This window comes from Pseudomonas sp. Choline-02u-1 (assembly GCF_002836515.1).
Classification (GTDB): domain Bacteria; phylum Pseudomonadota; class Gammaproteobacteria; order Pseudomonadales; family Pseudomonadaceae; genus Aquipseudomonas.
On the sequence record NZ_PJBC01000011.1, the window covers coordinates 1 to 57,671 of the forward strand.

General features: G+C 59.5%; 42 protein-coding genes and 3 tRNA genes (1 of these 45 running past the window's edge). 18 read left to right on the plus strand and 27 right to left on the minus strand.

Annotated features, from left to right (window positions below; translation table 11 throughout):
• Positions 1 to 351 precede the first annotated feature (351 nt).
• From CXF97_RS08815 to CXF97_RS08850, 8 genes are all read left to right on the plus strand, one after another.
• The gene (locus CXF97_RS08815) at positions 352 to 1,977 is read left to right on the plus strand and encodes an ABC transporter substrate-binding protein (RefSeq protein ID WP_101157994.1); all 1,626 of its coding nucleotides are present in this window, start codon (positions 352 to 354) and stop codon (positions 1,975 to 1,977) included.
• A 299-nt stretch (positions 1,978 to 2,276) separates the two neighbouring features.
• The gene (locus tag CXF97_RS08820; protein ID WP_101157996.1) at positions 2,277 to 3,875 is read left to right on the plus strand and encodes an ABC transporter substrate-binding protein; all 1,599 of its coding nucleotides are present in this window, start codon (positions 2,277 to 2,279) and stop codon (positions 3,873 to 3,875) included.
• A 176-nt stretch (positions 3,876 to 4,051) separates the two neighbouring features.
• Entirely contained in the window at positions 4,052 to 5,473 is a 1,422-nt protein-coding gene (locus CXF97_RS08825) for an OprD family porin (protein WP_101157998.1), read from the plus strand.
• 77 nt (positions 5,474 to 5,550) lie between these two features.
• Positions 5,551 to 7,146 carry an ABC transporter substrate-binding protein gene (locus CXF97_RS08830; RefSeq protein WP_101158000.1) on the plus strand — a complete coding sequence of 532 codons (1,596 nt, stop codon included), beginning with the start codon at positions 5,551 to 5,553 and terminating at the stop codon, positions 7,144 to 7,146.
• A gap of 73 nt (positions 7,147 to 7,219) precedes the next feature.
• Positions 7,220 to 8,230: an ABC transporter permease subunit gene (locus CXF97_RS08835; protein ID WP_016771720.1), complete on the plus strand. Its 1,011-nt coding sequence runs from the start codon at positions 7,220 to 7,222 to the stop codon at positions 8,228 to 8,230.
• Between the two features lie 11 nt (positions 8,231 to 8,241).
• A complete protein-coding gene (locus tag CXF97_RS08840) occupies positions 8,242 to 9,168 on the plus strand; it encodes an ABC transporter permease subunit (protein WP_101158002.1) in 927 nt (308 codons plus the stop codon).
• Positions 9,169 to 9,178: 10 nt separating this feature from the next.
• Positions 9,179 to 10,147, plus strand: a complete 969-nt coding sequence (locus CXF97_RS08845; protein WP_101158004.1) for an ABC transporter ATP-binding protein — start codon at positions 9,179 to 9,181, stop codon at positions 10,145 to 10,147.
• Positions 10,147 to 11,127, plus strand: coding sequence for a peptide ABC transporter ATP-binding protein (locus CXF97_RS08850; RefSeq protein WP_101158006.1), 981 nt, complete (start codon positions 10,147 to 10,149; stop codon positions 11,125 to 11,127). Before CXF97_RS08845 ends, CXF97_RS08850 begins: the two co-directional genes overlap by 1 nt.
• Positions 11,128 to 11,331: 204 nt before the next feature.
• On the opposite strand, the gene CXF97_RS08855 is transcribed toward CXF97_RS08850, so the two are convergent.
• From CXF97_RS08855 to CXF97_RS08865, 3 genes are all read right to left on the minus strand, one after another.
• A complete protein-coding gene (locus tag CXF97_RS08855; RefSeq protein WP_101158008.1) occupies positions 11,332 to 11,595 on the minus strand; it encodes a hypothetical protein in 264 nt (87 codons plus the stop codon).
• Positions 11,596 to 11,754: 159 nt separating this feature from the next.
• The gene (locus CXF97_RS08860; RefSeq protein WP_101158010.1) at positions 11,755 to 12,936 is read right to left on the minus strand and encodes an MFS transporter; all 1,182 of its coding nucleotides are present in this window, start codon (positions 12,934 to 12,936) and stop codon (positions 11,755 to 11,757) included.
• Positions 12,937 to 13,543: 607 nt separating this feature from the next.
• Entirely contained in the window at positions 13,544 to 15,127 is a 1,584-nt protein-coding gene (locus tag CXF97_RS08865; RefSeq protein WP_101158012.1) for a peptide chain release factor 3, read from the minus strand.
• Between the two features lie 449 nt (positions 15,128 to 15,576).
• Here CXF97_RS08865 and CXF97_RS08870 point away from each other — a divergent pair, with 449 nt between their 5' ends.
• The 5 genes from CXF97_RS08870 to CXF97_RS08895 all read left to right on the plus strand — a co-directional run bounded on the left by CXF97_RS08870 (position 15,577) and on the right by CXF97_RS08895 (position 20,805).
• Positions 15,577 to 16,266, plus strand: a complete 690-nt coding sequence (locus tag CXF97_RS08870; RefSeq protein WP_172833351.1) for an ABC transporter permease — start codon at positions 15,577 to 15,579, stop codon at positions 16,264 to 16,266.
• A 19-nt stretch (positions 16,267 to 16,285) separates the two neighbouring features.
• Positions 16,286 to 17,179, plus strand: a complete 894-nt coding sequence (locus CXF97_RS08875; protein WP_101158015.1) for a glycine betaine ABC transporter substrate-binding protein — start codon at positions 16,286 to 16,288, stop codon at positions 17,177 to 17,179.
• 13 nt (positions 17,180 to 17,192) lie between these two features.
• Entirely contained in the window at positions 17,193 to 17,846 is a 654-nt protein-coding gene (locus CXF97_RS08880; RefSeq protein ID WP_090281735.1) for an ABC transporter permease, read from the plus strand.
• Complete coding sequence (locus CXF97_RS08885; protein ID WP_039759487.1) at positions 17,843 to 19,000, plus strand: betaine/proline/choline family ABC transporter ATP-binding protein; 1,158 nt, start codon at positions 17,843 to 17,845, stop codon at positions 18,998 to 19,000. Before CXF97_RS08880 ends, CXF97_RS08885 begins: the two co-directional genes overlap by 4 nt.
• Positions 19,001 to 19,641: 641 nt before the next feature.
• Positions 19,642 to 20,805 carry a type III PLP-dependent enzyme gene (locus tag CXF97_RS08895; protein WP_101158017.1) on the plus strand — a complete coding sequence of 388 codons (1,164 nt, stop codon included), beginning with the start codon at positions 19,642 to 19,644 and terminating at the stop codon, positions 20,803 to 20,805.
• 38 nt (positions 20,806 to 20,843) lie between these two features.
• On the opposite strand, the gene CXF97_RS08900 is transcribed toward CXF97_RS08895, so the two are convergent.
• From CXF97_RS08900 to CXF97_RS08915, 4 genes are all read right to left on the minus strand, one after another.
• On the minus strand, positions 20,844 to 21,722 hold the full coding sequence (locus CXF97_RS08900) for a hypothetical protein (RefSeq protein ID WP_101158197.1): 879 nt from the start codon (positions 21,720 to 21,722) through the stop codon (positions 20,844 to 20,846).
• A 47-nt stretch (positions 21,723 to 21,769) separates the two neighbouring features.
• A complete protein-coding gene (locus CXF97_RS08905; protein WP_101158019.1) occupies positions 21,770 to 23,983 on the minus strand; it encodes an alpha-xenorhabdolysin family binary toxin subunit A in 2,214 nt (737 codons plus the stop codon).
• A gap of 224 nt (positions 23,984 to 24,207) precedes the next feature.
• Positions 24,208 to 24,963, minus strand: a complete 756-nt coding sequence (locus CXF97_RS08910; protein WP_101158021.1) for a tetratricopeptide repeat protein — start codon at positions 24,961 to 24,963, stop codon at positions 24,208 to 24,210.
• On the minus strand, positions 24,960 to 25,640 hold the full coding sequence (locus CXF97_RS08915) for a Fe2+-dependent dioxygenase (protein ID WP_101158023.1): 681 nt from the start codon (positions 25,638 to 25,640) through the stop codon (positions 24,960 to 24,962). The genes CXF97_RS08910 and CXF97_RS08915 overlap by 4 nt, the downstream gene beginning before the upstream one ends.
• Positions 25,641 to 25,847: 207 nt before the next feature.
• Here CXF97_RS08915 and CXF97_RS08920 point away from each other — a divergent pair, with 207 nt between their 5' ends.
• Together CXF97_RS08920 and CXF97_RS08930 are read left to right on the plus strand one after the other, a co-directional pair.
• Complete coding sequence (locus tag CXF97_RS08920; RefSeq protein ID WP_101158025.1) at positions 25,848 to 28,157, plus strand: TonB-dependent siderophore receptor; 2,310 nt, start codon at positions 25,848 to 25,850, stop codon at positions 28,155 to 28,157.
• Between the two features lie 215 nt (positions 28,158 to 28,372).
• On the plus strand, positions 28,373 to 30,901 hold the full coding sequence (locus CXF97_RS08930; RefSeq protein WP_101158029.1) for a sulfite reductase flavoprotein subunit alpha: 2,529 nt from the start codon (positions 28,373 to 28,375) through the stop codon (positions 30,899 to 30,901).
• Positions 30,902 to 31,028: 127 nt separating this feature from the next.
• Here the strand turns inward: CXF97_RS08930 and CXF97_RS08935 are convergent, their stop codons facing one another.
• From CXF97_RS08935 to ptsP, 4 genes are all read right to left on the minus strand, one after another.
• On the minus strand, positions 31,029 to 32,570 hold the full coding sequence (locus CXF97_RS08935; RefSeq protein WP_101158031.1) for an alkaline phosphatase: 1,542 nt from the start codon (positions 32,568 to 32,570) through the stop codon (positions 31,029 to 31,031).
• Between the two features lie 249 nt (positions 32,571 to 32,819).
• Positions 32,820 to 34,553: a PTS fructose-like transporter subunit IIB gene (locus tag CXF97_RS08940; RefSeq protein ID WP_101158033.1), complete on the minus strand. Its 1,734-nt coding sequence runs from the start codon at positions 34,551 to 34,553 to the stop codon at positions 32,820 to 32,822.
• Positions 34,554 to 34,564: 11 nt separating this feature from the next.
• Entirely contained in the window at positions 34,565 to 35,506 is a 942-nt protein-coding gene (gene pfkB, locus CXF97_RS08945) for a 1-phosphofructokinase (protein ID WP_101158035.1), read from the minus strand.
• On the minus strand, positions 35,506 to 38,367 hold the full coding sequence (gene ptsP, locus CXF97_RS08950) for a phosphoenolpyruvate--protein phosphotransferase (protein ID WP_101158037.1): 2,862 nt from the start codon (positions 38,365 to 38,367) through the stop codon (positions 35,506 to 35,508). The genes pfkB and ptsP overlap by 1 nt, the downstream gene beginning before the upstream one ends.
• 304 nt (positions 38,368 to 38,671) lie before the next feature.
• On the opposite strand from ptsP, the gene cra reads away from it, so the two are divergent.
• Together cra and CXF97_RS08960 are read left to right on the plus strand one after the other, a co-directional pair.
• On the plus strand, positions 38,672 to 39,667 hold the full coding sequence (cra, locus tag CXF97_RS08955) for a catabolite repressor/activator (protein ID WP_101158039.1): 996 nt from the start codon (positions 38,672 to 38,674) through the stop codon (positions 39,665 to 39,667).
• A gap of 3 nt (positions 39,668 to 39,670) precedes the next feature.
• Positions 39,671 to 40,447: a TatD family hydrolase gene (locus CXF97_RS08960; RefSeq protein ID WP_101158041.1), complete on the plus strand. Its 777-nt coding sequence runs from the start codon at positions 39,671 to 39,673 to the stop codon at positions 40,445 to 40,447.
• Between the two features lie 108 nt (positions 40,448 to 40,555).
• Here CXF97_RS08960 and CXF97_RS08965 read toward each other — a convergent pair whose 3' ends face one another.
• From CXF97_RS08965 to CXF97_RS08980, 4 genes are all read right to left on the minus strand, one after another.
• Positions 40,556 to 42,586 carry a methyl-accepting chemotaxis protein gene (locus CXF97_RS08965; protein WP_101158052.1) on the minus strand — a complete coding sequence of 677 codons (2,031 nt, stop codon included), beginning with the start codon at positions 42,584 to 42,586 and terminating at the stop codon, positions 40,556 to 40,558.
• A 185-nt stretch (positions 42,587 to 42,771) separates the two neighbouring features.
• A complete protein-coding gene (ampE, locus tag CXF97_RS08970) occupies positions 42,772 to 43,611 on the minus strand; it encodes a regulatory signaling modulator protein AmpE (RefSeq protein ID WP_101158054.1) in 840 nt (279 codons plus the stop codon).
• The gene (gene ampD / locus CXF97_RS08975) at positions 43,608 to 44,168 is read right to left on the minus strand and encodes a 1,6-anhydro-N-acetylmuramyl-L-alanine amidase AmpD (protein WP_101158056.1); all 561 of its coding nucleotides are present in this window, start codon (positions 44,166 to 44,168) and stop codon (positions 43,608 to 43,610) included. The genes ampE and ampD overlap by 4 nt, the downstream gene beginning before the upstream one ends.
• 64 nt (positions 44,169 to 44,232) lie before the next feature.
• The gene (locus CXF97_RS08980; protein ID WP_101158058.1) at positions 44,233 to 46,413 is read right to left on the minus strand and encodes a DUF1631 domain-containing protein; all 2,181 of its coding nucleotides are present in this window, start codon (positions 46,411 to 46,413) and stop codon (positions 44,233 to 44,235) included.
• A 265-nt stretch (positions 46,414 to 46,678) separates the two neighbouring features.
• Here CXF97_RS08980 and nadC point away from each other — a divergent pair, with 265 nt between their 5' ends.
• Positions 46,679 to 47,527 (plus strand): carboxylating nicotinate-nucleotide diphosphorylase, encoded by an 849-nt coding sequence (gene nadC / locus CXF97_RS08985; protein ID WP_101158060.1) that lies wholly within the window; start codon positions 46,679 to 46,681, stop codon positions 47,525 to 47,527.
• 48 nt (positions 47,528 to 47,575) lie between these two features.
• Here nadC and CXF97_RS08990 read toward each other — a convergent pair whose 3' ends face one another.
• The 12 genes from CXF97_RS08990 to secG all read right to left on the minus strand — a co-directional run.
• A complete protein-coding gene (locus tag CXF97_RS08990) occupies positions 47,576 to 47,875 on the minus strand; it encodes a DUF6388 family protein (RefSeq protein WP_042608866.1) in 300 nt (99 codons plus the stop codon).
• A gap of 229 nt (positions 47,876 to 48,104) precedes the next feature.
• A tRNA-Thr gene (locus CXF97_RS08995) sits at positions 48,105 to 48,180 on the minus strand.
• A gap of 195 nt (positions 48,181 to 48,375) precedes the next feature.
• On the minus strand, positions 48,376 to 50,481 hold the full coding sequence (pnp, locus tag CXF97_RS09000; protein WP_101158062.1) for a polyribonucleotide nucleotidyltransferase: 2,106 nt from the start codon (positions 50,479 to 50,481) through the stop codon (positions 48,376 to 48,378).
• A gap of 204 nt (positions 50,482 to 50,685) precedes the next feature.
• Positions 50,686 to 50,955, minus strand: a complete 270-nt coding sequence (gene rpsO, locus CXF97_RS09010; RefSeq protein ID WP_016771751.1) for a 30S ribosomal protein S15 — start codon at positions 50,953 to 50,955, stop codon at positions 50,686 to 50,688.
• A gap of 143 nt (positions 50,956 to 51,098) precedes the next feature.
• Positions 51,099 to 52,016, minus strand: a complete 918-nt coding sequence (truB, locus tag CXF97_RS09015; RefSeq protein ID WP_101158066.1) for a tRNA pseudouridine(55) synthase TruB — start codon at positions 52,014 to 52,016, stop codon at positions 51,099 to 51,101.
• A 4-nt stretch (positions 52,017 to 52,020) separates the two neighbouring features.
• Complete coding sequence (gene rbfA, locus CXF97_RS09020) at positions 52,021 to 52,422, minus strand: 30S ribosome-binding factor RbfA (RefSeq protein WP_101158068.1); 402 nt, start codon at positions 52,420 to 52,422, stop codon at positions 52,021 to 52,023.
• A gap of 159 nt (positions 52,423 to 52,581) precedes the next feature.
• The gene (gene infB / locus CXF97_RS09025; protein WP_101158070.1) at positions 52,582 to 55,107 is read right to left on the minus strand and encodes a translation initiation factor IF-2; all 2,526 of its coding nucleotides are present in this window, start codon (positions 55,105 to 55,107) and stop codon (positions 52,582 to 52,584) included.
• Positions 55,108 to 55,134: 27 nt separating this feature from the next.
• The gene (nusA, locus tag CXF97_RS09030) at positions 55,135 to 56,616 is read right to left on the minus strand and encodes a transcription termination factor NusA (RefSeq protein WP_101158072.1); all 1,482 of its coding nucleotides are present in this window, start codon (positions 56,614 to 56,616) and stop codon (positions 55,135 to 55,137) included.
• A 47-nt stretch (positions 56,617 to 56,663) separates the two neighbouring features.
• On the minus strand, positions 56,664 to 57,122 hold the full coding sequence (rimP, locus tag CXF97_RS09035) for a ribosome maturation factor RimP (protein WP_007973115.1): 459 nt from the start codon (positions 57,120 to 57,122) through the stop codon (positions 56,664 to 56,666).
• A gap of 139 nt (positions 57,123 to 57,261) precedes the next feature.
• Positions 57,262 to 57,338 (minus strand) — tRNA-Met (locus tag CXF97_RS09040).
• Positions 57,339 to 57,435: 97 nt separating this feature from the next.
• Positions 57,436 to 57,521: transfer RNA gene (locus CXF97_RS09045), tRNA-Leu, on the minus strand.
• A gap of 22 nt (positions 57,522 to 57,543) precedes the next feature.
• On the minus strand, positions 57,544 to 57,671 hold the final stretch of the coding sequence (gene secG, locus CXF97_RS09050) for a preprotein translocase subunit SecG (protein WP_016771756.1). 256 nt of this gene lie beyond the right edge of the window; the window shows 128 of its 384 coding nt (coding positions 257-384); its start codon lies beyond the right edge, outside the window — the gene reads right to left on this strand; it ends in the stop codon at positions 57,544 to 57,546.

A 57,671-nucleotide genomic window follows, 5' to 3' on the forward strand; every position in this document is an offset into this window, starting at 1 on the left:
ATGCACCGCGACCCCCTGACTCTACCCCTTCCCTATCGTCGGCAACCTCAAGATGGTATAAGGGACAGTCCCCAAGGGTATAAATAAGTAACACCAAGCCCCACCCAAGCGCACCCGACACCTCCAGCGCACCATTTCAGTGCCGCGAATGCACCGCAAAAACCACGCGCAAACGGTCAAATGCGTCAAAAGTTATACGGATGCGACATTAAGGTACGTTCGTGCCACGGTTTAACGCCGCCGACCGCTCTGGATCTTGCATTGGGTATGGCCCCTGCATAAGTATCCGCAGGCACGACTCACGAGGTCGTACCTCACTACTAAAAAATGACAACAAATCATGAGGCCAACATGCTTAAACACGCGGTCATTCCGTTTTTAGTCGGCGCAGGCTTGTTAGCCTCCGCACCGTTCGCATCCGCTGCGACTAACCTGGTGTTCTGCTCCGAAGGGAGCCCGGCCGGTTTCGACCCAGGCCAGTACACCACCGGAACCGACTTCGACGCCTCAGCCGAAACCATGTTCAATCGCCTGACCCAGTTCGAGCGCGGCGGCACCGCCGTGATTCCTGGCCTGGCGACCAAGTGGGACATTTCCGACGATGGCCTGACTTACACCTTCCACCTGCGCGAAGGCGTCAAGTTCCACACCACCCCTTATTTCAAGCCGACTCGTGAATTCAACGCCGACGACGTGCTGTTTACGTTCAACCGCATGATCAACAAGGACGACCCGTTCCGTAAGGCGTACCCGACCGAATTCCCGTACTTCACCGACATGGGGATGGACACCAACATCACCAAGATCGATAAAGTCGACGACCACACCGTCAAGTTCACCCTGAAAGAAGTCGACGCCGCGTTCATCCAGAACATGGCGATGAGCTTCGCCTCCGTGCAGTCCGCCGAGTACGCGGCCCAACTGCTCAAGGATGGCAAAGCCGCCGATATCAACCAGAAGCCGATCGGCACTGGCCCGTTCGTGTTCAAGAGCTACCAGAAAGACTCGAACATCCGTTACACCGGCAACAAGGATTACTGGAAGCCTGAAGATGTGAAGATCGACAACCTGATCTTTGCCATCACCACTGACCCGTCGGTGCGTATCCAGAAACTGAAAAAGAACGAGTGCCAGGTCACCCTGTTCCCGCGTCCGGCGGATCTGAAAGCGCTCAAAGAAGACAAGTCGCTGAAGATGCCGGATCAGGCCGGCTTCAACCTTGGCTACATCGCCTACAACGTGATGGACAAGGTCAAGGGCAGCAACGAGGCCAACCCGCTGGCTGACCTGCGTGTGCGTCAGGCGCTGGACATGGCCGTGAACAAGCCGCAGATCATCGATTCGGTTTACCAGGGCGCGGGCCAGCTGGCCGTCAACGCCATGCCGCCGACCCAGTGGTCTTACGACACCACGATCAAAGACGCCAAGTACGATCCTGAGAAAGCCAAACAGCTGCTCAAGGAAGCCGGCGTCAAGGAAGGTACCGAGATCGTCCTGTGGGCGATGCCTGTACAGCGTCCATACAACCCGAACGCCAAACTGATGGCTGAAATGCTCCAGTCCGACTGGGCCAAGATCGGCTTGAAAGTGAAGATCACCAGCTACGAGTGGGGCGAGTACATCAAGCGTTCCAAAGGTGGCGAGAACCAGGCCATGATCATTGGCTGGAGCGGTGACAATGGTGATCCGGACAACTGGCTCAACGTGTTGTTCGGCTGCGACTCCCTCAGCGGCAACAACTTCTCCAAGTGGTGCGACAAGAAGTTCGACGGTCTGGTGAAAGAAGCCAAACGCACGACCGATCAGGGCAAGCGCACCGAACTGTACAAACAGGCGCAACACGTCCTCAAAGATGCAGTCCCGATGACACCTATCGCTCACTCGACGGTGTACCAACCCATGCGCGCCAACGTGCAGGATTTCAAGATCAGCCCATTCGGCTTGAATTCTTTCTACGGCGTCAGCGTCAGCAAGTAAGGCATTGCAACGGCGGCGTTTCTGACGTCGCCGTTGTTTTATCTACCGGGTAAACAGGAAAAGGCCTACACCAAAATCCGTAGTAGATGATTGCTTCGGTATTGGCGCGTCGACTTTTCCTACGAGCATTAAGGCATTTACGTATTTACTGCCAGAAGCACGGTGCCTACCGTCGCGTACTGACCAGTTTCCGCGTGGGCCACCGGTTTGCCGTACGTCATGGTTTGAGCTCAATGTTGCCTGAACGTCTGTGGATGAGACGACGGCGCATTGCACAACACTAAAAAAGAGGGAGCGTCATGCGCCATACCTTGAAGTTTTCCGCATTGCTGGGGGCCGGCCTGTTGGCCGCGTCGTCCGCCAGTTTCGCCGCACCGAAAAGCCTGGTGTTCTGCTCGGAAGGCAGCCCGGCGGGTTTCGATACCGCGCAATACACGACGGCCACCGATAACGACGCCGCCGAACCGCTGTACAACCGACTGGTCGAGTTCGAAAAAGGCGCGACCAATGTCGTACCTGGCCTGGCAACCACATGGGATATTTCCGAGGATGGTCTGAAATACACCTTTCACCTGCGTGAAGGTGTGAAATTTCATACGACTCCTTATTTCAAGCCAACCCGCGACTTCAACGCCGACGACGTGCTGTTCACGTTCAATCGCATGCTTGATGCGCAACAGCCGTTTCGTAAGGCTTACCCGACCGAATTCCCGTATTTCAACGGGATGAGCCTGAACAAGAACATCGCCAAGGTCGAGAAGACCGGGCCGCTGACCGTGGAGTTCACGCTCAACAGCGTCGACGCCGCGTTCATTCAGAACATCGCCATGAGCTTCGCCGCGATCCTGTCTGCCGAGTACGCCGACAAGCTGTTGGCCGAAGGCAAGCCGAGCGATATCAACCAGAAACCGATCGGCACCGGGCCGTTCGTGTTCAAGAGTTATCAGAAAGATTCGAACATCCGTTACACGGCTAATAAACAGTATTGGGACCCGAGCCGGGTCAAGCTCGACAATCTGATATTCGCTATCAACACCGATGCCTCGGTACGCGTGCAGAAGCTCAAGGCCAACGAGTGCCAGATCACCCTGCACCCACGCCCTGCCGACGTTGAAGCGTTGAAAACCGATCCGAAGCTGCAACTGATTTCCAAGCCGGGCTTCAACCTCGGCTACATCGCCTACAACGTCCGCCACAAGCCTTTCGACCAGCTCGAAGTGCGCCAGGCGCTGGACATGGCGGTGAATAAACAGGGAATTCTCAACGCTGTTTATCAGGGCGCCGGCCAACTGGCCGTCAACGCCATGCCACCGACCCAGTGGTCCTACGATGACACCATCAAAGACGCCGCCTACAACCCGGAAAAAGCCAAAGAGCTGCTCAAGGCTGCCGGTGTGAAAGAAGGCACCGAGATCACCCTGTGGGCGATGCCGGTGCAGCGTCCGTACAACCCGAACGCCAAACTGATGGCCGAAATGCTCCAGTCCGACTGGGCCAAGATCGGTCTGAAAGTGAAGATCGTCAGCTACGAATGGGGCGAGTACATCAAGCGCACCAAGAACGGCGAGCATGATGTCAGCCTGATCGGTTGGACCGGTGACAATGGGGATCCGGACAACTGGCTGGGTACGCTGTACAGCTGCGACGCCATCGGCGGCAACAACTACTCCATGTGGTGCGACCCGGCGTACGACAAGCTGATCAAGCAGGCCAAGGTCGTTACCGACCGCGAACAGCGCACCGTGCTTTATAAACAGGCCCAGCAATTGCTTAAACAGCAAGTGCCGATCACGCCAGTCGCCCACTCGACGGTCAACCAACCGTTAAGCACCCGGGTCGAAGGGTTCAAAGTCAGCCCGTTCGGCCGCAACGTATTTTCGGGCGTCAGTATCGATTAAACCCACCGATTAGCCGCAATGCTGAGGGGAGCCGTCTACTCCCCTCACGCAAGCGCTTTGCCGAAATTCGCCAATCCGGCTTTTTGCAAACGTTTGCGATGTGTGAACGAGTTCTAAACCAATAACCGGACTACCAAAAAAAGCCGGGATAAAAAGAAAGTAAAGGAGCTTCACCCATGAAACTGAGCAGCACCGCGATACTGGCCCTGGCCATCAGCAGCATCACCGCGACGGCGTATGCCGAACCTGCAAGTCAGGAATTCGTCCCTACCACACTGGCCGGCAGCAGCGCCCAAAGCGAGGCCAAAGGCTTTATCGATGGACAAAGCCTGGGCGGCACAACCCGCAACTGGTATGCCAACGAACTGAAGCGTCGTGATGACCGTTTCAGCTACGTGAAAAACAGCGACAAGAACACGTCGCCATTGGTCAAGACGCCGACTGCGCGTCGCATCAACTGGGTACAGGGCACCATCGTCAACTACACCTCGGGCTTCACCCAAGGCACCGTTGGCGTGAGCACCGAAGTCGCCGCTTACAACGCCATTGTGCTTGACGGTGACCGCAAGAACATCGCCGGCGGCTCCAACCGTACTCTGGCCGATTCCGACGGCGACGCCGTTGACCAGTGGAGCAAACTGGGCCTGGCCAACGTCAAGTTCCGCGTGTCCAACACCACCCTGACTGCCGGCCGCCAGAACTTCAGCACGCCGATCGTGGATGTCATCGGCAACCGTCCGCTGCCTTCGAGCTTTGAAGGTATCAGCCTGCACAGCGAGGAATTCAACAACCTGTCGTTCGACCTGGGCGGGTTTGACCGCGTCTCGCCGCGTACTGAGCAGAGCCTGTCGAAATTCCGCACCGAATATTCGCAAACGGGCGTGGAGACCGACAAGGTCTACACCGCAGGCGTGAACTACCAGCCGCTGAAGAGCCTGAAAACCAGCCTCTATGTCGCCAATGTCGAAGATTTCTGGAACCAGTACTACTTCGGCGGCACCCACGAACTGGGTGACAGCCAGGTGCTGAGCCTGACCACCGGTCTGAACTACTACAAGACCGTCGATGAAGGCAAAAAACTGATGGGCAACATCGACAACGATACCTACTCGCTGTCGCTGGGTCTGACTCACCAGGCTCACAGCCTGACGTTCTCGTACCAGGAAGTTAACGGTAACGAGTACTTCGACTACCTGCACGAAACCAACGGCATCTACCTGGCCAACTCCCTGCTGTCGGACTTCAACGGCCCGAACGAGAAGTCCTTCCAGATTGCCTACGGCATCAACATGGCCGAGTACGGTGTACCTGGCCTGAAGTTCAACATCTACCAGGCACGGGGCTGGGGCATCGACGGTACTCACTACCGTGGCACCGCCTACACCGACCCGGGCGCCAAGCGCGGCGACCTGAGCCTGATGGATGGCGAGTCCCACTACGAATACGGTGTCGGGGCTTCCTACGCTGTGCAAAGTGGCCCGCTCAAAGCCACTGCAATTCGCGCGACGTACACCACTCACCGCGCCAGCGAGCATCAGGCTGACGGCAACATCAACGAGTTCCGTCTCGTGACCACCATCCCGTTCAACATTCTGTAAAAACGCCAACCGACGGCTGACTCATGATGAGTCGGCCGTTCGGTTTTCTGTCTTCAACCGATTGCAGAGGGTTATCGATGAAAATGCTTCCCCTACGTGCGGCCATGGCGGCTGCGTTGCTGAGCGTTGCCATTGGCGCCTCGGCCAAACCCTTGGTGGTCTGCACCGAAGCCAGCCCGGAAGGCTTCGATATGGTCCAGTACACAACTGCAGTCACGGCGGATGCTGTGGCCGAAACCATCTTCAACCGCCTGGTGGACTTCAAGCCGGGCACCACGGAAATCGTTCCGGCCCTGGCGGACACCTGGGACATCAGCGAAGACGGACTGACGTACACGTTCCACCTGCGCCAAGGCGTCAAGTTTCACACCACCGAATATTTCAAGCCGACTCGCGACATGAACGCCGACGACGTGGTCTGGAGCTTCCAGCGCCAGCTGGACCCGAACCACCCGTGGCACAAATTGTCGAGCGTGGGCTTCCCGTACTTCGAAAGCATGGGCTTCAAGGAACTGCTCAAAAGCGTCGAAAAAGTTGACGAGCACACGGTCAGGTTCACTCTGACCCGCCGCGAAGCGCCGTTCCTGGCCGACGTTGCGATGCCGTTCACCGCCGTCTACTCCGCCGAGTACGCCGATCAATTGCTCAAGACCAACAAGGCCGGCGACCTCAACAACAAGCCGATCGGCACCGGCCCGTTCGTTTTCCAGCGTTACGCCAAGGACGCGCAGGTGCGATTCAAGGCCAACCCGGATTATTTCCGTGGCAAGCCACCGGCCGATGCGCTGATCCTGGCCATTGCCACCGACAACAATGTGCGCCTGCAGAAGCTCAAAGCCAACGAGTGCCAGATCGCCTTGTATCCGAAGCCCGACGACATTCCGAGCATCAAGAAAGACAGCAACCTGAAAGTCGACGAGCTGGACGCGATGACCGTTTCGTACATCGCCATGAACACCCAGCACAAATACATGAGCGACGTGCGTGTGCGTAAAGCTATCGATATCGCTTTCGACAAGGAAGCCTATGTCAACGCGCTGTTCGGCAAAGGCAACGCGTCGGTAGCGGTCAACCCATACCCGCCGACTCTGCTCGGCTACAACCACGACCTGAAAAACCCGCCACGCGACCTGGACAAGGCGCGCGCCCTGCTCAAGGAAGCCGGGGTTCCGGAAGGCACTACCTTCACCCTGTTCACCCGCAACGGCGGCGGCCCGACCAACCCCAACCCGATGCTCGGCGCGCAAATGATGCAGGCTGACCTGGCGAAAGTCGGGATCAAGATCGACATCCGCGTGATGGAATGGGGCGAAATGCTCAAGCGCGCCAAGGCCGGCGAGCACGACATGGTCTCGGCCGGATGGGCGGGCGACAACGGCGACCCGGATAACTTCCTGACGCCTATGCTCAGTTGCGAGGCCGCCAGGAACGGCGAAAACTACGCACGCTGGTGCAACGAGAAATTCCAGGCGCTGCTGGATGAAGCGCGGGCTAAAGTAGATCCGGCCGAACGCGCCGCGCTCTACGAACAGGCACAAGTGCTGTTTAATCAGGACCAGCCATGGATCAGCATGGCCCATACTCGGATGTTCACTGCAATGCGCAAAAATGTAGAGGGCTACCACATCAGCCCTCTCACCACCAATAACTTCGCCACCACCCAGGTGAAGTAGATAAGAAACGCCCGGCAGACCTGACCCCAGGCTCGCCGGGCACGCCTAACCGGCTGATGAGGTACCACACAAGATGTTTAGTTTTATTGCCCGCCGACTGGGGTTGTTGATCCCCACGTTTTTCGGCATCACCTTGCTGACTTTCGCGTTGATTCGCATGATTCCGGGCGACCCCGTGGAAGTGATGATGGGCGAACGTCGGGTCGACCCCGAAATGCACGCTCAGGCAATGGAACGCCTGGGGCTGAACAAGCCGCTGTATGCCCAGTATCTGGACTACATCGGCAAACTGGCCCAGGGCGATCTCGGTGAGTCGTTGCGTACCCGTGAAAGTGTGTGGACCGAGTTCACCTCTCTTTTCCCGGCGACCCTGGAACTGTCCATGGCCGCCCTGCTGTTCGCCGGCATTCTCGGCCTGCTGGCCGGGGTAATCGCGGCGCTCAAGCGAGGATCGCTGTTCGACCACGGGGTGATGGGCATCTCCCTCGCGGGCTATTCGATGCCGATCTTCTGGTGGGGCCTGATCCTGATCATGTTCTTCTCGGTGAGCCTGGGGTGGACCCCGGTCTCCGGGCGCATCGACCTGCTGTATGACATCGAGCCGAAAACCGGCTTCATGCTGATCGACACGCTGCTGGCCGATGACGTCGGCGCGTTCTTCGATGCGCTGCATCACTTGATCCTGCCGGCCATCGTGCTCGGCACCATTCCGCTGGCGGTGATCGCGCGGATGACCCGTTCGTCGATGCTCGAAGTGCTGCGTGAAGACTACATCCGCACCGCCAAGGCCAAAGGCCTGTCGCCGTCGCGCGTGGTATTCGTCCACGGTCTGCGCAACGCGCTGATTCCGGTACTGACCGTGGTCGGTCTGCAGGTCGGCACACTGCTGGCCGGTGCAGTCCTGACCGAAACCATCTTCTCCTGGCCCGGCATCGGCAAATGGCTGATCGAAGCCATCGGCGCCCGGGACTATCCGGTGGTGCAAAACGGCATCCTGTTAATCGCCTGCCTGGTGATTCTGGTCAACTTCGTGGTGGACATCCTCTACGGCTTTGCCAACCCACGCATCCGTCATCAGCGCTGAGGTCAATACCCATGAGCACTCCAACATCCTCAGTAGCCACCGCCACGTCCGCCGTGGATCAAAGCCTGCTGTACCCGTCGCCGTACAAAGAATTCTGGCAAGCGTTCTCCAAGAACAAGGGCGCCGTTGCCGGCCTGCTGTTCATGCTGCTGATCATCTTCTGCGCGATCTTCGCGCCGTGGGTGGCGCCGCATAACCCGAGCGAGCAATACCGTGACTTCCTGCTGACGCCACCGGCGTGGCTCGAAGGCGGGCAGCTGCAGTTTCTGCTCGGCACCGATGAACTCGGTCGTGACCTGCTCTCGCGTCTGATCCAGGGCTCGCGCCTGTCGCTGTTGATCGGCTTGTCGTCGGTGGTGATGTCGTTGATTCCGGGGATCCTGCTGGGTCTTTTCGCCGGTTTCTTCCCGAAGATGATCGGCCCGACCATCATGCGTCTGATGGACATCATGCTGGCCCTGCCATCGCTGTTGCTGGCCGTGGCGATCGTCGCCATCCTCGGCCCTGGCCTGATCAACACCGTGATCGCGATTGCCGTGGTTTCGCTGCCGTCCTACGTGCGTCTGACCCGTGCCGCCGTGATGGGCGAACTGAACCGCGACTACGTCACCGCCGCGCGCCTGGCCGGTGCCGGTCTGCCGCGTCTGATGTTCATCACCGTGTTGCCCAACTGCATGGCGCCGCTGATCGTGCAGGCGACCCTGAGCTTCTCGTCGGCGATCCTCGATGCTGCGGCACTGGGCTTCCTCGGCCTCGGCGTGCAACCACCAACCCCTGAGTGGGGCACCATGCTGGCCTCGGCCCGCGACTACATCGAACGCGCCTGGTGGGTAGTCAGCTTGCCTGGTTTGACCATTTTGCTCAGCGTGCTGGCAATCAACTTGATGGGCGACGGCCTGCGCGATGCGCTGGACCCGAAACTCAAGAACGCCGCCTGAGGAGATTCCCATGTCACTGCTAGAAATCAAGAATCTCAACGTCCGCTTCGGCGACAAGAACGCCACGCCGGTGGTCGACGGCCTCGATCTGAAAGTCGACAAAGGCGAAGTACTGGCCATCGTGGGCGAGTCGGGCTCGGGTAAATCCGTGACCATGATGGCGCTGATGGGCCTGATCGAACATCCCGGCATCGTCACCGCTGACTCGCTCAGCTTCGACGGCAAGGACATGCTCAAGCTGAGCAACCGTCAGCGTCGGCAGATCGTCGGCAAAGACCTGTCGATGGTGTTCCAGGATCCGATGACCGCGCTGAACCCGAGCTACACCGTCGGTTTCCAGATCGAAGAAGTGCTGCGCCTGCACCTGAAAATGTCCGGCAAGCAAGCGCGCAAGCGTGCCATCGAACTGCTGGAAAAAGTCGAGATCCCGGGCGCCGCCAGCCGCATGGACGCCTACCCGCATCAACTGTCTGGCGGTATGAGCCAGCGTGTCGCGATCGCCATGGCGATTGCCGGCGAGCCGAAACTGCTGATCGCTGACGAACCGACCACGGCCCTCGACGTGACGATTCAGGCGCAGATCATGGATCTGCTGCTGGCGTTGCAGAAAGAACAGAACATGGGCCTGGTGCTGATCACTCACGATCTCGCGGTCGTGGCGGAAACCGCTCAGCGCGTCTGCGTGATGTATGCAGGCCAGGCCGTGGAAGTCGGCCAGGTGCCGCAACTGTTCGACATCCCCGCACACCCGTACAGCGAAGCGCTGCTCAAGGCGATTCCCGAGCACAGCCTCGGCGCCTCACGCCTGTCGACCCTGCCGGGCATCGTTCCGGGTCGTTACGACCGTCCGCAGGGTTGCCTGCTGTCGCCGCGCTGCCCGTACGTGCAGGACAACTGCCGCGCGCAGCGTCCGGGCCTTGACCCGAAAAGCCACAGCCTCGCCCGCTGCTTCTACCCGCTGAACCAGGAGGTGGCGTAATGGCCGTCGTACTTACCGCCCGCGACCTGACCCGTCACTACGAAGTCTCCCGTGGCCTGTTCAAGGGCCACGCCACCGTGCGCGCGCTCAACGGCGTGTCGTTCGAACTGCAAGCCGGCAAGACCCTCGCCGTAGTGGGTGAGTCGGGCTGCGGCAAATCCACCCTCGCCCGCGCCCTGACACTGATTGAAGAACCGTCTTCGGGTTCGCTGCAGATCGCCGGCCAGGAGGTCGCCGGCGCTGACAAGGCCGAGCGCAAGCAACTGCGCAAAGACGTGCAGATGGTCTTTCAGAGCCCGTACGCATCGTTGAACCCACGGCAGAAAATCGGTGATCAACTGGCCGAGCCGCTGCTGATCAACACCAAGCTGTCGGCCAGCGAACGTCGCGAGAAAGTCCAGGCGATGATGAAGCAGGTCGGCTTGCGGCCCGAGCACTACCAGCGCTATCCGCACATGTTCTCCGGCGGTCAGCGCCAGCGAATCGCGCTGGCCCGGGCGATGATGCTGCAACCGAAAGTGCTGGTGGCGGATGAACCGACCTCGGCGCTGGACGTGTCGATTCAGGCCCAGGTGCTCAACCTGTTCATGGACCTGCAGCAGGAGTTCAACACCGCGTACGTGTTCATCTCGCACAACCTCGCGGTGGTGCAGCACGTGGCCGATGACGTGATGGTGATGTATCTCGGCCGCCCGGTGGAACTGGGCCCGAAAAACGACATCTACGAACGTCCGCTGCACCCTTACACCCAGGCGCTGCTGTCGGCGACCCCGACCATTCACCCGGACCCGAACAAGCCGAAAATCAAGATCGTCGGCGAACTGCCCAACCCGCTGAACCCGCCTTCAGGCTGCGCCTTCCACAAGCGCTGCCCGTACGCGACCGAACGTTGCAGCACGGAAGAGCCGCTGCTGCGTGAGCTGGATAACCGGCAGGTGGCTTGCCACTACGCCGAGCAGTTTCTCGACGGCGCGGCATAAGGCCAATGCTGAGACCTGCATAAAACCTGTAGGAGCTGACGAGTGCAACGAGGCTGCGATCTTTTGATTTTCAGAAGCAAGATCAAAAGATCGCAGCGTTCCGCAGCTCCTACAGGGGATTTGCGGTGAATCAGAGTTAACCAAACCCCTTCCACCTCGATTGCGCATCAGTCGAGGCAGAAGGGGTTTTCTTTGCCCGGTAATTTACGTCTGGCTATCGCCTTCGTCATCCGGGTCATCGGTATCCGGCTCGTCAGTGGTCGTATCGTCATCATCGGCGCTGCCACCCTGATTCATATCCCCCGGCTCCGACTCGGACTTGGCGAGCATCAGCCCGCTATGCCCGACCTGGCCGTTGAACGCCTGAGATTCGTGATCCTCGCACTCGGCCCACGCCGTTGCGGTACCGAGGGATAGCATCACCATCACTTTCAACAACATCAGAATCCGTAACAATCTGCTTTTCATGGCCGACTCCATCCTGTTGCGCTAAGACATGCTTGCCGGACTGGCTCCGAGTGAAATCTAGTTGCGATCGGCCCGGCTCACCAGTTAGGACGCGGCCATGCAGGCATAAATGCCATCGACGGCCAGATTGCTTTCGAATAACTGCCATAACTGAAACAGCTAAGCGGCGCGCGTCGCCTGCCACGTCAGCGGGATGGAGATCAGCACCAGCAGCGCACTCATCAGCCAGACGCTGTGCCCGCCAAACTCGCCATAAAGCTGACCGCTGAGCACCGGCGACAACAACGCGCTGACGCTCCAGCTCATGAAGAACAGCCCGAAGTACTGACCGCTTTTGCCACTCTGGGCAAACTGCATCGCCAGTACATTGAGCGGCGGCATGAACAACGCTTCGCCCAGCGTCCAGATAACCGTCGACAAACACACAAAAGCCAACCCGGACCCGAACGGCAACATGCCCAGCCCACAGGCCAACAGCACGCTGCCGACGAGCATTTGCCAGCGCGAGCCCCAACGCTCGACCGAATGCGACAGCGGAATCTGCAACGCGATCACCAACAGCGCATTGAGCCCGAACTGCCAACCGATCGCTTCGGTGCTCAGGTGGTAGTGATCGCGCAGATAATTGCCCAGCGTGCTGTAAACGGTGTCGAACGCAATACCGAGCGCGGCCGTCGCTGCCAATAGCCAGAGGAACGGCTTGTCGCGATACGGCGAGCCGGCAGTGGCATCCAGCGCCAGCTCCTGCTGCAGAATCGGCCGCCGCCACGTTGTTCGTACAAACCACAGCAACGCCAGCATCGTCATCGCCGCACTGGCAAAAAACACCCAACGAAAATCCGCCTGCGCCAACACCCCACCGGCCACCCCGGCGGCGGCCATGCCCAGATTGCGCGCGACCCGACTTAAGGCCTGCGCCCGCGAGCGCTGCGCAACTTCGCAGTACTCCATGATCAGCCGCTGATGCAACGTCCGAATCGCCCCGTCGATGACACCGCTGAGCAACAGCAAACCGGCGAGCCACGGCACCTGGGTCACGAGTCCCAACAGCACCAGCACCCACACCGAAACGAAAAACAGCGCCGCCGTCAGCCGCGCCGTGCGCACGTGATCACTGAGCCAGCCACCCAGCATCGAACCGACCAGCAACCCCGCGCCATAAGCCGAGAGCAGCCAGCCGACGGTTTCAATCGCCAGGCCCAATTCCTGACGCAGGTACAACGCCATGAACAACTTGACCATGGCGCTGAGGCGATTGATGAACAAAAGCGCGGCGAGGACCCAGGCCATGGGGGTGAAATAGCCGTTGGGGCGCAGGAGATGATTCAGTCGACTTGTCACTCCATTGGTCTCTTCGAACGACTGGCAGGAATGAAACACTAACGGCCGCACGGCGGTTTTCGCACCGCAAGACACTCAAACCACGAAAAAAGGATTCGCCCTACAAACCACTGTAGGAGATGCCGCAGGCTGAGAACTATTGACCTTACTTTTCAGGATCGCAGTCTTCTACAACCGAATTGGATTGAGTGCATCAAACAGAAAATCGTCGGCCCGCAGATCGCCTTCGCGAGCAAGCTCGCTCCACAGAGCAGCAAAAGCAAAAGATCGCAGCCTTCGGCAGCTCCTACACACGATGAGCGTTAGCTCGAGTGCTCTTGACCTTGCCTAACCAGCGACATCGGAAGGCTGAGTGGAGGGATCGATCCGGGCGTGGGAGGCCGAACGCAGGAGCAAAGCCTTTTGGTTCCTTTTTGCTGGGCCGGCACTCCGGCGTTTGAAAAAGGAACTCGCCGTAAGGGCGAAACCGCCAGCCGCAACACCCCAAAAAACGGATATGCCCCCAAAACAACCAGAGCATGGTCGGCCCAAAGGCCGCCAATACCAAGGCAAAAAAAAAGCCCCCAAGGCCTACACCTCAGGGGCTTTCAGAAAAACAAATCAAACCTTAATGGTGCTCCCGCGTCGCGCGGAATTTCACATCCGGCCAGCGCTCTTCCATCAACGCCAGATTCACCCGCGTAGGCGCCAGATAGGTCAAATGCCCACCGCCATCGAGCGCCAGGTTCTCCACCGCCTTGTTGGAAAACTCCTCAAGCTTCTTCTTGTCGTCGCACTCGATCCAGCGCGCCGAGTACACAGTGATGGGCTCATACGAGCACTCAACTTTGTATTCTTCTTTCAACCGGCTCGCGACCACATCGAACTGCAGCACACCGACGGCGCCAAGAATGATGTCGTTGCTGCGTTCCGGGAAGAACACCTGCGTCGCGCCCTCTTCCGCCAACTGCTGCAAGCCCTGACGCAGTTGCTTGGATTTCAGCGGATCACGCAGACGCACGCGACGGAACAGTTCCGGGGCAAAGTGCGGGATACCGGTGAAACCCAGCACTTCGCCTTCGCTGAAGGTGTCGCCGATCTGGATCGTGCCGTGGTTGTGCAGGCCGATGATGTCGCCGGCGTAGGCCTCTTCCAGCTGTTCACGCTCTGAGGAGAAGAACGTCAGGGCGTCGCCGATGCGCACGTCCTTGCCGGTGCGTACGTGGCGCATCTTCATGCCTTTCTCGTACTTGCCGGAGCAGATACGCATGAAGGCAATGCGGTCACGGTGTTTCGGGTCCATGTTTGCCTGGATCTTGAAGATGAAGCCCGAGAACTTCTCTTCGACCGGCTCGACAGTACGCTCGTTGGCGACACGGGCCAGCGGACGCGGCGCCCAGTCAACGACAGCATCAAGCACATGGTCGACACCGAAGTTGCCCAGCGCGGTACCGAAGAACACCGGGGTCAGTTGACCGTCGAGGAATTCCTGCTGGTTGAATTCGTGGCAGGCGCCCTGCACCAGTTCCAGTTGTTCGATGAAGCGCTCGTACTCGTCGCCCAAATGTTCGCGGGCTTCGTCGGAGTCGAGTTTCTGGATGATCTTGGTTTCGGTGCGTTCGTGACCGTGGCCCGGGGTGTAAACGATGATGTAGTCATCGGCCAGGTGGTACACGCCCTTGAAGTCGCGGTAGCAACCGATCGGCCAGGTGATCGGCGCCGCCTTGATTTTCAGAACGGCTTCGATCTCGTCGAGCAGTTCGATCGGGTCGCGGATGTCGCGGTCGAGTTTGTTGATGAAGCTGACGATCGGCGTGTCACGCAGTCGGCAAACGTCCATCAGCGCGATGGTACGCGGCTCGACACCTTTACCGCCGTCGAGGACCATCAAGGCCGAGTCCACCGCAGTCAGGGTGCGATAGGTATCTTCGGAGAAGTCTTCGTGGCCCGGGGTGTCGAGCAGGTTGATCATGTGTTCGCGATAGGGGAACTGCATGACCGACGTGGTAATGGAAATACCCCGCTGCTTCTCCATCTCCATCCAGTCGGATGTGGCATGGCGATCGGATTTACGGGATTTCACCGTACCGGCCACCGCAATCGCCTTGCCCATCAACAGGAGCTTTTCGGTGATCGTGGTTTTACCGGCATCGGGGTGGGAAATAATGGCGAAAGTGCGGCGTTTCGCGACTTCGGCGGCCTGTTGGGTCATGGGAAATCGCCTGGCGGTGATTCAAAAAAGGGCGGCGAGTATAGCTTAAAAAGTGATCGCCGAACCACCGTCCCTCGGCCGCGCAAAACCCCGCCGGAGCTACCGAAGGCTGCGATCTTTTGACCTGTTTTTTAGAAGCCAGATCAAAAGATCGCAGCCTGCGGCAGCTCCAACGGGTGGCCAGATGGCATCCAATGTGGGAACCTTTTAAGGCACGGAGACGTCCATCCCCTGTTACGAATTGTCGTCAGGGGCTGAAAAATCAGCAAGTTAGCCTGACGAGGCTGCGCTCATGGCTCGCTTTCACACCGCTTGGCCGGTGCTGGAAAACGGCTACTTTTCGCGAACGCTGACTCCGGCAGCCAGGAATGGTTTTGCCACGCGGAGCAGCGCTCGCCGACTACAAAAAAAGGAGTCCGCCTGTGGCTATCCGCTATGGCAAAGGGCTGATGGGAGGTGCGGTGGTGATCGCGCTCCTGGCCCTGCTGGTCCACTGGATCGGCATCAACACGATCGAACACTACCGCGACGATTTGTTGTTTTACCTGCAAGCTCATCTGGTTCTCGTCCTCGCTTCCATGCTGGCCGCCCTCGTCGTGGGCATCCCCGCCGGTATCTTCCTCAGCCGCCCCAACATGGTCGGCCGCGCCGAACGCTTCATGCAGATCTTCAATATCGGCAACACCGTGCCGCCATTGGCCGTGCTCGCGATCGCGCTGGGCATCCTCGGCATCGGCAGCGGCCCGGCGATCTTCGCCCTGTTCCTCGCCTCCCTATTGCCGATTGTGCGCAACACCTACGAAGGCCTGAAAAATGTCCAGGGCTCGCTGAAAGAAGCCGCCGTCGGCATCGGCATGACGCCGCGCCAGGTGCTGTGGAAAGTCGAATTACCCAACGCCGTGCCGATCATTGTCGGCGGCGTGCGTGTCGCACTGGCCATCAACGTCGGCACCGCGCCACTGGCCTTCCTGATCGGCGCCAACAGCCTTGGCAGCCTGATCTTCCCCGGCATCGCCCTGAACAATCAGCCGCAACTGCTGCTCGGCGCCGCGTGCACCGCGCTGCTGGCGTTGTTGCTCGATGGCGTGGTCACCCTTGCCAGCCGTCTCTGGCTGGAACGCGGTTTGCGCCCGTCTTAAGGCGTTTGAAGGAATATTTATGAAACGACTCAGCTTGATCCTAGGCTGCTTCCTGCTGTTCGCAGGAATCGCACAAGCCGCTGAAAAACCGGTGATTCGCCTCGGCGCCCGGGTCTTCACCGAGCAGACCCTGCTCGCCGAAATCACCGCGCAATACCTGCGCAGCAAAGGCTACGACGCGCAGATCACCGGCGGTCTGGGCAGCAACCTCGCCCGCAGCGCCCACGAAAGCGGACAACTGGACATGCTCTGGGAGTACACCGGCGTATCGCTGGTGGCCTACAACCATGTCACCGAAAAACTCGACAGCGCGCAGTCCTACGCCCGGGTCAAAGAACTCGATGCGAAGAAAGGCCTGATCTGGCTGACGCCGTCGAAGTTCAGCAACACCTACGCCCTCGCCCTGCCGAAAAAGGTCGCTGAGCAATATCCGCAGATCGGCAACATCAGCCAGCTCAACGACGTGCTGCGCGCCGAAGCCAAGAGCAATCACCTGGTGGCGCTGGACACCGAGTTCGCCAACCGTTCCGACGGGCTCGACGGCATGGTCAAGCTCTACGACATGAACCTGACCCGCAAGAACATTCGCCAGATGGACGCCGGCCTGGTCTACACCGCGCTGCGCAACGGCCAGGTATTTGCCGGTCTGGTCTACACCACCGACGGCCGCCTCAATGCCTTTGGCCTGAAGTTGCTGACCGACGACAAGCATTACTTCCCCGACTACACCGCCGCGCCCGTGGTGCGTCAGGCCACGCTGGATGCGAATCCAAAACTGGCCGAACAACTCAAGCCGCTGGCCGAACTGTTCGACGATGAAACCATGCGCCAGCTCAACGCGCGGGTCGACGTCAATCATGAAAGCCCATCGTCCGTTGCCGCCGATTTCCTGCGCCAGCACCCACTGAATTAAGAGAGGAGAAGTCATGGAATTTCTGAACGCCTTTTCCCATCTCGACTGGCAGCAGGTGATGCACCTGACCTGGCAGCACATCACTTTGGTCGGCATCGCCGTGACTCTGGCGATCGTTATCGGTGTGCCGCTGGGCATTCTGATGACGCGCTTTCCAGCCCTCGCCGGCCCGTTGCAGGCCAGCGCCACGGTGCTGCTGACTGTGCCGTCGATCGCCCTGTTCGGCCTGCTGCTGCCGTTCTATTCAAAATTCGGCCAGGGCCTCGGCCCGCTGCCGGCAATCACTGCCGTGTTTTTGTATTCCCTGCTGCCGATCATGCGCAACACCTACCTCGCCCTCACCGGCGTCGAGCCGGGCATTCGCGAAGCCGCGCGCGGCATCGGCATGACCTTCGGCCAGCGCCTGCGCATGGTTGAACTGCCCATCGCGGTGCCAGTGATCCTCGCTGGCGTGCGCACCGCCGTGGTGATGAACATCGGCGTGATGACCATCGCCGCCACCATCGGCGCTGGCGGTCTCGGTGTGCTGATCCTCGCCTCCATCAGCCGCAGCGACATGTCGATGCTCATCGTCGGCGCGCTGCTGGTCAGTCTTCTGGCGATCTTCGCCGACCTCTTCCTGCAGTGGCTGCAACGCTCGCTGACTCCAAAAGGACTCTTGAAATGATCGAACTTCAAAACCTCAGCAAGACCTTCCAAAGCAACGGCAAAGATGTCAAAGCCGTGGACTCGGTGAGCCTGACCGTCAATGAAGGCGAGATCTGCGTATTCCTCGGGCCATCGGGTTGCGGCAAAAGCACCACGCTGAAAATGATCAACCGCTTGATCAAACCGACCTCCGGCAAGATCCTGATCAACGGCGAAGACACCACCGATCTCGACGAGGTGACCCTGCGCCGCAACATCGGCTACGTGATCCAGCAGATCGGTCTGTTCCCCAACATGACCATCGAAGAGAACATCGTCGTGGTGCCGAAGCTGCTCGGCTGGGACAAACAGAAATGCCACGACCGCGCCCGCGAGCTGATGAGCATGATCAAGCTCGAGCCCAAGCAGTATCTGCATCGCTACCCGCGTGAATTGTCCGGTGGTCAGCAGCAGCGCATCGGTGTAATCCGTGCACTCGCAGCCGACGCCCCGCTGTTGCTGATGGACGAACCGTTCGGTGCGGTCGACCCGATCAACCGCGAGATGATCCAGAACGAATTCTTCGAGATGCAGCGCGCGCTGAACAAGACCGTGATCATGGTCAGCCATGACATCGATGAGGCGATCAAGCTCGGCGACAAGATTGCGATCTTCCGCGCCGGCAAACTGCTGCAGATCGATCATCCGGACACCCTGCTCGCGCACCCTGCGGATGATTTCGTCAGCAACTTCGTCGGTCAGGACAGCACGCTCAAGCGCCTGCTGTTGGTGAAAGCCGAAGACGCGGCGGACAACGCGCCATCGGTGAGCCCGGAAACGCCCGTAGCCGATGCGCTGGAATTGATGGACGAACATGACCGTCGCTATGTCGTGGTCACTTGTGCCGAGAACAAGGCGCTGGGTTACGTGCGCCGTCGCGACCTGCATCGCCAGACCGGCACTTGCGCGCAATTCCTTCGTGAGTTCAACGCCACCGCAGCGTACGACGAGCACCTGCGCATCCTGTTGTCGCGCATGTACGAGTTCAACCGCGCCTGGCTGCCGGTGATGGATGCCGAACGGGTGTTCCTCGGCGAGGTGACGCAGGAGTCGATTGCGGCGTACCTGAGTTCGGGCCGTTCGCGAGGAATGAAGACCAACATCGTCTCGCCGGCTGAAACTGTGGTCGCCTAAAAAGTACCCAACCTGTGGGAGCGGGCTTGCTCGCGAAGGCGATCGGTCAGTCAGCAGTGATGTCGACTGTGAAAACGCCTTCGCGAGCAAGCCCGCTCCCACAGGATCTGCGTGATTTTGTAGATGCTCACAAGGTGGCAAAGAATCTCAACAGCCTCATTGCCAAATGCGTTATCAATACTCCTTCTTCACAACTCAAAATCCCCTTCACAACTCGCTCTCGCCGCCAACGTCGCCGATGTTGTCGAGATCATACTTACCAGGGATCTCGCTGACAAAAGACCCGAACGTGCAGGTATCTTTAACACTCGAAATTTCGCCGGGAACATCTGTCCGTCATCTCGGTCGGGTAGAAGGAGTGATGAACGCTACGCACGTCAGAAGCGTGCAAAAACGCGACATTTTTTGTTGATCTCGCGCCCCTCACGCCCTAAAGTTCGCGCCGAACGTCCATGCTGGAAACGATCCATCCGGCTCAAGTACTGACGACGAGACAGCAAGGCCAAGGGAACGCTGCACATCTCCCATGGCCTTTTTGCTTTCGGCGACATGCCTTGGGAAGTAGGCGAACCAAAGTGGGGATACGGAGGGCGTTCATGCACCCATTGTTTAATGAAGTTTGCCGATAGGAGCTCTCCAGCATGTCGATCAAGGTCGAAGATTATTTCGCGCGCGCCACTTTTGACAAAATGAAGGCGTTCGCCGACAAACAGGAAACCCCGTTCGTGGTGATCGACACCGCGATGATCGCCCAGGCCTATGATGACCTGCGCGCCGGTTTCGAATTCGCCAAGGTCTACTACGCGGTCAAGGCCAATCCGGCCGTCGAGATCATCGACCTGCTCAAGGATAAGGGTTCGAGCTTCGACATCGCCTCGATCTACGAGCTGGACAAGGTCATGGACCGCGGCGTCAGCGCCGACCGTATCAGCTACGGCAACACCATCAAGAAATCCAAGGACATCCGCTACTTCTACGATAAGGGCGTGCGTCTTTTTTCCACCGACTCCGAAGCCGACCTGCGCAACATCGCCAAGGCTGCACCGGGCTCGAAAGTCTACGTACGCATTTTGACCGAAGGCTCGACCACCGCTGACTGGCCGTTGTCGCGCAAATTCGGCTGCCAGACCGACATGGCCATGGACCTGCTGATCCTCGCCCGCGACCTCGGTCTGGTGCCTTACGGCATCTCGTTCCACGTCGGTTCGCAGCAGCGCGATATCAGCGTCTGGGACGCGGCGATCGCCAAGGTCAAAGTGATTTTCGAGCGCCTGAAAGAAGAAGACGGCATCCACCTCAAGCTGATCAACATGGGCGGCGGCTTCCCGGCCAACTACATCACCCGCACCAACAGCCTGGAAACCTACGCTGAAGAAATCATCCGCTTCCTCAAGGAAGATTTCGGTGATGACCTGCCGGAAATCATCCTCGAGCCGGGCCGTTCGTTGATTGCCAACGCCGGCATTCTGGTCAGCGAAGTCGTGCTGGTTGCACGCAAGTCGCGCACTGCCGTCGAGCGCTGGGTTTATACCGATGTGGGCAAGTTCTCCGGCCTGATCGAAACCATGGACGAAGCGATCAAGTTCCCGATCTGGACTGAGAAGAAAGGCGAGATGGAAGAAGTGGTCATCGCCGGCCCGACCTGCGACAGCGCCGACATCATGTATGAGAACTACAAGTACGGTCTGCCGCTGAACCTGGCGATTGGTGATCGTCTCTACTGGTTGTCGACCGGTGCGTATACCACCAGTTACAGCGCCGTAGAGTTCAACGGCTTTCCGCCGTTGAAGTCCTACTACGTGTGAATCAATGCTCTGAATAAAAGGCCCCCACAGGGCCTTTTTTAATGGCGCAGCCACCTTTCAAGGTGGTTAAGCATTGCCATGAATTCTTCGGCTTGCTCTTTCGTCGCGGCCAGTTTGACATTCAGTTGGCTAAGTTTCGACACACGCTCTGCCGTCAGCAGTTCGTAAATGGCCAAGTCCATGCGCACGTCTGTTTCCTCCAGAAACACGCCGACTTGCATGCTGATGGACGCCACTGCGTTGAACAAGCCGACAACTCCCGCCTTGTATTCCACCGCCTGGACCAGCGGATCAGATGAAGAGTACGCCTCGTCCCATATCGGTTGGGTGCGCCTCTCGCGAAATAACTCCTGAACGACTGTCGGTTGGGCATGACACTGGCAGGAGCGGTGATCCATTGCCTTGGCAAATACCGATTTGAACCCGAACGACTCATCATGCACGTCGACGATTGTATATTTCAGCTGGCGTACCATCGCCCTTAACCTGTACAGGCGAAGCACCAGTTCGTGAACCAGATCCGACACATCGGTTGGCGGAAACAGGATCCAGGTCGGCGACCGGGACAAACTGTACAAGTTGAAATCCACTTGGCTGAGGACTGTATTGCGTGAGGTGTTTTTGCTGATTTGCAATGACTCGCTTGTAAACTTAGCCAGTTCCAGGACGAAAGCAATGCATTGTTGCCTGACCTCGTCGGTGCGTTCCCAGAAGCCTTGCAAATAGCGCTCATTGAAAGGGACATTGTTCAGACGCGAGTCACTGGCCAACACTGCCAGCGCATGACCGCCGGATCTGCGGCGTTCGAATACAACGGGGATATTGACCGTCATCGTGTGAACAGAGCCGAGCAACACTGTGTAGCGATCCAGAACGCGCCGCTGCTCTGCAGAAAACTCATGAGCAAGTAAATTCATATTATTCACAGGCGATGGGCACGCAGCCCACCGCCCCCGACTCCTTATTATCGAATCTGTTTCAGATAGGCGAGCACGTCGTCAATACGGGCGATTGCAGTAGCCGCCCGATCCTCGACGTGTTGTGCCTTGTTCTGCTTGAAGTCTTGGCAGAACGACTCAAAACCGAACACCAGATTCGAGTACTCATTCACATAGTTCCAGCGTCCATCGTCCAGTTGATCCAGCACAGTGACCAATTGAATTTTTCCGTCGATCCGAACGATGTCGTTTTGGTATTTCCTCACCTGTATACGCAAGTCGGCCGCTCTATCCTTGAGCCTGTTGTAGAACGCCTGCATGTTCAGGAAGGAAATCGCCTCACCGATACCAGAGATGATTTTTTTCAAGGTATCTATGGCCAATAGTGCAACCTGGACTTGAGGTGGCGCCAGACCCAAGGCTTTCAGGCGGTCCAGGGTTAGCTGTGCTTCCTCACCAATCTTCTCCACGCCGGCTTTGGCGATCAAATCGATTCCATCGGAAACCAGTTTCATCTCTGCTTCCAGGTCGATCAGTTTCTCTTCGGCGTTGATTTTCAGTGCTTGCGATGCATCACGATCCTGTTGCAGGGTCGCCACCCATTGCTGCGAAGTGGCCCGATCATAAGCAATGCTCATTGCGTTGCGGATGGCTTTCAGGTCTTCAGATCGCTCCGAAAGCTTGTTGAAAATGCCCTTGAGTTCGAATTCCATATCTTCGTGAATTTCTGGCTCATCGTCTGGACTGGGAAGCTCCGCCTGATAACCCTTGAGCTTGGTTTGCGCACGTTGTAGATAAATGATATTCGTCTGCGCCTGATTACGAATATCGAATGTTGCTCGTTGAACAGTAAGGCATAGCTCATTCATGCTGTTGACTGTTGCCGGTAGATAATTGAACTGCTCAAACAGCATTTGCGCCGTAGTATTTTCTGCTTGAATCACGCCAGCGTAATTACGCAGCGCCGTCATGTTGACTTCCGGATAAGCTGTGTGACTTTTTGGCGATAGCATGACGGTCCTGCTCCTGAATGTTTGAAGACTGCTTCCATACTCTTTGTCAGCCGCTGCGAATACACCCAGCAGTTGATCGGCACTGGCTTTGATCTGCTCCCACGGATCAATTACCCCGAGCAACTGATTTTTGAATTTCCTCAAAGAGGTTGCTTCTTCGAGGCGATCGACATCGCTGACGGATGCACTGATGTAAGTACTCAACGCGTTCCACACCAACATCAGATTTTGCGTCGCCACTTCAGCTTCGATCGCTACATAGCTCAGGTTTTGCAAGTCATCGCGCACCCTGTTCAACGAACTCAGTGTCTGATTCTTGCTGGCCATTTTCTGGTTATCCGCTTGTTGCTCGCCTTTAAGCCTGTTTCGCTCCTTGCGAATCTGCTCGGCCTTCACGCCCTGATAAATGCCGAGAATCAAACCGCCAATATGCAGCATCGCTGCAGACTTGATCGCTTCCTGGACCAGTTGATCATATTGCTTGTTAAGTTGATCAATCTCCTTCGAGCGCTGATCAATTACGCCTTGCAGCACCAGAATGTCCGCCTGGTAAGTATTTTTCGAGACGAACTCCAATCGCAGCCTGATTTCCGGCAAGACCTTTTCGCGCATATCGGTACCAAACGTGTCCAGTTCTTCGCGGACCCGCTCGGCTTTCCGATGGCAAAACCTGACCTTGCCGAGCAAGTCGTTAAGGTAGTCCTTGATCTCTGGAATATCACCTTCCGGCAAGTCCAAGCCAGTAAGATTGGGGATCTGTTGTTTGAGCTTCAGATACTCTTCCGGAGTGTTGATATCGTACTTTTCCAGATAACCGGAGATTTTCAGGTCTTCATAGATCTCGACAATACCCAAGCCGGTGCGGATGATGCTGCCCGCGAAGATCTTCAGATCAGTACCCGTGAGCATGATTTGCTCGCGCAATGGCGACCAGCGTTTGGCGTGGTCATAGGTGGTGGTAAACGTACGCAGAAAGTCCAACGGCTTCAGGCCCACACCGCCGTCATCACCTGCACCATAATTCAAGTAGGCAATAACGTCTTGCAACCTAATCGGCAGAGACAAACCAAGTACTTCATACTTTCTTAGACTGATGATCTGCTCTTTGGTCAATTGAATACCGGTGTCTCGAGTGTACTCATCACCCTCGCCAAGTGATGCACCGACAAACACCTGAGGTGCTTTTACAGCAGCCTCGACAATCTTGTTAGCCACAGTGATTCCCATAAGAAACTCCTTGTCTCTTCGAATAGTTGAGGAAAGTTATTTTCAACACCAACCATTCAACTTTTAAATTAATTGAACAGCGGTATCGCAAAGACACCTTAGGGCAACCAGATAAAAATCAACAAGCGCTTAAATGTGAGCAACCACTACGAGACAACTAACCAGCCGTTTAGGCAGATTGGATGATCAAACGATCCAGACTCACTGACAATAAAAACATGCCGTTACATGCCGGTTAATATGGATAAGCGCTGACGGTATGCCTCGCCCATTGCGCGAAGGCGCGGGTGCCGTGCTTTCATCAGCGACTCACCGGCGACCCGCAGGAATTTTTCGTTACCTGCAACCAGCGCTTTATCCAGCCAGCCAAGGGCATCGTCAATCCGCCCCGCCTCGGCGAGCATGGCGGCGTGACTGAATTGTCCGCGAAAATCCCCGGACTCAGCGGCACGGCGATACCATTCACGTGCCGCCCGCAAATCCTGCGGACAATGCTGTCCTTCTTCTAGATAACGACCCAACAGATTCATTGATTTAGCGTGGCCCAACCTAGCAGCGCGACGATACAAGTCCAGGGCCTGCGCCTGGTTTCGCGCGATGCCGCGACCGGTGGCGAGAAGATTGGCGAGGTTGTACATCGACCAATCCAGACCCGCTTCGGCAGCGACCCGATAATGCTGCGCCGCCACCGAGGCATCCGCCGCACAACCCCAACCATGCTCATGGCAACGTCCGAGCATGTTGCGCGCCATCAGGTGCCCTTGCCCGGCGGCGATACCGAACCAGCGCAGCGCCAGCGGTTGATCCTGGGCAATGCCTTGGCCATCGAGCAGAATCTGTCCGAGCAACGCCTGCGCTTCAATCTCGCCCGCACCCGCTGCGACGAGAATCGCCTGCGCCGCTCGGGCCGGGCTTTCTTCAAGCATTGCCGCCAACCCGGCCGCATCGAGGACTTCCTTGCGGCGCACCTGCAAATTCATACCTCCGCCCAACGCCGCAGCAGGTTGTGATAAGTGCCAGTGAGGCGGATCAGCGAGGGATGATCGGGGACGTCTTGTGTCAGTTGCTGAATCGCTCCGTCCATTTCGAACAGCAAGGCGCGCTGGCTGTCTTCGCGCACCAGACTTTGTGTCCAGAAGAACGAGGCATAACGTGCGCCGCGAGTGACGGCGTTGACCTTGTGCAAACTGCTGCCTGGATACAACACCATGTCGCCGGCCGGCAGTTTCACTCGCTGGGTGCCAAAGGTGTCCTGAATCTCCAGTTCGCCGCCGTCGTAATCGTCCGGCTCGCTGAAAAACAGCGTTGCCGACAAATCAGTGCGCACACGTTCGATACTGCCCTTGGGCTGGCGCACGGCGTTGTCGATGTGAAAGTCGAAACTGCCGCCAGCCGTGTAGCAGTTCAGCAACGGTGGGAAGACTTTGTGCGGCAACGCGGCGGACATGAACAGCGGATTTTTCCACAGCCGCTCGAGCATCGCCGCGCCGATTTCCTTGGCCAGCGGGTGACCCTCGGGCAGTTGCAGATTGTGCTTGGCCTTGGCCGACTGGAAGCCGGCGGTGATTTTGCCATCGGCCCAATCCGCCTGCTCCAGGGCCTGGCGGATGCGCTGCACTTCGTCTTTTGCGAACAGCCCGGGGATGTGCAGCAGCATGGCGATGTCACCTGATGGCAAGAAGACGGCAATGGTATTGATTCTTATTGAGCGTGTAAAACCCGCAAGACGAATGAATGGGCAAAAACCATAAGGGCAAATTGTAAAGAATGTAAATTCAATGCGAATAACAATGTTTCGCAATTGATACGAATACCCGTTTACCCTATATTCCGCCGCCTCAAATCCTTGGGGAGGGGAATAAAAATGGCACGTCAATACGCACAATTACCGGTCAGTTCACCACGTCTGCTCGCCTCGGCAATCGGTGTCGCGATCACCGCCGGCTCCGCTGGGCAGATGGTTTTCGCGGCGGAAAAAACCGACAGCAAAGCGTCCGGCAATGCCATCTCCCTGGACGCCACCGCCATCACGGGCGAAGCCCAGGACTCGGCCTCCTATCAGGTCGAAAAAGCCTCCTCGCCCAAGTACACCGCGCCGCTGGTCGACACGCCGCGCTCGGTTACCGTCATCCCGCAACAAGTGCTCAAGGATACCGGCGCGCTGAACATGCAGGACGCCTTGCGCACCGTGCCGGGCATCACTTTCGGTGCTGGTGAAGGCGGCAACCCCCAAGGCGATCGACCGTTCATTCGCGGCTTCGACGCCCAGGGCGACACCTACCTGGACGGCGTGCGCGACACCGGTTCGCAGAGCCGCGAAATCTTCGCCGTTGAAAACATCGAAGTCAGCAAAGGCCCGAACTCGGCGATTGGCGGTCGCGGCGCCGCCGGCGGCAGCATCAATCTGGTCAGCAAGAAAGCTCATCTGGGCGACTCGTTTGACGGTGGTTTCACCTACGGCTCCGACCAGACCCAGCGCTACACCCTCGACGGTAACTACCAGTTCAGCGACAGCGCGGCCGGCCGTCTCAACCTGATGAGCCACGAGAGCAACGTTGCCGGGCGCGACAAGGTCGATTACGACCGTTGGGGCATCGCCCCGTCCTTGGCGTTTGGCTTGGGCACCGATACCCGCGTCAACCTCGACTACTACCATCTGGAAAGCAACGACACACCGGACTCGGGCATCCCGTACAGCCTGTCGAACCCGCGCACCAAGTCCAATCCGGACAAGCCGTACGCCGGTGGCGATGACAGCAACTTCTACGGTCTGGACCGCGACTTCCGCAAGGGCCGCACCGACACCGCGACCTTCGCCATCGAGCACGACCTCAACGACGCGCTGACCCTCAAGAACACCCTGCGTCACGGCAGCAGCATGCAGGATTACATTCTCACCCAGCCGGACGACAGCAAGGGCAACGTCAACAACGGCACCGTCTGGCGTCGCGCCAACACGCGGGTCAGCAACACCGAAACCACCACCAACCAGACCGACCTGTTCGGCACCTTCTACGTGGCCGGTTTCAAGAACAGCTTCTCCACCGGGGTCGAATACACCCGCGAGCAGAGCGAAAAATCTTCGTACAACGTCAACACCGACACCACGCCGCGCACCACCAACGTGCCTTCGAGCAGCAACTGCACGCCGGCCATGCTCGGGGCTCCGAGCAATTACAACTGCACCTCGCTGTCGAACCCGAATCCGAACGATCCGTGGAACGGCGCAATCTCGCGCAACTACGCCGGCACTGACACCCAGGCCGACACCTACGCGCTGTACGTGTTCGACACGCTGGAGTTGTCCGAGCAATGGCTGGTGAACATGGGCCTGCGTTACGACCATTTCGACACCGACTACAAAACCTACAACGCCGCTGGCACCACGACTTCCAAGGGCGATGACACCAGCGAGTTCGTCACCGGCCAGTTCGGCGTGGTCTACAAGCCAGCGGAAAACGGCAGCATCTACGCCTCTTATGCAACCTCGGCGACACCGCCGGGCAACACCTTGGGCGAAGGTCAGGAAGGCAACCCGCTGGGCGGCACGCCGGATCGCAGCGGCAACCTGCTGAGCAGCGACATGGAGCCGGAAACCACCAAGAACTACGAAATCGGCACCAAGTGGGATCTGCTCAATGATCGCCTGTCGCTGACCGCCGACATCTTTCGCACCGAGAAGGAAAACGCGCGCGTGCAGGTCGACACCAGCTCCTACGAGAACGCCGGCAAGACCCGCGTGCAAGGCTTCGAACTGTCGGCCAGCGGCAAGATCACCGACAAGTGGCAGGTGTTCGCCGGTTACGCCTTCATGGACAGCGAACAGGTTGACGGTGGCCCGCTGGGTCGCGCCAACGACGGCAACGACTTGCCGAACACACCGAAAAACAGCGCCAGCCTGTGGACCACGTATCAGGTCACGCCGAAGCTGACGATCGGTGGTGGCGCGTTCTACGTCGACGACGTCTACGGCAGTGTCGCCAACACCACGATGGTCGATTCCTATGTACGTTACGACGCGATGGCGGCCTACAAGCTGACCAGGAATGTGGATCTGCAACTCAACGTGCAGAACCTGACCGACGAAACCTATTACGACAAAGCTTTCTCGACCCACTTCGCCAATCAGGCGGCGGGCCGGACGGCGCTGTTGAGCACCAATTTCCACTTCTGACCCTGTAGGAGCTGCGGCACGCTGCGATCTTTTGATCTTGCTTTTGATTCTGCAAAAAAATCAAAAGATCGCAGCCTTCGGCAGCTCCTACAAAGAACAATCCGCCCCGTTCATTCAATTGAACGGGGCTTTTGTGTGTTACGCAAAACGCTTCTTGATAACCCACGGCATAATGCGCGCCGTGATGACAAATTTCCGAACGGACGGCGAGTGACGTGTTGAAGAAAACCCTGTTCCAGTTGCACTGGTTTTTTGGCATCACCGCAGGGCTGGTGCTGGCTCTGATGGGCATCACCGGCGCGGCCTATTCGTTTCAGGACGAAATCCTGCGCGCGCTGAATCCGTCCGTGTTGCAGGTGGAAAAACAGGTTGCCGGGGTGTTGCCACCAGTGGAACTGGTGGAGCGCATCGAAGCCGCGTCCGGCAAGAAAGTCGCGATGCTCTGGGTCGAGACCGACAGCGGTCACGCCGCACGGGTGTTCTTCACCCCGCCCAAGGGCGAACGGCGAGGCGAGATGCGCTACTTCGATCCGTACACCGCGGAGTTCAAGGGCAACGCCACCGGCCAGGACTTCTTCGGCCTGATGCTGCAACTGCACCGCTTCCTCGCCATGGGCGACACCGGGCGCAACATCACCGGCGCCTGCACTTTGATGCTGTTGTTCTTCTGTCTCTCCGGCCTTTATCTGCGCTGGCCACGCCAGTGGAACAGCTGGCGCGTGTGGCTGACCCTGGACTGGAAAAAGAAAGGGCGCGCCTTCAATTGGGATTTGCACTCGGTGGCCGGCACCTGGTGCCTGTTGGTCTATCTGCTGTTGGCATTGACCGGGTTGTCGTGGTCGTACGAGTGGTACAACAAGGGCCTGACCCGGCTGCTTTCCGACGCGCCGCAAAACGAACGCGTACGCGGTGGTCGCGGCCCGGCGCCGGAAGGTCCGGCACCGATCGCCGACTACGCTGCGATGTGGAGCAGCATCTACAGCACCGCCGGCCCGGGTCTGGCCGCGTACAACATCCGCATGCCAGCGGTGGCCGGCCAACCGGCGACCGTGTTCTACCTGCTCGACAGCTCACCCCATGACCGCGCGCTGAACCAGATCACCCTCGATCCAGCCACCGGCGTAGTCAAACGCGTCGACCGCTATGCCGACAAAAGCTTCAAGGCACAACTGCTGACCAGCATTTATGCGCTGCACGTCGGCAGCTACTTCGGCCTCGTCGGGCGCATCATCGTGACGATTGCCGCGGTGTGCATGCCGCTGTTTTTTATCACCGGCTGGCTGCTGTACCTCGATCGGCGGCGCAAGAAAAAGCAGATAAAGGATGCCCGCCAAGGCCTCGTGCAACCGTCAGCCGATGCTTCGGCATGGCTGGTCGGCTTCGCCAGCCAGAGCGGTTTCGCCGAACAATTGGCGTGGCAGACCGCCGGACAATTGCAGGCCGCCGGGCTGCCAGTCAACGTGCAGCCGCTGGCCAATCTCAGCGAACAGGATCTGCGTGAGTCGAACAACGCATTGTTCGTAGTCAGCACCTTCGGCGACGGCGAAGCGCCCGACAGCGCCCGAGGTTTCGAACGCAAAGTGCTGGCCAAGGCCTCGACACTCGACAGCCTCAACTACGCCGTGCTCGGCCTCGGCGATCGGCAGTACGCGCACTTCTGCGGCTTCGCCAAGCGCCTGCATCAATGGCTCGGCGAACACGGCGGCAAAACGCTGTTCGCCCCGGTGGAAGTCGACAGCGGCGATCCCTACGCGCTGCGTCACTGGCAAACCCAACTCGGCCAGCTCACCGGACAGGCGCCGAGCGAAACCTGGCAAGCACCCAGCTACGACAACTGGACGCTGGTCCGTCGCGAACTGATGAACCCCGACAGCAGCGGCGCGCCGGTTTACCTGCTCGGCCTCAAAGCCCCGGACACCCGCAGCTGGCTGGCCGGTGATCTGGTCGAAGTGCTGCCGCGCAACTGCCCGTGGGCCATCGAACATTTCCTCGACGGCCTCGGCATTCGTGGCGAAACTCAAGTAAAGGTCAACGGCATCGACGAGCCGCTGGAAGTCGCCCTCGCCTCACGCCAGCTGCCCGAACACCGCGCGCATCTGGTCGGCCTGCATGCGCAATCGCTGGTCGACGCCATGGTGCCACTGGCGATGCGCGAATACTCGATCGCCTCGATTGCCGCTGACGGCGTGCTGGAACTGATCGTGCGCCAGGAACAGCACAACGACGGCAGCCTCGGCATCGGCTCCGGCTGGCTCACCGAGCATGCGCCAGTGGGTGGCAGCATCGGCCTGCGGGTACGGCGCAACAGCGCTTTCCATCTGCCAAACGAGCCGGTGCCGATGATCCTGCTGGGCAACGGCACCGGCCTCGCCGGCCTGCGCAGTTTGCTCAAGGCACGCATTGCCGATGGTCAGCAACGGCAGTGGCTGCTGTTCGGCGAGCGCAATCGCGAGCACGACTTCCTCTGCCGCGCCGAGCTGGAGGAATGGCTGGTCAACGGTGATCTGGCGCGATTGGATCTGGCCTTCTCGCGGGATCAGGCAGAGAAGATTTATGTGCAGGATCGCCTGCGGGATTCGGCCGATGAGCTGAAGCGATGGCTGGCTGATGGCGCCGTCATCTATATCTGCGGCAGCCTTCAAGGCATGGCCTCAGGCGTGGATCAGGCCCTCAACGATATCCTCGGCAGCGACGAAGTCGAACGTCTGATCGAACAGGGCCGCTATCGCCGGGACGTTTACTGACCCACCTCATGCCTCCTGTGGGAGCGGGCTCGCTCGCGAAGGCGTGGTGTCAGCACATATTTACTTGTCTGACCCACCGCCTTCGCGAGCAAGCCCGCTCCCACAAGGGGTTGCACTGCCGGTGAAGTCAGACCGGTTGTAGTTTCTGTTCGAAAACCGCTATGCCATCCAGATCCCGCAACACCACGCTCATCTCGCCGCTCTGCCCTTCGATATTCACCTCGCCAAAAAACTGAAAACCGGCAAACGGCGAGGTGTTCTGCGCCGGCGGTGCCTTCTCGAAAACCACTTCTGGCCCAAACGTCTTGTCCAGCGGATTCGGCCCGAAACTGCCGGCGTTCAACGGCCCGGCGACGAATTCCCAGAACGGTTCGAAATCCTGAAACGCCGCGCGATCCGGGTGGTAGTGATGCGCCGCGCAGTAATGCACGTCCGCCGTCAGAAATACGAAATTACGCACCTGCTGAGCGCGCAGAAAGCCGAGCAATTCGGCGATTTCCAGTTCGCGTCCCTGCGCCGGTCCGGGGTCGCCGTTAGCCACCGCTTCCCAACGCGCTACGCCCGGACTGACTTCGCCATCCGGAACGCCAAGGCCGATGGGCATGTCGGCGGCGATGACTTTCCACTGTGCCTTCGACGCCTTCAACTCAGCCTTGAGCCAGTCCAGTTGCTCGCGCCCGAGAAACGGTTTTGCCGCGCCAAGGTTGTCGTCATTGGCCTCGCGATAACTGCGCATATCCAGCACAAATACATCGAGCATCGGCCCGTAACTGAGCTTGCGATAAATGCGCCCGCCGCCGTCCGCCGCTTGCAAACGCATCGGCGCATATTCCAGCCACGCCTGCCGCGCGCGACCGACCAGCTTGTGGATATCTTTCTCCTGATAGCGCTCATCCAGCTGCTTGCCCGGCGACCAGTTGTTGACCACTTCGTGATCGTCCCACTGCCAGATTTGCGGCACTTCGGCGTTGAAGCGCCGGATGTTTTCGTCCATCAGGTTGTAGCGGTAGTTGCCGCGATAATCGTCGAGGGTCTGCGCGACTTTGCTCTTGGCTTGCGTGGTGAGGTTGCGCCAGATGCGCCCGCTTTCGGTGGTCAGTTGCGCGGGCACCGGGCCGTCGGCGTAGATGGTGTCGCCGCTGTGGATAAAGAAGTCGGGCAGGCGCAGGCGCATGGCTTCGTAGATGCGCATGCCGCCGATATCCGGGTTGATGCCGAAGCCCTGGCCGACGGTGTCACCGCTCCAGACAAAACGGATGTCCCGCCTGGCCGTCGGCACGCTGCGCAGGTGACCGAACCACGGCTCGCTGGCGACGCCGCTCTGGGCATCTTCGAAGTGCACACGATAGAAAATCGCCTGGTTCGCCGGCAGGCCGGTGAGTTCGACGCGAGCGGTGAAATCGCTGCGCGCATCGGCCAGTGGCGAGACGAATTTGCGCGGGTTGCCGAACAGGCTGCCAGTGTCCCACTCGACCACCATGCGCGCCGGGCGATCGCTGCGGCTCCAGATCATCGCGCGGTCGCCGAGCAGGTCGCCGGACTGCACGCCGTCGGTGAGCTGCGGACGATCCTTGACCGAAGCAATCACCGCCGGCGCCAGCCCTGGCAACAAGAGTCCGGCACCGACCGCTTGCATGACGCGACGCCGGCCGAGGTTGAAATCGCTCATGGTGTTCCCCCTGCAAAAGGGAAAACTTAAGCATGCCTATATGAACTCGCCATGACACCCGACACCCCGTAGTTCCAATGTGGCAGCGGGCTCGCTTGCTCCCACCACTGATCGCGGTCCGTCTGAGGAAATGCGATTGAATGTGGGCGCGGGCTTGCTCGCAAAGGCGTCGTGTCAGGCGATACTTTTTTATCTGACACTCCGCTTTTCGCGAGCAAGCCCGCTCCCACAGGGATTGGGTGTCGTCGGTCAGGCCTTGGCGGGCTCCAGCGCCAATTCCACAGCCTCAGGCCGTTTCAGCAGCGCATACACCACCGCCGTCACCAGACTCCCCGCCACAATCGCCAGCAGATACAGCAGCGCATGGTTGATCGCATTCGGGATCGCCAGCACAAACAAGCCACCGTGCGGCGCCATCAGCTTGCAGCCGAAGTACATCGACAAGGCGCCGGTCAGCGCGCCACCGGCGATGCTCGCCGGGATCACCCGCAGCGGGTCTTTCGCGGCAAACGGAATGGCCCCTTCAGAGATAAAGCACAGGCCCAGCACGAAAGCCGCTTTGCCGGCTTCGCGTTCAGTCTGGGCAAACTTGCGCCGCGCAATGAACGTCGCAATGCCCAGGCCAATCGGCGGCACCATGCCGGCGGCCATGGTCGCGGCCATCGGTGCGTAACTCTGCGAGGCCAGCAGCCCCACCGAAAACGCATAGGCAGCCTTGTTGATCGGCCCACCGAGGTCGACGCACATCATGCCGCCGAGCAACACACCCAGCAGAATTGCGTTGGTGGTGCCCATGCTGTCGAGGAACTGCGTAAGCGCCGCGAGCATGCCGGCGACCGGTTTGCCGACCACGTAAATCATCACCAGACCGGTGACCAGACTGGCCAGCAACGGGATGATCAGAATCGGCTTCAGCGCTTCCAGGCTCTGCGGCAATTTCACATAGCGGGCGATGGCTTTGGCGGCGTAACCGGCGATGAAACCGGCAATGATCCCACCGATGAATCCGGCGCCCAGAGTGCCTGCGAGCAAGCCGCCGATCATCCCCGGCGCAAGGCCCGGGCGGTCGGCAATCGAGTAGGCGATGTAACCGGCGAGCAGCGGCACCATCAGCTTGAACGCGGTTTCGCCGCCGATCTGCATCAGCGCCGCCGCCAGCGTGCCTTCTTCCTTGTACGCGGTGATGCCGAACACGAAGGACAGCGCAATCAGCAAACCACCCGCCACCACCATCGGCAGCATGTACGAAACGCCAGTCAGCAAGTGTTTGTAGACGCCGATTTTCTCCGACTTGGCGGGGGCCTTGCCGTCGCTTGCCGCACTTTCCACTGCGCCTTCGGCCAGGGCTTTTTTCAGAGTCGCTTCGGATTGCTTAAGCGCAACGCCAGTGCCGCAGCGATAGATCTTCTTGCCGGCGAAACGCTCGGTGGCGACGTCGATATCCGCCGCCAGCAGCACCACGTCTGCCTCGGCGATGGCCGTGGCGCTGAGCGGGGTTTTCGCGCCGACCGAGCCTTGAGTTTCGACCTGCAATTCATAGCCCAGGCGCTTGGCAGTCTGCTGCAACGCTTCGGCGGCCATGAAGGTGTGGGCGACGCCGGTCGGGCAGGCAGTGATAGCAACAATGCGCGGCGTACGTGGCGCGTCAGCAGCCGGCTCGACTGCGCTGGCCACGTAGATTTCGGCCTCTTCAGCGCCGCGACGCAGCACCGTTTCGACATCCTGCAATGCCTGCGCCGGGGCGATCTGAAAAACCCGCTTACCGACAAAACGATGCATGTCGACCGGGCCGGTAGTCACCAGCAGAATCCACTCCGCCGCTTCAATGGTTGCCGCCGACAACTCGCGTTCCGGGTGCGCCGGATCGACCACCTCCACGCTGGTGCTCCAGCCCTGACGCTGCGCCGCGGCATCAAGCAGACGCGCGCACAAGACGCTGGTGACCATGCCGTTCGGGCAAGCCGTAACAATGGCTAACTTCATGACAAACCCTCTTATTGTTCTGTCAGGGGGCGCACGCGCACGCCCTGTTCGAGCTGCGCCAGTTGCGCGGCGTCGTTGATGCCGAAACCGATCTGGGTCACCGCCATCGCCGCAATCGCGGTGGCGGTGCGCAGGGTTTGCTCGGGCGTATCGGCGCTGAGCAGACCGTGGAGCATGCCGGCCAGCAACGAGTCACCGGCACCGACCGTACTGGCGACGCTGACCTTAGGCGGCGTGGCGTGCAGGGCCGAGCCGACACTGAACCAGTTCACGCCGTCGGCACCGTGGGAAATCACCACATGCTCGATGCCTTTCCCGTGCAGGCGTGCAGCCGCTTGCGCCTCGGCAATCGACGAAACCACTTCACAGCCGAGCGCATGGGCCAGTTCTTCGGTGTTCGGTTTGATCAGCCAAGGCCCGGCCTGCAATGCCGCACGCAACGCTTCGCCGCTGGAGTCGAGGGCGACTTTCAGGCCGAGCGCATTGAGTTTTTCGATCAGCTCACGCAGCCACTGCGCAGTGACGCCGCGCGGCAGACTGCCAGCGACCACCACCGCATCGTGCTCCGGTGCGATTTGCAGCAGACGGTCGAGCAACGCTTGCTGCGCCGTTGCATCGACCACCGGACCGGGGCCGTTGATATCGGTGATGCGCCCGTCCTGTTCGGCGACCTTGATATTGCTGCGCGTCTCGCCCGGCACGCGGATGAACGCGTCGACGAAGCCGCGCTTGGCGAACAGGGTTTCGAACGCTTGCAGATTGTCTTCGCCGAGAAAGCCGCTGACGGTGACCTGATGGCCAAGATCCGCCAGCACCTGAGCGACGTTGACGCCTTTGCCCGCAGCGTGGGTATGCATCTCATCGCTGCGATTGACCTGACCGGCTTCCAGCTGCGGCAACTCGACGGTGAGGTCGAGCGCCGGGTTGAGGGTCAGGGTGAGAATTTTGGCCATTACAGGGCCTCCACTAATGCGCGCACTTCGTTGGCGCTGCCCACGGCCAAGGCCTGTTGAGCAAGGGTTTGCGCCTGGTTCAGGCTGAGTTCACGGATGCGCGCCTTGACTTCGGCAATGCTGCGACCGGACACGCTGAGCTCGTCAACACCGAGGCCGACCAGCACCGGCACCGCCAGCGGATCAGCCGCCAGTTCGCCGCAGACACCGACCCATTTGCCATGCGCATGGGCGGCGCGCACGGTGATGTCGATCAGTTGCAGAACCGCCGGGTGCAAGCCGTCCGCTTGTGCAGACAGCGTCGGGTGACCACGGTCGATGGCCAGGGTGTATTGCGTGAGGTCGTTGGTGCCGACGCTGAAGAAATCGACTTCCTTGGCCAGCACTGGCGCAAGCAGTGCCGCGGACGGCACCTCGATCATGATCCCCAGTTGCAGGTCGGCGACCGGAATCTCCAGACGCAGACGCTCGGTCATGTCGCGGGCCTGGCGCCATTCTTCGACGCTGCCGACCATGGGGAACATGATCCGCAGCGGACGGTTGTCAGCCGAGCGCAGCAAGGCGCGCAGTTGCGCTTCCATGATCTGCGGACGCTGCAAGGTCAGGCGAATGCCGCGCACGCCGAGGAACGGGTTTTCTTCCTTGGCGATCGGCCAATACGGCAGCGGTTTGTCGCCGCCGACGTCCAGCGTGCGCACCACCAGGGGGCGCCCGGCCAGACCATCGAGCACGCGACGGTATTCGGCTTCCTGTGTCGCCTCGTCCGGCGCCTGCGGATGAGCCATGAAAATCAGTTCGGTGCGCAGCAGGCCGATGCCTTCGGCGCCCTGCTCCACCGCGCTGGTCACGCCTGCGCTTTCGCCGATGTTGGCGAATACTTCAACGGCATGGCCGTCAGTGGTGTGCGCCGGTTGATGGCGTTGTTCGGCGGCAATTTTCAGGCGTTGCTCGCGGGTGTCGCGTTCTTCGGCGGCACGTTTGAGGGTCGCGGCATCGGCGTCGACATGCAGGCGCCCGCGCTGGCCGTCGAGCAGCAACGGCGTGCCCGGTTCCAGTAGCAACACCGCTGCTCCTGCGCCAACCAGCGCCGGAATGCCGAGGGCACGAGCAACGATTGCGCTGTGTGCGGTGGCACCGCCGCGCGCGGTGAGAATTCCCGCGACGCGCACCGGATCCAGACGCGCGACATCGGACGGGCCAACTTCGTCCATCACCAGAATGTACGGCTGCTCCGGCTCGTTCGCGGTTTGCACGCCACACAATTGCGCCAGCACCCGACGCCCGATATCGCGTAGATCCGCCGCACGCTCGGCAAGCAAAGCGTCCTGCAGCGCTTCCTGTTGTTTAGCGGCGGCTTCGATCACCGCCATCCATGCCGCTTCGGCGCTCTCGCCTTGCTTGAGACGAGTAGCGACTTCATCGGTGAGATCCGGGTCGTCGAGCATTTCCTGATGAGTAATGAAAATCTCGCGAATGGCCTTGGCCTTGCTGCGTTCGATCAGGCCCTGAATGCCTGTGCGCACGTCGCTCAGCGCTTGCGTGAGACGCTCACGCTCGATGGCGGCAGACTCGCCGCGCAACGGGTAATCAATGTGTTGCTGAACCTGAACGTGGGCCGGGCCGATGGCAATGCCCGGCGCTGCCGGAATCGCTTGCAGCAGGCTGCCTGATGCCGGGGCGACCAGCACCTCAGCAATATCGGCAATCACTTCACGCTGCTGACTGACCGCGGGCAGCGGCTCGACTTCTTCGCCGAGGCCTTCTTCGATGGCGGCGAGCAGTGCTGGCAAGGCATCGGCGGCGATGCCTGGCTCGGCGATCAACTCCAGCACCTGACCACGCCGGGCGCCGAGGCTAAGCAGTTTGCTCAAACTTTTGACCGACACCGCGCTGTCCTGGCTGTCGACGATGCGCACACGAATTTCGCCGTCAAAACTCTTCGCCAGTTGCGCGAGAATCTTCGCCGGACGCGCATGCAAACCGTGGGCGTTGGCCAAGGCAATGCGCGCACTTGGCCAGTCGGCCGGCAGTTCACCGCCGAGCACTTCAAGGACTTTGCGGCTGCTGGTGGCGCGACCCAATTCATGACCGCGACCTTCGATCAGCAGCGCACACAAACGCTCGAGCAACGCCTGATGCGCTTCGCCCAGGCTGGCCAGACAAAACAGACCGCTGAGCGGCTGGCCGAGGTAACGCATCGGTTTGTCAGGAGTGACGAACGCCAGGCCCGGACGTTTCACGGTCTGCTCGCTGTGCAGCCACCACAGGCCATCGCCCAGCGGCAGCGCTTCGACTTGCTGCAACACACCGGCAAAGCCGTTGCTCACACAATCGGCCTGACGCAGCAGACGCGCGCCGCGCCAGACCAATTCTTCGAAATCGTCGGCCGAGACGCCGAGACCGATCATCTGCGCGTCCAGCGCCAATTCCTGCGGCGCGCCTTGCAGCAGTTTCAGCAGCGCCTCGGGGGAGCTGGCGCGACGCAGGGCCTGGCCCAGATCGGTCTCGCCGAGGGCGCGGGTCAGCAGCTGTAGCAGGCGCAGGTGTTCGTCGGATTTTGCCGCAATGCCGATGGCCAGATAAACGATCTGGCCATCGCCCCAGTCGACGCCGTCGGGAAACTGCATCAGGCGCACGCCGGTGGCGAATACCTGATCGCGGGTTTGCGGGGTGCCGTGGGGAATGGCGATGCCTTGACCGAGAAAGGTCGAGCCCTGGGCTTCCCGGGCCTGCAGGCCGGCGAGGTAACCGTCGGCCACCAGACCGTCGGCGACCAGATGACTGGCCAGCAATTGCAGGGCAGCGGGTTTATCCACGGCCGACTGGCCCATGGATATCTGCTCTATAGTGAGCTCGAGCATGCGATCTCCTTTTTGGCGCAGTACAACGCCAGGTATTGTTTTGAATGGTTCACAGCTTAGGCGCTCTGCCGCGCTTTTCAGCGGCAGTTTTGGCGGTTTCACGGCAGAACCGGCCAAAGGCGTCCAAAACGTAGAAAATACGCTTGCTGAAACGTTTAATCTAGATTGATCGGCACGTTACTCGATAATGTCTCATCCTTGAAGTCCAACTGGTCGGATCTGCCTAGGCAATAAGTCGGCTGCCCTTATCGGGTAGGATTGGCGAAAATGTCGCGGCATGCTCGAAAAACAAGGAAATACCGGGTTGAAACTCAGTGATATCGCGCGGTTGGCCGGCGTCTCCGTCACCACCGCCAGCTACGTCATCAACGGCAAGGCCGAACAGCAACGCATCAGCAGCGCGACCGTCGAGCGCGTGCGCGCGGTGGTCGATCTGCACGGCTTCACGCCTAATCCGCAAGCGGCCGGCCTGCGCAGTCGGCACACGCGCACCCTGGGGTTTATCCTGCCGGATCTGGAAAACCCCAGTTACGCGCGCATCGCCAAGTTGCTCGAACAAGGCGCGCGGGCTCGCGGCTATCAACTGTTGATTGCCAGCTCCGACGATGCGCCAGACAGCGAGCGCCAGTTGCTGCAACTGTTCCGCGCCCGTCGCTGTGATGCGCTGATCGTCGCCAGTTGCCTGCCCGCCGGTGACGACAGCTACCGCCAGTTGCAGGCCAAGGGTCTGCCGATCATCGCCATCGACCGGGTCATGGAGCCGGAGCATTTCTGCTCGGTGATCAGCGACGACCGCGAGGCCAGCCTGCACCTGACCCAGAGCCTGCTCGATCCGCAGCCAAAGCAGATCGTGCTGCTCGGCGCACGCCCGGAGCTGAGCATCAGCCAGGAACGTGCCGCCGGTTTCCGCGCAGCGCTCAACGATTTCAAAGGCGAGGTGCTGGTCGAGCACGCCGAGTCGTTCAGCCGCGAGTGCGGCAAGCAATTGATGGAAGAACTCCTGCAGCGTCTGGGGCATTTGCCCGACGCGCTGGTGACCACTTCCTACGTGCTGCTGCAAGGCGTGTTCGATGCGCTGCATGATTTCCCGCTGAAATCGCGGCCGCTGCGCCTCGGCACCTTCGGCGACACGCAGTTGCTGGATTTCCTGCCGCTGCCGGTCAATGCCATGTCCCAGCAACACCAGTTGATCGCCGACAAGGCCCTGGAACTGGCGCTGGCCGCCGTCGAGCAGGACGACTACCAACCGGGCGTGCAAGCCATTGCGCGGACCTTCAAGCAGCGTATTCATCGGGACTGAATCGTGGAGCTGACCGACAGCCACACCCACCTCGACTTCCCCGACTTCGACGCCGATCGCGCCGAGTTGCTGGCCGAAAGCCGCGCCCTCGGCGTGCGGCGCATCGTCGTACTGGGTGTGCATCAGGGCAACTGGCAACGGGTGTGGGATCTGGTGCAAAGTGACGCCGACCTTTATGCGGCGTTCGGTTTGCACCCGGTGTTTCTCGATCAGCACCGCCCGGAGGATTTGCACACGCTGGGTGACTGGCTGACGCGCTTGCGGGGGCATCGGCAGCTGTGTGCGGTGGGCGAGATTGGTCTGGATTATTTCATCGAAACTCTGGATCGCGAGCGACAACAGGCGTTGTTCGACGCGCAACTGCAATTGGCGGCGGACTTCGAACTGCCGGCGCTGATCCACGTGCGCCGCAGCCACGCCGCGGTGATCGCCACGCTCAAGCGCTTCAAGCTCAAACGCGCCGGCATCATCCACGCGTTCGCCGGCAGCCGCGAGGAAGCCCGGGAATACATCAAGCTCGGTTTCAAACTGGGCCTTGGCGGCGCACCGACCTGGCCGCAGGCATTGCGCATGCATCGGGTCTTGCCCGAACTGCCGCTGCAATCTGTGGTGCTGGAAACCGACTCACCGGACATGGCTCCCGCGATGTTCGCCGGCCAGCGCAACAGCCCGGCGCATTTGCCGGCAATCTGCGCGGCGTTGGCCGAATTGATGAATATCAGCCCAGAACAACTCGCCGCCGCCAGCACCGCCAACTGCTGCGAAGTCTTCGGCTGGTAATAAATCTCTTGTAGGAGCTGTCGAGTGAAACGAGGCTGCGATCTTTTGATCTTTAAAATCCAAGATCAAAAGATCGCAGCGTGCCGCAGCTCCTACAGAGTTTTGTGCTCAGACGCGGAAGGCGCTGATCAGTTGTTTCAGTTCCACGACCTGGGCAGACAACGCCCGGCTGGCATCTTCGGTCTGGTGTGCGCCCTGCGCCGTGCGCTCGCCGGCGCGGTTGATCTCGACGATGTTCTGATCGATGTCGTGGGCTACAGCGGTTTGCTGTTCGACGGCGGCGGCAATCTGCTGGTTCTGGTCGACGATCATGCCCACCGCGCCAAGAATGTTTTCCAGCGCTTGCTGGACCTTCTCCGACTGGTCCACCGTGCCATTGGCCATCTGATGGCTGACGCCCATCGCCCTCACCGCCGCGCCGACGCCGCCATGCAGCTTGGCGATCATCTGCTCGATCTCTTCGGTCGACTGCTGGGTGCGTTTGGCCAACGTGCGTACTTCATCGGCCACCACCGCAAACCCGCGCCCCTGCTCGCCGGCCCGGGCCGCTTCAATGGCGGCGTTGAGCGCCAGCAGATTGGTCTGTTCGGCGATGCTCTTGATCACCTCAAGCACACGGCTGATCGACTGGCTGTCGCTGGCCAGTTGATTGATCACCAGCACCGACTGATCGATTTCGCTGGCGAGCGCGGCGATGCTGCCCTGCTGCGATTCCACCAGACCGCGCCCGCTCAGTGTTTCGTCGTTGACGCTGTGGGCGCTGCTCACCGCTGCCGCAGCGCTGCGGGCAACTTCCATTGAAGTCGCCGACATCTGGTTCATTGCCGTTGCCACTTGTTCGATCTGCGTACGTTGCCCGGCGACCGCCTGATTGCTCTGCGCCGACACGTTTTCAACCTGACAGGCCTGGCGCTCGACCTCGCCGACGGTGTGGCCTACGCGTTCGATCAAGTCGTGGATCTTCTTCACCGTGCCGTTGAACACCTCGCCCAACTCGCCCAGTTCATCGCGGCTGCTGGCCTTGAAGTTGACGGTCATGTCACCGGCCGCGACCTTGTCCATCATCGCGCCCAGGCTTTTCAGGGTGGTGCGGGTCGAGGCGTAGAAACCGCCGTAGAGATAAAAGATCAGCACGAACACCACCGACAGCGCAGAGGCTTGCAGAATCATGTGCGTGCGGTTTTGCGCCAGGCGTTGCTGCAACTGGCTGTCGAGGAATTTCAGCGTGGCCTGATTGAGCTGGTAGGTGTGTTCCATCAGCCCGGTGACCTGATCGTAGAATGCCTGCCACGGCGCATCGAGGGTGTCGGCCATCACAACTTGTTCTTCGAAAAGCTCGCTCGCCTGCTTGAGCGAGGCCTTGCTGCTGTCGGCTTGGGCAGTGAGGGATTCGCGTGCAGCGCGGCTGGAACCGAGGGCGTCCTGCAGTTTCAAGGCGTATTCAGCCTGAAGTTTTTCGATCTGCACCAGCAACTCGTCAAAACGCGTGCTGGAGGAACTGTTGAGAAAACCCTGACCCAACGAATACGAACCCATCGCCCGGCCCTCGCCGAGCGTTTGCGTGACGCTCGGGGTGATCAGCGTCACTAGCTCACTGAGCTGACGAATATCGCTCTGATTATCGCGACTGAGGCCTGCCTGACTGGTGATGATCTGGCTGAAGATCTGCGCACTGGCCAGCAACTTGCCGATCAACGCGCTTTTGCTTTGCAGCGAGCTTTCCGCTTGCTGGGCCTTGAACGCGGCGATCATTTCATCGCGCTTGGCCTCGAACTGCTTGATCTGCTCGGGATCCTCGGTCATCGCTGCCAGCCCTTCGAGGCGCGTGAGCACGGCCTGCTCCAGCGTCTGGATCTGCGCTTCGACGTTGCCGGCCTTGCCGGACTGGCCGAGAGTGACGTCGATCTGCACCAGATTGTTCAGGGTTTCCAGATCCCGGCGCAGGGTCAGGCTGCTGCCTAACAGGTCGAGGCTCTGCAGCTCAACGCGGGTGCCCTGAAATTCGCGGTAGGAGTCGCGCACCAGATAGAAATTGGTCACCAGCATCGGCACCAGGAACAGCACGCTGATCAGGCTGAACTTCATGCCGAAGCTCAGACGGTTCATCAGCGAGACGGCGGGATAGAGCAAGCTCTTCACTGGAAGTCTCCCTTGGTTTTTCTTGTTTTTATTGGCAGGCGCGAGGCGACAGCAGATAGCCACTATCGGGCGCTGTCTCTGTATAGCGCAAATCGGCGGGAGGTTTTGTAACTTAAGGTTAACAACGAAAAGATCGCAGCCTGTGTAGGAGCTGCCGAAGGCTGCGATCTTTTGATCTTCTCTAATTAGCGAACCAGAACAGTCCACAAGGCAAACCCGGCATACCACAGCACCGCCGCGCGCAGCAGCAGTTCCCACAGGCAGTCGAGGGTATTGATGCCGTCCGGACCGACTGCTGGCGGCGGGATTTCCCCAGCTGCCAGGCCGACCTTGTTGATCAACTGCGCAGCGCTGATGTTCCAGTTGAGCAGCTCGTGCAGCATCACTCGGCTGACCGCGACGAAGTTGCCGACCAACGCAAGACTCGCCGCCAGCAAACGCACCGGTACCCAATCGAAGGCATGACGCAGTTGCGCCGCGCGCTCGACCAGCGCCGGATTGCTTCCATGCTCTTCGGCCAGCGCCAGCAAGCGATAAGCCAATGCCGCCACAGGACCGAGGAGGAAATACCAGAAGATCACTGCGAAGAAACTCTGATAGGCCTGCCACAACAGATGACCTTGCACCCGCTCAAGCAATTGCTCGCCGCTGTCGGCGCAGATGTTCAGATCGCGCTTGGCCACGTGCGCCGCCGCTTGCAGATCCTCACGGCGCCAGGCATCGCGAAACGGCCCGAGGCCGCCCAGCAAGTCGCCACGGCCCAGGCTGTAAATCACCACCAGCAAATGCACCGGCAGCGCCAGCAAACCGTAAGCCACCGGTTCCAGCACCAGCAGCAACAGCGCCAGTAACGCCACCGGGAACAGCACCAGAATCGTCAGCACCAGCCAGGGTTGCCTGGCCAGCCGTTCGCTGCTTTCGAGTTTGTGCAGCTCGCGGATCCATCCGCCGTCGCGTTGAAGCCGATGGCGCAGGGCCGAAAACTTCTCGATCCACAGCGCCAGCAGTAACACCAGAAAACTCATTGTCCTTCCTCTTTTGCCAGGGCGGCGCGGTAGCGTGCCCAGTCGAATGCCGGTCCCGGATCGGTCTTGCGCCCCGGAGCGATATCGCTGTGGCCGCAGATACGCTGATCGGTGATCGCCGGAAAACGTTGCTGCAACTGCCGGGTCAGCGCCGTCAGCGCGCGATATTGTTCGTCGGTGAACGGCAGATCATCGGTGCCTTCCAGCTCGATGCCCACGGAAAAATCGTTACAGGTTTCGCGGCCTTCGAACATCGAGATGCCGGCATGCCACGCTCGCGCAAGACAGGAGACAAACTGGGTGACCTTGCCGTCACGTTCGATCAGAAAATGCGCGGAGACGCGCAGGTCAGCGATGCCTGCAAAGTACGTGTGTTCGGTGACATCCAGACGATTCTGGAAAAACTCCTGAACCTTGCCGGTGGCGAATTGCGCCGGCGGCAGGCTGATGTTGTGAATGACCAACAGGGACACTTCGCCCGCCGGGCGCTCATTGAAGTTGGGCGACGGGCAGATCTGCACGCCATGACACCACCCGCTCGCGGGATCCAACTGCATACCGATTCCTTCAACGCCGACCATGTGGACGCCCAGTATGCCGCGATCCGCCCCCGGCGCGCGATCACTTGCCGCGATTGAGTCGCCGCAGGTCGCCCAGCACCGATTCCAGTGCACGGTCGAACAACAAGGTGTCGTCAAGCGCACGCACGCCGCCACGACTGAACGCCAGCGCCAGATCGGTGCGGCTGCGCTCCAGCACTTTCATGCCCGTGCGGTCGACGAAAACGTATTTGCCGGTCTCATCGATGATCGCCGCGAGTTTGCAACGCAAGGTCTGTTCGTCATCATCGTCGAACACCACCCAACTGCCCACACGCAACTGCTCGACCTGAGACAAACCGGCATCGTCTTGCGCCCGGCGCGGCGCAGGCATGGCTGCAGCTTGATCGGCGCTGAGCTGCAAGACCTGCGGCGTGACTTCGATCAGCGGCGTGGCGCTGTGATCGGCTTCATCGGAGCGCTCCAGCACGCGCACGTGCAGCGCCTCCAGTGCACTGAAGAATTCGCTGGTGGCAAACGGGTCGAACGCGGTGCTGCTCAGGCCATCGCGCAGCGATTTCAGCAAACCCGGTACCAGAGCCAACAGGCGCAGGCTGGATTCGCCATCGTCGTGGCGCTGCACGCTCCAGATCAACTGTTCCATCGTCTGCACGTCGGCGTGCCATTCGGCGGACTGATCGCCATGCTTGAGGCAGGTCAGCAGCAACACTTTGCTCCAGGCCTGCCGGACGAAGCTGACCACGGTCGCCGGCAGCACTTTGCCCAGCAATGCCTGCTGCAGCGCCTGCGCGACGCGCCGCTGAGCCAGCTCGGCTTTCGCTCGGCCCTCCTCGGCATCACGCAAGCGTTGCTCAAGCAGTTCGGTGCGGCGGCGCTCTTCCTGAGTAAAGGCAAGGAAATCCGCGAGCAGCTCGGAGAAGATCGCCGGGTCGTCGACAAATTCGCTCAGCAAGCGCTGCACCACTTGTTCGATGCGCACGTAGAGGCTGTCGCGCTCTGCTCCGTCGCAGTCGCTCCAGCCCATCGCGGCCTCGGCGATTTCGTTGAGCAGGCGCCGCGCCGGATGGGTGCTACGGCTGAAGAAGCTTTTATCCAGCACGGCGACTTTGAGCATCGGAATCTGCAATCGGGCGATCAGCGCCTTGAGCGCGTCGGGCAGATTGCGATCCTCGAGGATGCAGTCGAAAACCATGGCGATCAGGTTGATCACATCTTCGTCGGCGGTCGCGACAACGCGGGACCGGCCGCTTCTGACGCTGACCCGGGTCAGCAGCTGCTCGAGCTGATGGCGCAGATCGAAATCTTCCTGAGCCTCCAGCGCCGGTACGTATTGCTGCAAGTGCGACAACAAACGCAGCAGGTCGCGGGTGTTGATCGGATGCGCCGGGGCGCCGTGCTCCAGTGTCGGTGTGACGCGGCCACGCACATGGGCGAGCAATTGCTGCAACGCCGCGAACACTTCCTCTACGGCTTCGTCCGCTGCTGGCGGTGCATCGAGATCATCAATGAATGTGTCGCTATCGGCAGGCTCGACCACGCGACGAGCCATGGCAGGTTTCAGATGCGGCAGCACGCCGGTGGCGAGCAACAACTGATTGGCCTCTGCATACAGTTGCTCGGTGTCGGCCAGCACATAGCGCTCGAACAACTTGAGCAGGATCAGCTTGACCTTGATCTCGACGCCAAGGTTACGCCCGGCCTGCAGGAAATATTCGCAAAGCATCACCGGGCTCAGCGGATTGTGCTGGTCGTCCAGACGCTTGCCGAGCATTGAACTGAACCGCGCGGTCAGTTGATCAAGGGCAAAGCCGTCACGCTTGAGCACACGGCTGACCATGGTCTGAACGGCCACGGTGCGCTCCATGGCATCGGTACGCGGGGTGGATTCTTCGACCACCAGCGTGCGTGGCAAGGTAATGGCGGCGGGGTTGTATTGAGTAAGGCCGGCAAAGGCTTCGAAAAACAGCTCGAGAAAGCCGCGCTCGATGTTCTTGCGCTTGAGGCGCAGGTCGCGCATGGCTTCGAAAAAGATGTTCTGGTCGACATCATTGCGCGCCCGGTCGGCCATTTCGAACAGCGTGTCATCCGCGTTATCGAACAACTCCTGCAGATCGTGGCGCAGCTGCTGCGCAGCCTTGTCGCGGACCTGCAACAGAATCACCGGCAAGCGGGCAAGCGGCGAGTGGTCCGCCAGATCGGCAGTCGCCCGGTGCAAAGGCACCACTTTCCCGTCGTTGCGCATCCAAGCCTCCTGGAACGGTGATTCGGTTCGTCGCTTTGACACTGCCCCAGCGGAGTCGTTCGTCAAAGCCATGACGTCAAATACAAGGCGGATTATCTTGCAAAAGATGTCTGCGATCTATAGGCCTCAGGGTTTCCCCTACACGCCATGAACCGGGCGCCGGCTCAGGAAAATCGACCAGATGCAGTCAGGCACTCGCGTTCTCGCCTTGGGTTGGCTTGCGCCCTGCCCCTATAATCGAACCACTTTGTTTGTGGAGTCCGTTATGCCGAATCTACGTCTCGCCGATCTGACCGCCGAAATCGAAAACAACGTGCGTCGTGCGTTGCTCGAAGACGTCGGCAGCGGCGACATCACCGCGCAACTGATCCCGGCCGAACGCCTGGCCAAAGCCACCATCATCACCCGTGACGACGCGGTCATCTGCGGCACCGCGTGGGTCGATGCGGTGTTTCGCCAGCTCGATCCGCGCGTGGCGGTGCATTGGCAAGTGGTCGACGGCCAGCGGGTCAAAGCCAATCAGCCACTGTTCCATCTGGAAGGCCCGGCTCGCTCACTGTTGACGGGTGAACGCAGCGCATTGAATTTCCTGCAGTTGCTGTCCGGTGTGGCAACACGCGCGCAGTACCTGGCGGATTTCGTCGGCGAGACTCAGGTCAGATTACTCGACACTCGCAAAACTCTGCCCGGCCTGCGTCTGGCGCAGAAATACGCAGTGACCTGCGGCGGCTGTCACAACCATCGCATCGGTCTGTACGACGCCTTCCTGATCAAGGAAAACCACATCGCCGCCAGCGGTGGCATTACCGAAGCCGTGGCCGCCGCCCACAAGATCGCCCCGGGCAAACCGGTGGAGATCGAAGTGGAAAGTCTTGAAGAGTTGCAGCAAGCGCTGGAAGCCGGCGCCGATATCATCATGCTCGACGAACTGAGCCTGGATGACATGCGCGAAGCAGTACGTCGGACCGCCGGCAAAGCGAAACTCGAAGCCAGCGGCGGCATCAACGAAAGCACGCTGCTGCCGATCGCCGAAACGGGCGTGGATTACATCTCGATTGGCGCGATGACCAAGGATGTCAAAGCGGTGGATCTGTCGATGCGACTGAGCCTCTGAGCATTCGCGCAATAGAAAACGCCAGCCTGTTGAGGCTGGCGTTTTTGTTCAGACCACCAGATTGTTCATCTCGCAATACTCATCCCACTCGACACCCAGTACCTCAGCCGCTTCCTTATGCAGTACGAGGCGCTGCGCTTCGAACTCCTCCGGCGTGCTGGTGTATTTGAGGGTCAGCTCCCACGGCTGCAGGCCCTGCGCTTCGGCTTCGTCTTCGAAGGCCCACTGGATCTGGTCTTTCTGATCATCGGGACTCAGGTCCTTGATCTCTTCCTTCAGGTCCGGCACATCCAGAAGGTATTTTTCCAGCGCTTGTTCGTGGCGTTGCTCTTGGGTCAATTCAGTCATGGGGTTCTCGCTGATCTTAAGAATGGAGGATGGATCTGGATCATCAAGGATCTCTCTGACGCGGACAGGCCGGCCTTCGGAACCATTCGGGATCATCTGAAAACTGCTAAGCGATGCTCATGCAGGCACCGAATATAGGACGTTTGCATGACGAATTACACGGCTCTTTACATCTCTCGCACAAAAAGCTGACCTGCGGAACATGAGTCGACGTGGCGCGCCGGGAATCTGGTGCCCGAGACAGGAATCGAACCTGCGACCTTCGCGTTACGAGTGCGCTGCTCTACCGGCTGAGCTACACGGGCGGTGGGCTAAACCTAGCACCGGTTTTCACAAAAGCAAAGATCGCAGCCTGCGGCAGCTCCCACATGATCGGGTTATCACAGCGCTTTGCAGGAGCTGCCGCAGGCTGCGATCTTTGGATCTTTATTCAAGGCAAAAAAATGCCCCCGCCGTTTGCACGGCGGGGGCATCTTCATTGCGCTAAAGCCTTGGGCTGATTAAACGCCCGAAGCCTTGGCAGCTGCCACGTCTTTGATGGACAGCTTGATACGGCCGCGGTTGTCCACGTCCAGTACCAGCACTTCCACTTCCTGGCCTTCCTTCAGGATGTCGGTCACTTTCTCTACACGAGCGTCGCTCAGCATCGAGATATGCACCAGACCGTCCTTGCCCGGCAGGATGTTGACGAATGCGCCGAAGTCGACAATGCGCTCAACCTTGCCGACGTAGATCTTGCCGATCTCGGCTTCTGCCGTGATGCTCAGAACGCGCTGACGGGCAGCTTCCGCGGCATCCTTGGTTTCGCCGAAGATCTTGATCGAACCGTCGTCTTCGATGTCGATCGAAGCCTTGGTTTCTTCGCAGATCGCACGGATGGTCGCGCCACCTTTACCGATGACGTCACGGATCTTGTCGGTGTCGATCTTCATCGCGATCATGGTCGGAGCGTTGGCCGACAGTTCGGTACGCGACTGGCCAATGATCTGGTTCATCTGACCGAGGATGTTCAGGCGCGCTTCAAGGGCCTGGCCCAGAGCGATTTCCATGATCTCTTCGGTGATGCCCTTGATCTTGATGTCCATCTGCAGTGCGGTAACGCCTTTGGCGGTACCGGCAACCTTGAAGTCCATGTCGCCCAGGTGATCTTCGTCACCGAGGATGTCGGTCAGGACGGCGAATTTCTCGCCTTCCTTAACCAGACCCATGGCGATACCGGCAACCGGTGCCTTCATCGGTACACCGGCGTCCATCAGGGCCAGGGAAGCGCCGCACACGGAAGCCATCGAGCTCGAACCGTTGGATTCGGTGATTTCCGACACCACGCGGATGGTGTACGGGAACACGTCAGCGGCTGGCAGCATGGCCGAAACCGAACGACGGGCCAGACGGCCGTGACCGATTTCGCGACGACCCGCGCCACCCATGCGACCACACTCGCCCACCGAGAACGGCGGGAAGTTGTAGTGCAGCATGAACGGGTCTTTCTTTTCGCCTTCCAGGGTGTCCAGCAGTTGTGCGTCACGGGCGGTGCCCAGTGTTGCAACAACCAGTGCCTGGGTTTCACCACGGGTGAACAGTGCCGAACCGTGGGTCTTCGGCAGTACGCCGACTTCGATGTTCAGCGGACGTACGGTGCGGGTGTCGCGGCCGTCGATACGTGGCTTGCCGTTGACGATGTTTTCGCGAACGGTGCGGTATTCGATTTCGCCGAAAGCAGCTTTGACTTCAGCAGCCGAAGGCTGGCCTTCTTCACCGGACAGCTTGGCAACCACCTGGTCACGCAACTCGCCCAGACGCGCGTAGCGGTCGGCCTTGATGGTGATGGTGTAAGCCTGGGAGATCGCCTCGCCGAACTCGGCACGGATAGCGCCCAGCAGTTCAGTGGCTTCTGGAGCCGGAGCCCAGTTCCAGGTTGGCTTGGCAGCTTCAGCGGCCAGTTCTTTAACAGCGTTGATCACAACCTGAAATTCGTCGTGAGCGAACAGTACCGCGCCCAGCATCTGGTCTTCGGTCAGCTCTTTGGCTTCCGATTCAACCATCAGCACGGCGTCGGAAGTACCGGCAACAACCATGTCCAGGCTCGAAGCGGCTTGCTGTTCGTAAGTCGGATTCAACAGGTAGCCGGTGCTTTCGTGGAAAGCCACACGAGCGGCGCCGATCGGGCCGTCGAACGGAATGCCGGAAATGGCCAGGGCAGCCGAGGTACCGATCATCGCAGCGATGTCCGGATCGGTCTTCTTGCTGGTGGAAACGACGGTGCAGACAACCTGCACTTCGTTCATGAAGCCTTCTGGGAACAGCGGACGGATCGGACGGTCGATCAGTCGGGAAGTCAGGGTTTCTTTCTCGGAAGGACGGCCTTCACGCTTGAAGAAACCGCCAGGGATCTTACCGGCAGCGTAAGTCTTTTCCTGGTAGTGCACGGACAGAGGGAAGAAGCCCTTGCCCGGATCGGCTTGCTTTGCACCGACAACAGTCACCAACACGCTGACATCGTCGTCAACGGTGACCAAAACTGCGCCGGAGGCCTGACGGGCGATACGGCCTGTCTCGAGGGTAACGGTCGATTGACCGAACTGGAATTTTTTGATTACCGGGTTCACGGTGTCCTACCTTCTTTGTGGCTCTTGGGGGAAACGGTTTCTCGCGAATTCTTGGGCAATTTCGGGAATCGGCCCGATGGCAATTGTCCGGGTGCTACAGGTAAAGCCATGCTGCAGATAAAACTTGAGGCTGGGAGCCTGCAAGGCGCCAGCGGAAAACCGCTGACGCCCGACAGACCACCAACCTCATAGCGCAATCGCTGATTAGCGACGCAGACCCAGGCGAGCGATCAGCGCGGCGTACCGGCTTACGTCCTTGCCTTTCAGGTAGTCCAGCAGCTTGCGACGCTGGTTAACCATGCGGATCAGACCACGACGGGAGTGGTGATCTTTACCGTTGGCCTTGAAGTGACCTTGCAGTTTGTTGATGTTGGCGGTCAGCAGTGCAACCTGCACTTCTGGCGAACCAGTGTCACCAACAGCTTGCTGGTAGTCAGCAACGATTTGAGCTTTTTCTTGAACGTCGAGAGCCATGAGGCAATCCTTCCTTATCAGGAAACTGTTTCAGGGAAACAGCTTCAACAGGCCAGGGACAAATCCCTGTATCTATAAATGAGTAGTGACCATGCCTGTTAACAGCCACACTCGCCGGCCCGCTTAACGCAGACCGGTTCCGGTCATTCTGACCGAATCAAGCGACGCGGCGCGATGCGCCCGTCTTCGCTCACTTCACCGATACCGATGAAGCGACCATTGTGATCCTGTACTCGTACCATGCCGAACTTCGGTGCATCCGGGGCACGTACCGGCTGGCCGTTGAGCCAGTAGAACGCGCTCGCTTCCGAGAAGTGCAGCAGCGGCCAATCCTGCAGGCCACTGTCCGAGGGCATCAGAAAGCGATCAACCGCTTCGTTGCCACCTTCGGCATGTACCGCTTCCAGCTCTTCGAGGGTCACCGTCTGCGCGAGAGTGAAAGGCCCGGCCTGGGTCCGACGCAATTCTGCGACGTACGCACCACAACCGAGTTGCTCACCGATATCCTCCACCAGGGTACGAATATAGGTGCCCTTGCTGCAGTCCACCGCAAGCCGCGCAGTATCGCCTTCGAAGGCCAGCAATTCCAAGCGCGCAATAGTAACAGAACGCGGTTCGCGCTCCACTACTTCGCCTGCACGTGCCAGTTTGTACAGCGGCTGGCCATCACGCTTGAGAGCCGAGTACATCGGTGGTATCTGACTGATTTGCCCACGAAAATTGGGCAAAACCGCCTCAACGTCGACGCGACCAACGGTCACCGGGCGCTCCTGCAAAACTTCACCCTCGGCATCGGCCGTGGTGGTGGTTTTGCCCAGTTGCGCCAGGGTTTCATAGCCTTTGTCGGAATCAAGCAGATACTGCGAGAACTTGGTCGCCTCGCCGAAGCACAGCGGCAACACGCCGGTGGCTAACGGGTCGAGGCTGCCGGTGTGCCCGGCCTTCTCGGCATTGAGCAGCCAGCGCACCTTCTGCAACGCGGCGTTGGAAGTGAACCCCAACGGCTTGTCGAGCAGGATGATGCCGCTGACGTTACGACGGATACGTTTGACCTGAGCCACCGAATTACTCCTTGGTGTCTTCAGGTGCAGGAGCGGCAGCGTGCTGATTGTCTTCAGCGACGGCGCGCTCGATCAGCGCCGACAGGTGCGCGCCACGCACGACGGATTCGTCGTAGTGGAAGTGCAATTGCGGCACGCTGCGCAGCTTCATCTCACGGGCCAGTTGCATGCGCAGGAAGCCTGCGGCGGCATTGAGCACCTTGATGCTTTGCGCGATGTCTTCAGCGTTGTCCTGCCCCATCACGGTGATGAAAATCTTCGCGTGACCGACGTCACGGGACACTTCCACAGCGGTGATGGTGACCAGGCCGACGCGCGGATCTTTGACTTCGCGACGGATCAGTTGCGCCAGCTCGCGCTGCATCTGATCGCCGATACGTTGGGTACGGCTGTATTCTTTTGCCATGATTTGTTACCTGTTACTGCCCAGCGGTGAAACCCGCAAGGTCTGAAAGCGGCAAACGCCCGGCCTGACAAAAGCCAGACCGGGCGTTGCGTTTAGAGTCCGGACGCTGCACCGCGCATTTGCATGCTACGGCGCATCGTGGCCCTTGAAGTGCGCGAGTCAGAGGCTGCGAGCAACCTGAACCTTCTCGAAGACTTCGATCTTGTCGCCGACTTTGACGTCGTTGTAGCTCTTCACGCCGATACCGCATTCCATGCCGGCACGTACTTCGGAAGCGTCATCCTTGAAGCGGCGCAGGGATTCCAGCTCGCCTTCGAAGATAACGATGTCTTCACGCAGTACACGGATCGGACGGTTACGGTGCACGACACCTTCGATCACCATGCAACCGGCGATCGCGCCAAACTTCGGCGAACGGAACACGTCACGCACTTCAGCCACACCCAGGATGTTTTCGCGAACATCGCTGCCGAGCATGCCGGTGAGGGCTTTCTTGACGTCTTCGATGATGTCGTAGATCACGTTGTAGTAACGCATGTCCAGACCTTCCTGCTCGACGATCTTGCGAGCGCCAGCATCGGCACGCACGTTGAAGCCGAACAGTACAGCGTTGGAAGCCAGTGCCAGGTTGGCATCGGATTCGGTGATACCACCGACGCCGCCGCCCACTACGCGCACTTGAACTTCATCGTTGCCCAGGCCATTCAAGGCACCGTTCAACGCTTCCAGCGAACCACGGACGTCAGACTTGAGGACGATGTTGAGCGTCTTCTTCTCGGCCTGCCCCATGTTTTCGAAGATGTTTTCCAGCTTGCCGGCGTGAGCGCGAGCCAGTTTGACTTCGCGGAACTTGCCTTGACGGAACAGAGCCACTTCACGGGCTTTCTTCTCGTCGGCAACCACGCTCATCTCGTCGCCAGCGTCCGGGGTACCGTCCAGGCCGAGGATCTCGACAGGGATGGATGGACCGGCTTCCTTGATCGGCTTGCCGTTCTCGTCGAGCATGGCACGCACGCGGCCATAGTTCGAACCGACCAGAACCATGTCGCCTTGGCGCAGAGTACCGTCCTGAACCAGCACGGTTGCCACCGGGCCACGACCCTTGTCGAGACGCGATTCAACCACCACACCACGGCCAGGAGCCGACGGAGTCGCTTTCAGTTCAAGCACTTCGGCCTGCAGCAGAACGGCTTCAAGCAGCTCGTCCACGCCAGTACCCATCTTCGCCGAAACCGGTACGAATGGCGTGTCGCCACCCCAGTCTTCGGAAGTCACGCCGTGAACCGACAGTTCGCTGCGGATGCGATCGAGATCAGCGCCCGGCTTGTCGATCTTGTTCACTGCAACAACCAGTGGCACGCCAGCTGCCTGAGCATGCTGAACGGCTTCGATGGTTTGCGGCATCACGCCGTCGTCCGCTGCAACCACGAGGATCACGATGTCGGTCGCCTTGGCACCACGGGCTCGCATTGCGGTAAACGCGGCGTGACCCGGGGTGTCGAGGAAGGTGACCATGCCGCGATCAGTCTCGACGTGGTATGCACCGATGTGCTGGGTGATACCGCCGGCTTCGCCAGCAGCTACCTTGGCACGACGGATGTAGTCGAGCAGGGAAGTTTTACCGTGGTCAACGTGGCCCATTACGGTCACGACAGGCGCACGGGAGAACGACTCACCTTCAAACTTCAGGGACTCGGCCAGGGAATCTTCCAGGGCAGTGTCGCTGACCAGGGTCACTTTGTGGCCCAGTTCTTCGGCTACCAGTTGAGCAGTTTCCTGATCAAGCACCTGGTTGATGGTCGCTGGGGTACCCAGTTTGAACATGAACTTGATGATTTCAGCCGCTTTGACCGACATCTGATTGGCGAGATCGCCAACCGTGATGGTCTCGCCGATCTGCACATCACGCACGACAGGGCCGGTCGGGCTCTGGAAACCGTGGGCGTTGCGCTTCTTCAGCTTGGCCTTGCCGCGACCACCACGACGGAAGCCATCGCTTTCTTCGTCGGTAGTGCGTGGCGCCACGCGTGGAGCCGGGGCTTTTTCCTTGACCGATGCGCGATGCGGAGCGTTTTTGCGCTCGCCATCACCGCCACCGCTGCGACGATTGTTATCGTCGGCACGTGGCTTGTCCGGACGGCGCTGTTCGTTCTGCTTGTTGCGAACGTCAGCCGACGGAGCAGGAGCAGCAGCCACCGGTGCGCTTTCGCGAACAGGTTCGGCAGCAGCCGGAGCCGCAACGGCGTCGCTGGCAGCGGTTTGCGCAGCAGCAGGCTGGTTACGCGCTGTTTCTTCGGCGCGTTGCTTGGCTTCTTCTTCAGCCTTCTGGCGAGCAGCATTTTCTACTGCGCGACGCTCATCCAGTTCACGCTTGCGCTCGGCTTCGATTTCTTCCGGGCTGCGCTGTACGAAAACTTTCTTCTTGCGAACTTCTACGCTGATGCTCTTGCTACCAGCCACACGCAGGGTGCTGGTGGTTTTACGCTGCAGCGTGATCTTGCGTGGTTCTTCCACTTTCGCCTTGTGACTGCTCTTCAAGTGAGTCAGCAGGGATTGCTTCTCACTGTCAGTCACATTTTCGTCGGCGGCGGTGTGCGGCAGACCTGCCTCACGCATCTGCTGCAACAGGCGCTCTACCGGTGTTTTGACCTCATCGGCCAGTTGTTTCACCGTGACTTGCGTCATGCACTTCTCTCCTCAGGCCGCGCCTAATTACTCGAACCAGTGGGCTCGGGCGGCCATGATCAACTTGCCGGCACGATCATCGTCAATGCCGTCGATGTCGAGCAGGTCGTCAATAGACTGCTCGGCCAGGTCTTCGCGGGTAATTACGCCGCGCACCGCCAGTTCCATCGCCAAATCCTTGTCCATACCCTCAAGCGAGAGCAGGTCTTCGGCCGGATGGGCGTCTGCCAGCTTTTCCTCAGTAGCGATGGCTTTGGTCAACAAGCGATCCTTGGCGCGAGCACGAAGCTCGTTGACGATGTCCTCGTCAAAGCCGTCGATGTTGAGCATCTCCTCCACCGGTACGTAGGCAATCTCTTCCAGGCTGGTGAAGCCTTCATCTACCAGCACCTGAGCCAGTTCTTCGTCGACTTCCAGCTCGTCGATGAAGTTGCGCAGGATGTCGCCGGTTTCTGCTTGCTGCTTAGCCTGGATGTCCGATTCGGTCATCACGTTCAGGGTCCAGCCAGTCAACTGGCTGGCCAGACGCACGTTCTGACCACCGCGACCGATGGCCTGAGCCAGATTGTCTGCGCCGACGGCGATGTCCATGGCATGGGCATCTTCGTCAACGATAATTGCCGCAACCTCGGCCGGGGACATGGCGTTGATCACGAACTGGGCAGGGTTGTCGTCCCACAGCACGATATCAACACGCTCACCACCCAACTCACCCGATACCGCCTGGACGCGCGAACCGCGCATACCGATGCAGGCACCTTGTGGGTCAATGCGCTTGTCCTTGGAGCGGACGGCGATCTTGGCACGCGAACCCGGATCACGGGAGGCGGCCATGACCTCGATGAGGCCTTCGGCGATTTCCGGCACTTCGATACGGAACAGCTCGATCAGCATTTCCGGCGCGGTACGCGACAGGATCAGCTGCGGGCCGCGGTTCTCGGTGCGGATTTCCTTGAGCAGCGCACGCAGACGCACGCCGACACGGAAGGTTTCGCGAGAAATGATGTCTTCACGGGCCAGCAACGCTTCAGCGTTGTTGCCCAGATCGACGATCACGTTGTCGCGGGTAACTTTTTTCACGGTGCCGGAGATGATTTCTCCCAGGCGCTCGCGATAGGCGTCAACCACTTGAGCGCGCTCGGCTTCGCGAACCTTCTGCACGATGACCTGCTTGGCAGTCTGTGCAGCGATGCGGCCGAACTCGATGGATTCGATTTTCTCTTCGACGACGTCACCGACCTTGGCGCCAGGATGCGTTTCGGCAACCTTGCTTGGCCAGGTTTCGATGGCCGGATCGTCGAGATCATCCTCTTCAACGACCGTCCAGCGACGGAAGGTTTCGTAGGAACCGGTGTGGCGATTAATTTCCACACGCAGGTCCACTTCGTCTTCAAAGCGCTTTTTGGTAGCAGTGGCCAGAGCCAGCTCCAGCGCTTCAAAAATTACGCTTGCCGGTACACCCTTTTCATTGGATACCGACTCAACAACCAGCAGTACTTCTTTGCTCATCGTACGCCTCGCCTTTCGCAAGCCATTGGATCCGCGGGATCCGCGTCTCAGTCAAAACTGGGAATAATGTTGGCCTTGTCGATCATATCGATCGGCAACAGGAACTCATGGTCTTCAACCTGCACCACGACATCCTGCTCTTCTACACCGCGCAGAAGGCCCTGAAAGTTGCGTCGTCCCTCGAAAGGCGAGCGCAGCTTGATCTTCACTTGTTCACCGGCAAATTTGGCAAACTGCTCAAGAGTGAACAGCGGGCGCTCCATGCCAGGCGAGGACACTTCAAGGGTGTATTCAACGGAGATCGGATCTTCAACATCCAGAACACCGCTGATCTGACGGCTGACAATGGCGCAATCGTCCACCAGCACGCCACCTTCTTTATCAATATAAACGCGCAACATCGAGTGCCGACCCTGAGCCGAAAACTCGATACCCCAGCATTCATAGCCCAGGGCCACGACCACCGGGGCCAGCAAGGCCTGCAACTCTTCTAGCTTGCTCGACACCTGAACCCCCTAGTGCATGATATGTGCATGCTTTGCAAAATAAAAAAATGGGCATAACGCCCATCCTTGAAACGCCGTCGAACAGCGGCGTTGAAAGTATCCAGCTAACAAAAAGCCCCTTAAAAGGGGCTCCTTAAACTGGTTGCGGGGGCCGGATTTGAACCGACGACCTTCGGGTTATGAGCCCGACGAGCTACCAGACTGCTCCACCCCGCGACAAAGCTGGGGCGGAAGTATACGACCGATCCCTTTTAGGGTCAATGTAACCTTCCACCTACAAGAAAGCCCGCAACAGCGGGCTCTCCTGACTAATTGGTACCGAGAAGGGGACTCGAACCCCTACACCCTATGGGCACAACCACCTCAAGGTTGCGTGTCTACCAATTCCACCACCTCGGCAATACTACGTTTGAAACCCTTCTTACTTCTGCTCTTGAGCTGGAGGCACGTCAGTCGCTGGAGTAGCCGACTTTTGCTCTTGAAGCACCGGGACATCATCAGAAGCCGGTTGTTGCTTAGGCACTTCCAACACTGCTGGATCTGGCAAAC

Coding starts and splice junctions, on each gene's coding strand:
- CXF97_RS08815 (WP_101157994.1), top strand. CDS start 352: ATGCTTAAACACGCGGTCATTCCGTTTTTAGTCGGCGCAGGCTTGTTA.
- CXF97_RS08820 (WP_101157996.1), top strand. CDS start 2,277: ATGCGCCATACCTTGAAGTTTTCCGCATTGCTGGGGGCCGGCCTGTTG.
- CXF97_RS08825 (WP_101157998.1), top strand. CDS start 4,052: ATGAAACTGAGCAGCACCGCGATACTGGCCCTGGCCATCAGCAGCATC.
- CXF97_RS08830 (WP_101158000.1), top strand. CDS start 5,551: ATGAAAATGCTTCCCCTACGTGCGGCCATGGCGGCTGCGTTGCTGAGC.
- CXF97_RS08835 (WP_016771720.1), top strand. CDS start 7,220: ATGTTTAGTTTTATTGCCCGCCGACTGGGGTTGTTGATCCCCACGTTT.
- CXF97_RS08840 (WP_101158002.1), top strand. CDS start 8,242: ATGAGCACTCCAACATCCTCAGTAGCCACCGCCACGTCCGCCGTGGAT.
- CXF97_RS08845 (WP_101158004.1), top strand. CDS start 9,179: ATGTCACTGCTAGAAATCAAGAATCTCAACGTCCGCTTCGGCGACAAG.
- CXF97_RS08850 (WP_101158006.1), top strand. CDS start 10,147: ATGGCCGTCGTACTTACCGCCCGCGACCTGACCCGTCACTACGAAGTC.
- CXF97_RS08855 (WP_101158008.1), bottom strand. CDS start 11,595: ATGAAAAGCAGATTGTTACGGATTCTGATGTTGTTGAAAGTGATGGTG.
- CXF97_RS08865 (WP_101158012.1), bottom strand. CDS start 15,127: ATGACCCAACAGGCCGCCGAAGTCGCGAAACGCCGCACTTTCGCCATT.
- CXF97_RS08870 (WP_172833351.1), top strand. CDS start 15,577: ATGGGAGGTGCGGTGGTGATCGCGCTCCTGGCCCTGCTGGTCCACTGG.
- CXF97_RS08875 (WP_101158015.1), top strand. CDS start 16,286: ATGAAACGACTCAGCTTGATCCTAGGCTGCTTCCTGCTGTTCGCAGGA.
- CXF97_RS08880 (WP_090281735.1), top strand. CDS start 17,193: ATGGAATTTCTGAACGCCTTTTCCCATCTCGACTGGCAGCAGGTGATG.
- CXF97_RS08885 (WP_039759487.1), top strand. CDS start 17,843: ATGATCGAACTTCAAAACCTCAGCAAGACCTTCCAAAGCAACGGCAAA.
- CXF97_RS08895 (WP_101158017.1), top strand. CDS start 19,642: ATGTCGATCAAGGTCGAAGATTATTTCGCGCGCGCCACTTTTGACAAA.
- CXF97_RS08900 (WP_101158197.1), bottom strand. CDS start 21,722: ATGAATTTACTTGCTCATGAGTTTTCTGCAGAGCAGCGGCGCGTTCTG.
- CXF97_RS08905 (WP_101158019.1), bottom strand. CDS start 23,983: ATGGGAATCACTGTGGCTAACAAGATTGTCGAGGCTGCTGTAAAAGCA.
- CXF97_RS08910 (WP_101158021.1), bottom strand. CDS start 24,963: ATGAATTTGCAGGTGCGCCGCAAGGAAGTCCTCGATGCGGCCGGGTTG.
- CXF97_RS08915 (WP_101158023.1), bottom strand. CDS start 25,640: ATGCTGCTGCACATCCCCGGGCTGTTCGCAAAAGACGAAGTGCAGCGC.
- CXF97_RS08920 (WP_101158025.1), top strand. CDS start 25,848: ATGGCACGTCAATACGCACAATTACCGGTCAGTTCACCACGTCTGCTC.
- CXF97_RS08935 (WP_101158031.1), bottom strand. CDS start 32,570: ATGAGCGATTTCAACCTCGGCCGGCGTCGCGTCATGCAAGCGGTCGGT.
- CXF97_RS08940 (WP_101158033.1), bottom strand. CDS start 34,553: ATGAAGTTAGCCATTGTTACGGCTTGCCCGAACGGCATGGTCACCAGC.
- pfkB (WP_101158035.1), bottom strand. CDS start 35,506: ATGGCCAAAATTCTCACCCTGACCCTCAACCCGGCGCTCGACCTCACC.
- ptsP (WP_101158037.1), bottom strand. CDS start 38,367: ATGCTCGAGCTCACTATAGAGCAGATATCCATGGGCCAGTCGGCCGTG.
- ampE (WP_101158054.1), bottom strand. CDS start 43,611: ATGAGTTTTCTGGTGTTACTGCTGGCGCTGTGGATCGAGAAGTTTTCG.
- ampD (WP_101158056.1), bottom strand. CDS start 44,168: ATGCAGTTGGATCCCGCGAGCGGGTGGTGTCATGGCGTGCAGATCTGC.
- CXF97_RS08980 (WP_101158058.1), bottom strand. CDS start 46,413: ATGCGCAACGACGGGAAAGTGGTGCCTTTGCACCGGGCGACTGCCGAT.
- nadC (WP_101158060.1), top strand. CDS start 46,679: ATGCCGAATCTACGTCTCGCCGATCTGACCGCCGAAATCGAAAACAAC.
- CXF97_RS08990 (WP_042608866.1), bottom strand. CDS start 47,875: ATGACTGAATTGACCCAAGAGCAACGCCACGAACAAGCGCTGGAAAAA.
- rpsO (WP_016771751.1), bottom strand. CDS start 50,955: ATGGCTCTCGACGTTCAAGAAAAAGCTCAAATCGTTGCTGACTACCAG.
- rbfA (WP_101158068.1), bottom strand. CDS start 52,422: ATGGCAAAAGAATACAGCCGTACCCAACGTATCGGCGATCAGATGCAG.
- infB (WP_101158070.1), bottom strand. CDS start 55,107: ATGACGCAAGTCACGGTGAAACAACTGGCCGATGAGGTCAAAACACCG.
- nusA (WP_101158072.1), bottom strand. CDS start 56,616: ATGAGCAAAGAAGTACTGCTGGTTGTTGAGTCGGTATCCAATGAAAAG.